The following is a 56,719-nucleotide window of genomic DNA, read 5'->3' as shown; positions in this document are numbered from 1 at the left end:
GCAAAGCCCTCGTATTGCTTGACCACCCGGACGCAGGTTTCGCGAAAGTCCGCGATCATGTCGCGGACGTCCTCCGGATCGAACTGCGCGGACAGCGAGGTGGAATCCACCATGTCGCAGAACATGGTGGTGAGCTGGCGCCGTTCGGCTCCGACTTCCGCCCGTATTTGCGGGCGCGCCGCCGCGGCTGGCGCCTCCGTGGTCTCCGCTTGAAACAGCGCCGCCATCGCCCGCTGGAGCCGCTTGCGATCGCCGAGCGGCAATCCGAGCTCGACCAGATCGGCTTCGGTGAGATCCGCGATGACGTCGAGATCGAGACGGTGCTGCGCGAAAAGATCGGTGTAGTGCCCGAGGCCGATACTTTCGAGCCAGCGTTTCAGCCCGCCTTCCAAACTCGTGCCCGGCTCATTCTCCAGCATGGTGATTCTGCCCGACCATCACTCCGTCGAAGGGCTTGGAGGCCCCTCAACCAAAGATTTTGGGGGCCAAACTTCACCTCGGACTGGACGCATTCCCTAACTTCTTGGAAGAATAACTAAATCGGACCAAAAGGGAATGGCGTTGTCGGGTATTGCAACCGGAGTGGACGAAGCATTCGCCGGCACCACGGCCGAACCGAAGATATTCGCGCATATCAGCAGCCTTCTCGAATTCTATGCCCGCAAGACGCCGGCCGCCCCCGCACTCCTCGCTCCCGGCCGGCCGGCGCTCAGCTACGGGGCGCTGGCCGAATCCATCCGGCCATTGGTCCAGACCTTGCGTGAACTCGGCATCGGCCCCGCAGGCCGCATCGCGGTTGCGCTGCCGCGCGGCGCGGATTCTGCGCTGGCGCTGATCGCGGTCGCATCAGGCTGCGCCTGCGTCCCCGTCAACCCCGACCTGACGGCGGACGAGCTGCAACGCTATTTCAGCGAGTTGAAGCTGACGGCGCTCGTGACCCGGGCCGACATGAACTCGGCGAGCCGTGACGTCGCCAGGGCGCTCGATATCGCCGTGATCGATTTCGTGGCGGGGCCCGCCCACGATCTCGGCGGCTGCACGTTCATCGCTTCGGCGATCGGGCCGGCGAATGCCAGCGGCGCTTCGCGCGGCGACGACGATGCGTTCATCCTGCTGACGTCGGGCACGGCGGCACGACCGAAAATGGTGCCGCTGACCCACCGCAATGTCTGCCTCTCCGCCTACAATGCCGGCCATGTGCTGTCGCTCACGACGCATGATCGCCTGCTCAATGTGCTGCCGCTGTTTCATGCCCATGGCTTGATCTCCGGCCTGCTCACGGCGCTCGCCGCGGGCTCCAGCGTGATCTGCACCGACGGTTTCGACGCAGCGTCCTTCTTCGGCTGGATGCGAGAGCTGCAGCCGACCTGGTACACGGCGGTGCCGACCATTCATCGCGCATTGCTGACGGCGGCGGAAGCGAACCCGGACCGCGCCCGACCGTCGTCGCTGCGCGTGATCCGGTCGGCCTCGGCCTCGCTCGCGCCGGCGATTCTCGCCGGGCTGGAGGCGACGTTCGGCGTTCCCGTGCTCGAGACCTACGGCATGACCGAGGCGGCCTCGCAGATCGCGGCCAATCCGTTCGAGCTGCGCAAGGTCGGATCGGTCGGCCGCGCCGCCGGCCCGGAGATCGCGATCATGGACGAGACGGGCCGCATGCTCGCAAGCGGCGCGCACGGCGAGATCATGCTGCGCGGGCCGAACATGAGCCGCGGCTATTACAATGACGAGGCGGCGACGCGGGCCGCGTTCCGCAACGGCTGGTTCAGGACTGGCGACCTCGGCTATCTCGATGACGACGGCTATCTCTTCATCGTCGGCCGCATCAAGGACGTCATCAATCGCGGCGGGCAGAAGATCTCGCCGCTGGAGGTGGAAGACGTCCTGCTCAGCCATCCGGCGGTGCTGGAGGCCGGCGTGTTCGCGGTCCCGCACGAGAAGCTCGGCGAGAACGTCGCAGCAATCGTGGTGCTGCGGCCGAACGCCGAGGCGACCTCGGACCAGCTGCGCCAATTCGCACGAAAGCGGCTTGCAGCCTACAAGGTGCCGAGCCTGATCCGCAGTGTGGCCACGCTGCCGAAGGGCGCCAGCGGCAAGGTCAAGCGCAATGCCCTCGCCGAGCTGATTGTAACCGTGGACGCAGGTAGCGAGACCCGGCTGCCGCGCAATGCGGTCGAGAGCCAGCTCGCCGAGATCTGGGCCGGCCTGCTGGAGCTGCCGCAGGTCGGCGCCGACCAGGACGTCTTCGCGCTCGGCGCGGATTCGCTCGCGGTGACACAGGTGCGCTCGCGCCTGCGCGACCGCTTCAACGTCGACTTCTCGTTCGAGGACATCTTCGATTGCCCGACGGTCGCAGCGCTCGCGGCTCGGATCGAGACCGCCGCAAGCCGGCGCGAGACGGCGCTGCCGGCCTGGCGCCGGCTTGCCGGCACGGACGCACCGCTGTCGTTCCAGCAGCAGCGGATGTACGTGCTCTCGCGGCTCGACCCGACCCGGTACAATTATAACGTCGTCGAAATCGCCGTTCTCGAGGGCCGCGTCGACGCCGCCGCGCTGTCTGCGAGCCTCGCTGCGATCTCAACGCGCCATGAGGCGCTGCGCTCGGTCTTCATCGAGCGCCAGGGCGAGCCGGTTCAGCTCGTGCTGTCATCGACGCCGCGGTTGGCGCGCATCAAGCTCAAGCCCTGCCCGGCAGACAAGCGGCCTGCGGCAATTCGGCGCGAGGCGCTCAAGCTCGCGCAACATCAGTTCGACCTGGCCCACGAGCCGCCCCTGAAGGCCACATTGCTGTCATTCGACAAGAACAGCCATGCGCTGGTGGTCAACGTCCATCACCTCGCCACCGATGGCTGGTCGCAGCGGCTGTTCTGGGAGGAGCTCGCCGCCCATTATGCCGCGGCGCGAAAGAAGCATCCGGCCGCACCGCCTCCGCCCGCCTTCCAATATCGCGACTTCGCACTCTGGCAGCAAAGCTGGGCGCAGACGCCGGCGGCCACGGAGCAGCTCGATTATTGGCGGACCCAGCTCGACGGCGTCACCATGCTGCCGTTCCGAACCGACAGGCCGAGGCCTGAGGTCTGGAGCGGGCACGGCGCGCGCCATTATCTCGAATTGCCAAAATCCCTGTCGGCCGAGCTGCGCACGCTGAGCCAGAACCAGGGCGTCACACCGTTCATGACGCTGCTCGCCGCCTTCCAGTGCCTGTTGTTCCGCCACACCTCGCATGAGGATGTCGCCACGGGATCGCTGATCGCCAACCGCAACCAGATCGAGAGCGAACGCCTGATCGGGCTGTTCGCCAACACCCTGATCCTGCGCAACGATTTCAGCGGCGATCCGAGCTTCGGCGAGATGTTGAGGCGGGTGCGGCAGGTCACGCTGGACGCCTACCGCAACCAGGACCTTCCGATCGAGGAGGTGTTGCGCGCATTGCAGGTCGCGCGCCGCAGCGACGGCAATCCGCTGTTCCGGATCATGTTCATCCTCCAGAACGCCTCGATCGAGGCGGCGCGCTTGCCCGGCCTGTCGACGCGGCGGCTGGAAGTCGATCCCAGGGTGGCGCGCTTCGACATCACGCTCGAACTGGTCGAGGCTGATGGCCGCTTCAGCGGCTTCTTCGAATACGCCACCGATCTGTTCGACGCCGCGACGATCGAAGGCATGGCCGCCCAGTTCAAGACGCTGCTAAAGGCCGTCATCGCCAATCCGGAGCAGCGCATCTCGCGCCTGCCGCTCCTGACCGAGGCCGAACGCCGGCAATTGCTGGCGAAAGGCCGGGGCGCGCCGGCCAATTTCACCACAAGCGGCAACTTAAGCGAACGCTTCGAGCGCCAGGCGAGGAAGACGCCGAATGCCGTCGCGGTCTCGGACGGTCGCACGTCCCTGACCTATCGCGAGCTGGGACGCCGCAGCCGGGCGGCCGCGCGCTGGCTGGCCCGCGAGGGCGTCGGCGCCGAGAGCGTGGTTGCCCTGCTCGCAGAGCGCGGGCCCGACCTGCTCGCCGCGATGATCGCGGTGCAGCACGTCGGCGCGGCCTTCCTCAATCTCGATCCCGACCAGCCGACGGCACGGCTTTCGACCATCCTCGGATCGAGCTGTGCCCGTGTGCTGCTGACCGGGCGGGCCCAATCTGGCATGGTCGAGGCCCTGCTCGAACCGCTGGTCGAGCGCATCCAGGTGGCCGAGCTCGACGACGCGCTCGCGCCGAGGGCAGACGAGCCGGCCCGCGCCGCACGGCGCGCCGCCGCGAGCCTCGCTTATCTCGTCTATACGTCCGGCTCCTCCGGCGCGCCGAAGGGCGTCATGATCGAGCAGCGCGGCCTGTCGAACCATCTGGCCTCGCTCATCTCCGAGCTCGGCCTCTCGCCCAAGGACGTGATCGCGCAGACCGCGCCGCAGAGCTTCGTCATCTCGGTCTGGCAATTCCTCGCCGGTCCCATGGTCGGCGCGCGCGTCCATGTCTGCGGCAACGCGATCGTGCAGGACCCGATCCTGCTGGCGCGGGAGATCGAGCGCGAGGGCATCACGGTGCTCGAGATCGTGCCCTCGCTGCTGCGCGTCATTCTCGATCGCATGGACGAGGCGCCGATGCGGCGCGCATTCTCCAGATTGCGGCTGCTGATCTCCACCGGCGAGCCGTTGCCCGTCGAGCTCTGCCGCGCCTGGTTCGCCCGCTGTCCGAGAGTGCCGCTGATCAATGCCTACGGCGCGTCGGAATGCTCCGACGACGTCTCCCTGCATCGGCTGACCAAGGCGCCGGCGATCGCGACGGCCAATGTTCCGGTCGGCGCGCCGCTGCCGAACACCCAGCTCTACGTGCTCGACGCAAACCTTCAGCCGCAACCGATCGGTGTGACCGGCGAGCTCTGCATCGGCGGCGCAGGAGTAGGCCGCGGCTACATCAATGATCCCGCGCAGAGCCGGCAGCGCTTTCTGCCCGATCCGTTTTCGCGCCAGGCCGGCAGCCGGCTCTACCGGACCGGCGATCTGGCCCGGCGCCGCGCCGACGGGACGATCGAATGCCTCGGCCGCGCCGACCATCAGGTCAAGGTCCGCGGCTATCGCATCGAGCTCAAGGAGATCGAGAACGCGCTGGCCGAGCATCCAAGCGTGCGCGCCGCCATCGTCGAACCGCGCCGCGAGGCGAGCGGCGATATCAGGCTGATCGCCCATGTCGTCGGCAAACCCGGCAGCCGGAGCAGCGCCAGCGAGCTGCGCGACTTCCTGAAGAGCCGGCTGCCCGGCCACGCCATCCCCTCCGCCTTCCTGTTCCTGGATCAGGTGCCGCTCAACGCCCATGGCAAGATCGACCGCTCCGCGCTGCTGGCGCCCGTCCCGCCGGAAACGTCCGGTGCGGATGCGGCCGTCCCGGCGCGGCGCTTCACCGAAAAGGTGCTCTCCGACATCTGGATCGACCTGCTGAAGGCCGAGAGCATTGGTGTCACCGACAATTTCTTCGACCTCGGCGGCCATTCGCTGCTGGCCGGCCAGGTGATGGCGCGTATCGCGCGGGCGCTCGGCGTGTCGCTGCCGATCAAGACGATCTTCGAGGCGCCGACGATTGAAGGGCTCGCGCGGCGGGTCGACCATAGCTTGGCCACGAAGCCGCACAAGCCTGCCGCAAGCCTGCCACGATCAGCTGCGGGCGGGCCGCCCGCGCCTTCCATCGGGCAGGACCAGATGCTGCACATCGAACGGAATCTGCCGGGGCTGCCGCAGTTCAACCTGCCCTTCGCCTTCCGTCTGCAGGGCCCGCTCGATTCGGCCGCCCTGGCAAAGGCGATCGACGACGTGGTGCGCCGGCACGAATCGCTGCGCACCGCGTTCGCCTGGAACGGCGATGAGCCCGAAAGCCGCATCGCCGCGCCGCGCACGCTCCGCCGAATCATGACGGTCGAGACGATCGGCGACGGCCATCCCCATAACAACAAGCGGCGCAAGACGCTCGAGCTCAGGAAGATCAATCTCCTGATCGAGCAGGAGACCTATATCCCGATCGACACCAGGCGCGCGCCGCTGTTGCGCGCCCGGCTGTTGCGGCTCCACGACGACGATCACGTGCTGCTGCTGACGCTGCATCACGCCGTCGTCGACGGCTGGTCGATCGGCGTGCTGTTCGAGGAATTGTCGAGCCGCTATGCGGCGCTGGCCGGATATCCGTCAGCGCCGCTGCCGAGCCCGCCGCCAGCCTTTTCGGATGTCGCACGCTGGCAGCGCTGGTGGTGCGGCACCGACGCGGCGCGCCGCCAGGCTGCCGACTGGACCGAGAATTTGCGCGGAGCCGGCCCCCTCTTCGACGGCGAATCGAGCCCGGGCGCTTCCACCGGGCATCATCCGGTCAGCCTCGAGCGCGAGCTGATCGCCCGGCTGACGGCGTTCGCCGGCCAGCACAATTGCACGCTGTTCATGTGCCTGCTCACCGGCCTGAAGGCCATGCTGCTGGCCCGGGCGGGCCGCACCGACATCGCGGTCGCGACCGCCATGGCCAATCGTGCCCAGCCGGACACCGACCGAATCATCGGCCCGTTCGAGAACACGGTGATCGTCCGCACGACAATCACGCCGGATCTGTCGTTCGTCCAGGCCTTGATGCGAGTGCGCCAGAGCGTGCTCGACGCGCATGGGCGTCAGGAGTTGCCGTTCAACGTCCTGGCCGATCGATTGGAGCAGGAGGGGATCGATCCGGCCTCGCTGCTCCAGGTCTATTTCACGCTGCAGAATCCGCTGCGCCAGCCGCTCGATCTCCCGGATCTCGCGACAGAATCGATCGGCAACGTCGCGCGCGAAGGCCAGCCGGTGCTGCCGATCGACCAGACCTGGCTGTCGCTGATGCTCAAGGAGCGCCCGACCGGCATCACCGGCTCATGCAATTACAAGCGCGATTTGCTGGAGGGCCGCGTGGTCGGCGAATGGATGGAGGACCTCGTCGCGCTGCTGACGGCGGCGATCGCCCGGCCCAAGGCACTGCTCGGCAGGTTGCTCGCGCGCAGGGCCGCTTGACGCCGCTCCATCGCGTGCCAAAGCTGTGTATGATCAAGTTGCATCTTGATTATTTGGCATCAGCGCGCAAGATTATTCCTGGACTTTGATTTGGACGATTATTTTCAACCGGGGAAATGTTATGGGTTTCATCAAATTTACCAAGAAGACCTCGCTCAGCGCGGAGGACCGCAAGGCTCTGCAAGAGCTGCTCAATTACGAGAAGAAGCAGCTCCAGAAGCAGCTAGACGATGTCGAAGCGAGCCTCAAGGCTCTGCGAGCGCCCAAGAAGAAATCCAAGAAGAAGAAGTAAATTCGTCGGTCGGGGACGCCGTACGAGTCTTCGCAGATCGGCCGCTTGCTTGTCGAGCTTGGGGGCTCGCACAAGCTTGCGCCTGTAAACCGGCCTGCAAATCGACAAGAATTCGCCCGGGTGGACCGCTAGGAACGGTCCTCTCGGCTGATTCTTGCGCAGTTGCTTCTTCCGTCGGGACCGGGGATTTGGCCTCGCCTGACGCCATGGGCCCAATTGATGGCAGACGACAGAATCGAACTCTTTGTCGGACTGATCGAGACCATTGACGCGCCGGGCGCGGTCGAGGCGTGCCGACGCCTGCTCTCGGTCGACGAACGGGCGCGAGCCGATCGCTTCGTGTTCGAGCGGCATCGGCGGCAGTACATTTTCGCACATGCCATGTTGCGCCTCGCGCTGTCGCAGGTCGCTTCCAACGTCGCGCCGACCGACTGGTCGTTCGGCGCGGGCCGCTATGGCCGGCCGTTCGTCGCAGCACCGGCCACCTCGACCGCGCTGCATTTCAGCCTGTCGCATGCCGACGGCTGCGTCGCCTGCGTGGTGTCGCGGCATGAGGCCGTCGGGGTCGACGTCGAAACCGTGTCGCGGCGCGTCGCGCCGCTGTCCACCGCGCTTCGCTTCTTTGCGCCGGAGGAGGTCGAAACCTTGCGCGGGCTGCCGGAGCCCGCGGCGATCGAGCGCTTCTTCGACTATTGGACGCTCAAGGAGGCCTATCTGAAGGCCAGGGGCTTTGGTCTCAATCTGCCGCTCGACGCCTTCGCGATGCAGGTGTCACGCGAGGCCATCGAGATCAGCTTCAAGCCCGATATCGTCGACGATCCGGACGGCTGGCGCTTCTCGCTGTGCTCGCCATCGCCCTCGCATCGCCTCGCGATCGCCGACGGCTCCCGCGCGCACGGCGGCCTTCCCATCAGCCGCCATGCCTGGCCGCTCCGCGAAGCGGCTGAGTGAGCGCGTTAAGCAGGAAGAGGCGAAGCGATCTCACCGCGCGTCTTCGAAGCCAGCCAGCACGGAGGTCAGGTTGGCACCGAGGATATCCGAGAGATAGCCGCCTTCCTGCACCAACACGGTCGGCAGGCCCATCTTCGCGATGGCCTGGCCGATGCGGCGGAAGCCGGGTGTGGTGACGGCCAATCCCTTGAGCGGATCGTGCTCGGAGGCATCGAGGCCAAGTGCGACCACGAGGGCGCCGGGGGCAAAGGATTCGATCGCCTTGCGCGCGATGTCCAGCGCCTGGAGATAGCCGTCATCGCCGGTGCCGATGGGAAGCGGAATGTTGAGATTGGTGCCGAGGCCCGGACCTTCGCCGCGCTCATGCGCATAGCCCCATACGTAGGGATAATACGCAACGGGGTCGGCATGGATCGAGATCGTGTAGACGTCGGGCCGGGCATAGAAGATACCTTGCGTGCCGTTGCCGTGATGGACATCGACGTCGAGGATCACGACGCGCTCGTGCTTCTGCCGCAGATGCGCCGCCGCGATCGCGCTGTTGTTGAGGAAGCAGAAGCCGCCGGCCATGTCGCGATAGGCGTGATGGCCGGGCGGACGGCAGAGCGCGTAGACCGCGTCCTCGCCATCCATCACCATCTGCGCGGCGGTGACCGCAACGTCGGTGGCGGCGCAGGCCGCGGCCCAGGTACCCGGGCCGATCGGCGCCGCGGTGTCGGCGGTGTGCCAGCCGAGCTTGCCGACGATGTGGGTGGGATAGGTCGCGGCGTGGCGCACGGGATGGATATTGCCGATCATCTCCGGGCCGGAATCGCCGAGCGCGGTCCAGGCGTCCCAGGCTTCGCTGAGGAACGACAAATATTCCGGACTGTGAATTCGCGCGCGCGGCCCCTGCCCGAACTTGGTCGGCTCGACCAGTTGATGCCTGCCGTCCTTCAATCCCCTCAGCAGGCGATCGGCGCGCTCGGGCTGCTCGGTGGTGCGCTTGACGACACCGCGCACCAGGAAGAATTGCGGATCGTGGCTGCGGTGCAGTTCGGTATGGACGGCTTTCACTCAAACACTCCGTGGTCGCAGGCTACTGGACGTGCCGCAGAGTCTTGATCGCCACGGCCGCCGGATGCAAGCAAGAAGAATGCCGCCCCTCGTCGCGCTGCCCTGCACCGAAAGCAGAGCGCTCGCGAAGCTCAGCAGCGGCCGCGCTGGAGACAGTGCTCGCGGCCCTGCTGGTCGGTGCGGAAGGATTCGATGAAGCCGCCCTGACGCTGGGTGACGAAGACGGTCTTGCCGTCGTTGCCGCCGAAGGCAAGGTTGGTCGGCTCCTTGGCCCTCAGCGGGATCTCGCGCTCGACCGCGCCGGTCGGCTTCATCAGCGCGATCGTGCCCTTGAGAATGCGTGCGACGTAGAGGCGGCCGGCGACGTCGGTGCGCAGGCCGTCGATAGTGTCGGGCTGAAACGCCTTGACCAGTTTTGCCGCGGTGAGCTCGTTGCCGCTGATCGCATAGGACCAGATCTGGCCGCTGCTGGACTCGCCGACATAGAGCGTCTTGCCGTCAGGGCTGAGGTCGATGCCGTTGGTGGTGCCCATCGCGCGCGGCGCCGACATCACCTGCCCCTGCGCGGTCCCGTCCGCTCCTCTGACGATGCGCCAGATGTGGCCTTCGCGGCCCTTCCAGTTCGGATCGCTCGCATAGATCGTGCCGTCGCGCGCGATGGTGATGTCGTTGGGCTGGTTCATCTCGTCGGAGTGAAACCACACCGCGGGCTCGGTCGCGCCCTTGGGGATCGCGAAGATGTTGTGCTTCTTGTAGTCGGCGATGAACATGGTGCCGCCGCGATCGAAACGGATCGCATTGCCGACGCTGCCGTCGGGCAGCGTCGTGAACAGCTCCGAGACGGCGCCGCCCGCGGGCAATTTGCCGATGGTGCCGGGCTTGCCGAGATTGACCACGAACAGATTGCCGTCCAGATCGGCGGCCGGCCCTTCGATCCCGAAGGTGTATTCGCTGGCGGGCGTCACCTGTGCGCTTTCGAACAATTTCGTTTCGGCAGCGGCCGGCAGCGTCGCGACGAGCAGGATGCTACTGCACAGGCACCAGAAGTTCCTGCCGGATGTAATAGCCATCGCCGTCGGTGCACTCACCATTCAGATAGGGATCGGCTGGCCGGAAGAATCGGCTGAAGCCGGGTTTGTCTACAGCGCTCCTTTGTGTCACGACGACGACCTTTCCGGCCGGTATTTCGCCGCATTCCTTGTTGGCCTTGCTGAAAAACTTCCGCTGCGGCGGGCCCGGCTTGATCCGCATCCGCGTGCCCGGAACCATTTTGGCGACGAGCAGGTCCGCGGTATCGAGCAGGCGCGAATAGCCGGGCTCGGTCTTCGGCAGGCTCTCACCGCCGGGCGGCATCAGCTTCTCGGCGCCAAGGCCGCGCAGGCGCGTGCGCAGCCTGCCGGCGTCGGGATCGCCAGGATAGATCCAGCCGTCCTGCGACAGCATGAAGCGCAGCACCGTCCTGTCCTTCTCCGCATCCGATTGCCCTTGTTTCAGGCCGAAATCCGAATGGCAGCCGACGCAATGCTTCTCGACGAGGCCCTTGCGCAAGGTGGTGAGGCGAGCGCTGTTTTGCGCGTCCCTGGCGACGAAGGCCGCGAGCTGGTCGATCATCGCCTGGCTGCGCGTATCGCAGGGGAGCGGCTGAGGTCGCTCGCCGGCCGCGCGATCGATCCGGATCACGGTCTGGTTCTTGTCCTCGACCAGCCAGATCGCGCCGTCCTCCGCGACCGTCATGCCGACCGGCGCGCCTTGCGGCCGCGCGCCGTTGACGCGATGCCAGCCTGCGATCAGCTCCTCGAACGGCGCGGCCGCGACCTCGCCGGCGTCGGTCTGGAAACTGCGGGTCGGGTCGGCCGCGCAACTCACGTGATAGCGCACCGGTGCCGCACTGGGTTTGGGAAAGCCGTGCTCGTCGACGTCATAGACCAGCAGCCGGCTGCCGGTCGGCCGATAACCGTGCAGGCCGACCAGCAGCTTGCCTTCCAGCTCGGGGAATTTGGCGCCGTGGTAATACAGCATCGCGAGCGGCGCGCCGTGCGGCGGCATCAGCGAGAGCGGCGGCTTGTAGAGCGCATTGGCTGAGCAGAGCGATTTGTAGATCCCCGATTGCAGCACCAGCCTGAATTCGGGGCTCGGCGTCGACAAATCGTAGCAATAGGGCCAGCCATAGTGCCTGCCCTGCTCGATCGCGTTGATCTCCTCGTTCGGCTTGAAGATGTCGGGCAGGTCGCGGGCGTTCTCGCCCTGCAGGAAGGCGTAGCCGGCATCCGGAAAATTCGGATGCAGCACCAGGGCCATCGAGTTGCGCAAGCCGCGCGCATAGACGCTGTGCGGCGGGTCGGGATCGCCGGGCTTCAATGCCGGGAACACCCCACCCGCCGGCGGCGTGAACAGCCAGATCGAGGCCAGCGCGGACGCGCCCTCCGCCGCCGCGCAGGGTTTCGTGATCGGCGCAGGCGTGATGCAGTCGTCACTGTGCGAGCCGACATTGACGAACAGCCGGCCGTCGCGATCGAACACGAACTGCTTGAGCGGATGCGCGCTCTCGTCGACCCTCTTGCCATCCGGCAGCGTGATCCGGCGGCCGGGCAGGTGACGGATGATGGTCTCGACCGTGCTGCGCGGGTTGTCGGCAAGCGGATCGAACCGGAAGATCGTCTCCGCGGTCGAGGCATAGAGCTTCCTGTCCGGGCCGACGACAAGGCCGAACGGATATTCTATCCCCGTCAGGAGGTCCCTGAAGCGTTGCCCCTGCGCCGCACGCGGATCGAGCAGCAGCAGCCGCCCGTCGGTGTGGCCCCAGCCGCCCATGTCGGCGACCACGAACAGGTCGCGGCCCGGCACCTGCACGATCGCGCGCGGAAATTTGAGGCGGTCCTCTTCGCTGGCGACGAGGCCGGCGCAAAATCCCGCCTTCATGTCGATCTGAATCCTGGGAAAGGCCAGTTCGCCGCTGCCGCAGGCTTCCGTGCCGATCGCATAGCCGCTCTTCCTGACCGGCTCGGATGAGGCCGGGGCCAAGCCGAGCGGCGCGGCGGCCAAAACCGCTGGAAAGACAATCGCTGCAAGCAAGCGCAGACGTCGCCGTTCGCGCGCGAATGTGAGCTGGTTCACGGTGACCCCCGCCTTCCCGCGGACGTTGTTCCATGCCGCCGCGGCGCCGTCCAGTCATCACCCGCCTGTGATTAAACCTGTAACGACCTTGGGCCCGACCAATATCCGTAGATTTCCTTACCGGGTTCGACCCGAATGTTTCGCGAATGCTTGGGGTGGTATCGGTTTGCCGTCCCGATCGCTTTCTACAGGAGGCGCCTATGGTCCAGGTCTATTTTCACTGCTCCAACACCGAGGGCACGCTGATCGACCGCTACGGCGCCGCCGTCGCCAATCTGACCGAGGCGCGCGATCGCGCCGCTCAGATCATGAACTCGATGATCCAGACCCCCGGTGCCGAAGACTGGCGCGACTGGGTGATCCATGTCAGCGACGACGCTGGCGAGGAGATCTTCGATCTCCCCTTCACCGCCATGCTCGGCAAGCCGCATTGAGGTGATGCCATGTTGCTCGCTTCCCTGAGCCTGCTGCGTCAGCCCCTGAGCTTCGTCGCCACCCGATGGCAGACGCTGATCCGCGTCGCGGCCAACCCCTATCGCCCCGAGCTGCACTACATGCGCGGACCGGGCCCGAAATGGCGCGCCAAGTACCAGGCCAGCCGGCTGGATCGCATGCGCTGAGGCAGCGCTTAGCGCGCCTTTGCAGACATTTTTATCTTTCGTCATGGCCGGGCTCGTCCCGGCCATCCACGTTTTGGGGGCGCCGATACGAAGACGTGGATGCCCGGGACAAGCCTGGACAAGCCCGGGCATGACGAGGGGAGAAAGTGTGCCCCACCTCACCTCCCCGTAAACCTCGCCTTGCGCTTTTCGACGAACGCGTTGCGGCCCTCGATGGCGTCCGCGCTCTTGCGGATCACCGCCTGAAGCTCGATCTCGCGGCGGAACTGCGCCTCGTAGGTCGCGTGCTCGCTCTCCTCGACCAGGGTGCGGGTTGCGACCAAGGCGCGGGTCGGGCCTTCCGCAAGGCGGCGGGCCAGACCTAACGCCTCGTCCATCAGCTTGGCGTCGTCGACGACCTGCCGCACCAGGCCGATCTCCTGGGCACGTTCCGCCGTCAGCGGCTCGTTGAGCAGCATCAGCTCGAGCGCGCGCTGCCGGCCGATCAGTCGCGGCAGCAGCCAGGTCGAGCCGAGATCCGGCACCAGCGCGATGCGGCTGAACACCTGGATGAAGCTCGCCGACCGCGCCGCGACGATGATGTCGCCGGCCATGGCCAGGCTAAAACCGCCGCCAGCCGCAACGCCATTGACGGCGACGAGGACGGGCACGCGGCATTCGCGCAGCGCCTTGAAGGCCGGCCAGTAGAAGCGCATCACGCCGGCCGCGATGTCCTCGCCGAGTGCCTCCGAGGCCTTCAGATTCTGGCCCGAGCAGAAGCCGCGCCCCGCGCCGGTCAGGATCAGAGCGCGGATGTCCTCGTCCTGCGTCATCTCGGCGATGGCAGCGGCGAGCGCGCCGAGCAGGTCCGGCGTCATCGCGTTGAGGCTGGCCGGTTCGTCGAGCGTCAGGATCCCGACCGCGCCATCCCGCGCCTGTTTCACACCAGCCATGCCGCGCCTCCCTTTGGATGTTCTCGTCGGCGGCAATGTGCCATTGTCCGCGCGCTTCGCCAATTGCGGAGCCTCGCATTCAACGCAGCGAAGCCATCGACGAGCATCAAGACGACACCATGCCTCAGCAGTTCAGTCTCAACCAAACCGTCCGCAAGCCCGCCGTCACATCCCAGGGCGGCATCGTTGCCTCGCAATCGCGGCGGGCGGCTGAAGTCGGGGCGCAGGTGCTGGCCGCCGGCGGCGACTGCGTGGACGCGATCGTCGCAACCACATTTGCCCTCAACGTCCTCGAGCCCTGGAACAGCGGCATCGGCGGCGGCGGTGCGATGGTGCTCTACCGCGCCAAGGAAAATCGCTATGAGGTGATCGACTACGGCATGTGCGCGCCGCAGAGCCTGCGCACTGAGGACTATCCGCTCAGCGGCGAAGGCGCCGCCTCCGACCTGTTTCCCTGGCCAAGGGTGAAAGGCGATCGCAACATTCACGGCCCCGGCTCGGTTGCCGTGCCCGGCGTCGTCGCCGGAATGGAAGAGGCGCATCGCCGCTACGCCAAGCTGCCGTGGAAGGATCTGATCGCGCCGGCAGCTCGGCTCGCCGGCGAAGGCCTGCTGGTCGATTGGTGGACGACGGTGACGATCGCGGGCTCGGCAGCCGATCTCAGGCGCTATCCCGCGAGCGCGGCCGCATACCTGAAGGACGGCCTGCCGCCGACCGCGCCATGGGGCATCAAGTTCGAGACGCGGCTGCCGCAGGACGCCCTGAAGGCGACGCTGTCACATCTCGCCGACGCGGGCGCGCGCGATTTCTACCAAGGCGATCTCGCCAGGAGCATTGCTTCCGACATCAAGGCCGACGGCGGCTCGCTGTCGGTGGAGGATCTCGCTGCCTTCCGCGCCCATCTGCGCGAGCCGCTGGCGATCCCCTATCGCGAAGGCAAGGTGTTCGCGACCCCGGAGCTCACCGCGGGGCCGACGATGGCGCATGCGCTGCGCCTGCTGCAGCAGAGCTTGACGCCCGCAGGCGCGCCGGACGCCGGCGCCTATGTCGAATATGCGCTCGCTCTGCAGGCCGCCTTCCGCGAGCGGCTCAAGGACATGGGCGATGCCGACGGCAAGCGCTCGCTCGGCGCCGAATATCTGGCGCCGGCCTGCACCACGCATTTCTCGGTGGTCGACCGTCACGGCAACATCGCGGCGGTGACGCAGACGCTGCTCTCGTCGTTCGGCTCGCGCTACGTGACACCGCACACAGGCATCACCATGAACAACGGCATCATGTGGTTCGATCCGACGCCTGGCACCACCAACTCGCTTGCACCGGGCAAGCGCTGCCTCTGTAATTACACGCCGGTCATCGCCGAGACCAAGGACGGCAAGCGCCTCGCCGTCGGCGCCTCCGGCGGCCGCCGCATCCTCCCCGCGGTGACGCAGCTCGTGTCCTTTGCGATGGATTACGGCATGGACCTGGATGCCGCCATCCACCAGCCGCGCATCGACGCCAGTGAAGGCGCGGTGGTGATCGGCGATGTGCGCTTGCCCGCGGAGGTGCGCAAAGTGCTGGCCGCGCGCTTCGACTATGAAGAGAGCCGGCTGCAGGCAGTGCCGCAGAAGTTCGCCTTCCCGAGCGTCGTGATGCGCGAGGGCGAGCTCAACTCCGGCGCGGTCGAGATTTTCCAGCCGTGGGCCGATGCGGTGGCGGAGAGCTGACCGCGGGGATCGAAGAACCAGCGCGCGTTGAGCATTTGCGCGATTACGCATCAAGGCGAGCGTCACGACTCCTCCACATTCGCGGGGAACTTAGGCAGCCGAACGTCGTTCATTGAACGGACAAGTGCGCTCACCCCTGGAGGACATATGAAGAAACTTGCGCTCGCTGCGTCGCTGGTCATTGCGGCCGGGTTCACATTCACCAGCCCTGCTTTGGCCAAGGGCGGCCATGGTGGCGGTCATGGCCATGGTCATGGCCATAAGATGGGCCATCATTACCATGGCACGCCGCCCGGCTGGTCGCATGGACGCAAAGTGGGCTGGCGCGGTTACGGCTGCCCGCCCGGACTGTGGAAGCAGGGTCGCTGCTAAAGCCGATCCGGAATTCACACAAGGCGTCGCTCCTCACGGGCGGCGCCTTTTTCATATGCCGAGCCGGTCCCGCACCCGGCCCGCGATCACGGCGGTGGTCACGCCGACCGGCCAGAACGCATGCATCGGGATCGGCTTGATGCCCGTGATCGGCATGTCGATCTCGGCCTTGGCGCCGCCGATCAGGCGGCGGGCGAGCTGCGCGCCCATCGCGGTCGAGAGCGCAACACCGCGACCGTTGCAGCCGAGCGAGATCAAAACGCTTTCTGCCGGCTCGTGCACGTGGGGATAATGGTCCTTGGTGATGGCGAGCCGGCTGTTCCAGCCGTGGGTCCAGGCAACGCCCTTGAGCTGCGGCCAGAGCCGCTCCGCATAGCGCATGAGATAGGCGACGTCATGCGGCGACTTGATCCAGCGCATCGGGCCGCGTCCGCCCATCAGCAGGCGGTTCTGCTGATCGATGCGATAATAGACCGTGATGTGGCCGCTCTCGTAGAGCACCGGACGCGTCGGCATGATCGAACGGGCGACCGCGTCGGAGAGCGGCGCGGTGGCGGCGATGGAGGAAAACACCGGCACGATGGTGCGGCGGAGCGCCGGCCAGAGATCGTCGGTAAAACCGTTGGTGGCGAGCAGGACCTTGTCGGCATGAACCACCGCGCGTGGCGTCTCGATGCGCCAGCGCGAGCCGTCGCGGCGTAGCGACAAGGCCGGCGTCTCGCCATGAACCTTTGCGCCGGCCGCAATCGCGGCGCGCGCAAGCCCACGGGCGTAGCTGAGGGGATGCAGATCGCCGCCGCTTGTATCGAGCATGGCGCCGATGTAGCGGTCGGTGCCGGTCATGTCGCGGAGCTGCGCGCGGTCGAGGTACGTCACCGGCAGGCCGCGGCGGATGCATTGCTGCGCGGTCTTCTCGATCGCGGCGGCGCTGCTCTCATTGTAAGCCGCCCGCAGCGTGCCGTTCTGCCGCGCCTCGCACGGGATCTGGTAGCGGCGGATCAAATCGTGCGTGAAGTTGGGCGTGCCGTAGGCGAACGCGATCATGCGGCGGCCGAGGTCTGCGCCGAAATCGGCCTCGATCTGGTCGGGATCGTGCTTCAGTCCGGGGTTGGTGTGGCCGCCATTGTTGCCGGACGCGCCCCAGCCCGGCTCCTGCGCCTCCAGCACCAGCGCCTCGACGCCCTGCTCCGCCAGATGCAGCGCGGTGGAGAGGCCGGTGTAGCCGCCGCCGACGATCGCGACGGAGACGCTCTTGTCGACGTCGAGCGGCGGCGTGGCAACCGGCGCGATTGCAGTATCGGCATAGAGCGAGGGCGGCAGAGGCAGGCGCGTCATGGCGTATCCGGTCAGAGCGGATGCAGCACGCGGCGCAGGAAGTCCTGCGTCCGCTCGTGCTGCGGTTGATTGAGCACCGATTTCGCCGGCCCCTGCTCGACAATCACACCGCCATCGATGAACAGCACGCGATCGGCAACGTCGCGGGCAAAGCCCATCTCGTGGGTGACGACGACCATGGTCATGCCGTCGTCGGCGAGCTTGCGCATGACGCCGAGAACGTCGCCGACCAGTTCGGGATCGAGCGCCGAGGTCGGCTCGTCGAACAGGATCGCCTTGGGCTGCATGGCGAGCGCCCGCGCGATGGCGACGCGCTGCTGCTGGCCGCCGGAGAGCTGCGGCGGATGGGCGTCGGCCTTTTCCGCAAGCCCGACCTGGGCGAGCAGCGTCCGGCCGCGCTCCAGCACTTGCGCACGCGGCTCCTTCTTCACGAAGAGCGGCCCCTCGATCACGTTCTCCAGCACTGTCCGATGCGGGAACAGGTTGAAGCGCTGGAACACCATCGAGACCTGGGTGCGGATGTTCACGATCGACGGCGCGTCGCGGTCAACCTTCAAGCCTTCGACGCTGATCTCGCCGCGGTCGTAGCTTTCGAGCCCGTTGATGCAGCGCAGGATGGTGGATTTGCCGGAGCCGGAGGGGCCGATGATGCAGACCACCTCGCCCTTCTCGACACTCGCCGTGATGCCCTTGAGCACCTCGACCTTGCCAAAGCTCTTGTGGACGTCGCTCAGCTCGATCATCGCTTGCCGGCCCGCTTCTCGAAGTGACGGACGAGCAGGATCAACGGAATGCTCATGGTGAGATACATCAGGGCGACCAGCGTGAACACGCTGGTGTTCTTGAACGTCGAGGACGCGATCAGCTTGCCCTGCAGCGCAAGCTCGGCGACCGTAATGGTCGAGGCCTGCGAGGAATCCTTCAGCATCATGATCATGACGTTGCCGTAAGGCGGCAGCACGATGCGCACCGCCTGCGGCAGCACCACGCGACGCATGGTGAGCCACCAGCCCATGCCGATCGACTGCGCCGCCTCGATCTGGCCCTTGTCGATGGCCTCGATGCCGGCGCGGAAGTTTTCGGCCTGATAGGCAGAATAGGCGATGCCGAGGCCGAGGATGGCGGCCTGCAAGGCCGACAGCGTGACGCCGAGATCCGGCATCACGAAGTAGAGGTAGAACAACAGCACGATGATCGGGATGCCGCGGATCACGTTGATCAGGCTGGCGCTGAGCATCGACAGCGCTCTTATGCCGGAGACCCGCATCATCGCCCAGACGAGGCCCAGCACCGTCGAGAGCAGCAGCGAGCCCACCGTGACGATGATCGTCAGGGCGACGCCGTTCAGCAGGATCGGGAAGAACTCGACGGCGTCGCGCCAGAAGCCTTTCATTGGGCAGCCTTCGATCGATCAGGTCTTGCGATCAGGTCTTGCGATCAGGTCTTGGCGATCAACCTTGCGCCTTCTGGCCCCATTTCTCGAGGATCTTGTCGATGGTGCCGTTGGCCTTCAGCTTCGCCAGCGAGGCATTGATCTTGCCGAGCAGTGCGCTCTCGCCCTTGCGCACGCCGATGCCGACCGAGCCGACGGTAACGGGCTTGTAGCTGTCGACGAGACGCACGTCGGGGAAACCGCCCTGCTTCAGATTGTAGGCGAGGATCGGATAGTCGGCGAAGCCGGCCTTGAGACGGCCAGTGTTCACGTCGCGCAGGATGTCGGGGATGGTGTCGTAGGCCTTCACGTCCGCGAACAGGCCGGACTTCTTCAGCGCATCGACGAAGGCGGTGCCGACTTGCGCGCCGACGGTCTCGCCCTTCAGGTCCTCCTGTGCAGCGTAGGCCTTGGCATCGCCCTTCGGCACCACGAGGCCTTCGCCATAGGTGTAGATCGGGTCTGAGAAGTCGACGACCTCCTTGCGCGGCGCGGTGATGAACATCGCGGCCGCAATGATGTCGATCTTGCTCGAGGTCAGCGACGGGATCAGCGCCGAGAACGCCATCGGCTCGATCTGCACGTTGAGGCCGGCGTCCTTGCCGATCTCGGTGACGAGATCGACCATGATGCCCTGGATGGTGTTGGTCTTGGTGTCGAGGAACGTGAAGGGAATGCCTGTCGGCGTCGAGCCGACCTTCAGCACCTGCTGCGCCGAAGCCGGCACGGCTGTGGCAATGGCGAGCGCCGCGATTGCGGCCTGAACAAAACGCTTCATCGCATCCCCCTTTTTAGGCCTGGCCGGCGCATGTCGCGATCAGACGTTGCGGGCCGGGCCGTTTCGGCCTATTTTCACCAATATGAAAATTTGGTCATACTTTCGCGGACGATGCAAGCGGTTTTCATGCACATGAAGGAAGCGGTTTGACGTGAGCGGTGGCAAAAGAATGCGCAGACCGGCCGCCGCAAAGCCGGCCAAGAAAAGGCCGGCTAAGGTGAAGGCCAAGCCGGCCGAGCCGGCGATGGACGTCGCGGTCGGCCGCCGCATCCGCGACCTCAGGCGGGTCAGGCAATTCTCGCTGGAGACGGTCGCCGCGTGCACGGAGCTGTCGATCGGCTTCCTCAGCCAGATCGAGCGCGGGCTGTCGTCGCCGTCGCTGCGGGTGCTGGCGACGCTCGCCGACGTGCTCGGTGTCGGCATCGCCGCGCTGTTCGGCGCGAGCCCGAGCGCCGACGGCGCATCGGATCAGGTGGTGACACGCAGGCTGCAACGGCCCGAGCTGAAGCTCTGGCGCACGGGCGTGTCCAAACAATTGCTGAGCCCGGCCAGCAGCGACAACAAGCTCAATCTGTTCCTGGTGCATCTGGAGCCCGGCGGCTCCACCGGCGATGAGCTCTACACCCACGACGGCGAGGAGGCCGGGCTGGTGCTCGAAGGCGAGATGATGCTGACGGTGGACAGCCAGACGTGGTCGCTGAAAACAGGCGACAGCTTTCGCTTCGCGAGCCGAAGGCCGCACCGGTTTTCCAATCCGGCGCAAGATGCGAAGGCCGTGGTGCTGTGGGTGAATTGCGTGACGGGGGCGGGGTAGCTTGCCGGCGCTGCACCTGCTGGCACGATGTGAAGGCATTCTGCAGGACAAAGGGGCCCGTCGATGAGCGACCTCATCATCGCTGCGATCCGACAGCGGCTGAAGACGAAAGTCGCCGATCTGGGCCGACCTCCGCGCGCGGGACTCATCCCCGCCAGGGCAGGCGATATTGCCTCCGACGAAGAACATCTTCGTTTCCGGCTGCCGCCCCTCTTGAAGCGAATGTATGCAGATATCGGCAATGGAGGTTTTGGCCCCGGATACGGGCTCATCGGACTGACCAACGGCGTTCCCGACGATACCGGCAAGACCGCTGTTGCGATCTACGATTTGCTTCGGAGTGCGCCGGAGCTGGATTGGCCCGTTGGCCTGTTACCGATCTGCCATTGGGGATGCGCCATCTACTCGTGCGTCGATTGCCTCGGCCCGGATTTTCGGATGCGAATTTTCGATCCCAACGGTCATGATGGCGATGAATGGACCGACGCATTCTTCGCGGACGCTCCCACTATCGAAGACTGGATTGGATCGTGGGCCTCCGGCGTCGATCTGTGGGATGCGATGTACGGCGACGAAGGCCATATCGCCCGGATCATATCTGAGCGTCGCAAGCCTTGAGCCGGGGGCCACCAACTTCTTCCCGTCATCCTGAGGCGCAAGCAAAGCGAGCCTCGAAGGATGAGCGGCCCCGATAGAGCCGGGCCGTCGCCCTTCGAGGGCCGCTGAAGAAGCGGCCACCTCAGGGTGACGGTGATGGATAAAGGGCGAGCCGCTTCCACGCCGTCATTGCGAGCGAAGCGAAGCAATCCAGACTGTCTCCGCGGAGGCATTCTGAATTGCTTCGTCGCTTCGCTCCTCGCAATGACGAGGGGATAGAGCCTTAGCCAAACCGGTGCTTGTACCGCTCCACCGTCAACGCACTGACGTCGATCTCCGGCTTCTTGCCTGACAGCATGTCGGCGAGCACGCGGCCCGAGCCGCAGGACATGGTCCAGCCCAGCGTGCCGTGGCCGGTGTTGAGATGCAGGTTGGCGTAGTGGGTCGGGCCGATCACGGGCGGGCCGTCCGGCGTCATCGGGCGCAGGCCGCTCCAGAACGTCGCCTTGGACAGATCGCCGCCGCGCGGGAACAGGTCGGTCAGCGAATGATCGAGCGTGTCGCGGCGCGCGTCGTAGAGCTTGTCCGAATAGCCGGAGATCTCGGCGGTGCCGCCGACGCGGATGCGATTGCCGAGGCGAGTGATCGCGACCTTGTAGCTCTCGTCCATCACGGTGGATTCCGGCGCGCCGGAGGCGTCCTTGATCGGGACCGTGATCGAATAGCCCTTCACCGGATAGACCGGCAGCGAGATGCCGAGCGGCGCCGCCAGCCGCGACGACCAGCTGCCGAGCGCGAGCACGTAGGCGTCCGCCTGCAACAGGCCGGCGCTGGTCGCGACCCCGCTGACGCGCGCGCCGTCGGTGACGATGCGGTCGATGCCGGTGTTGAACATGAAGCGCACGCCGAGCGCCTGGGCGTGCTTGGCGAGCGCCTGCGTGAACATGTGGCAGTCGCCGGTCTCATCCTGCGGCAGGCGGAGCCCGCCGACGAACTTCTCCTTCACGCCCGCAAGCGCCGGCTCGACGGCGATGCAGCCTTCGCGGCTCAGCACCTCGAAGGGAACGCCGTATTGCTTGAGCACTGCGATATCTTCGGCGGTGCCGTCGAGCTGGGCCTGATAGCGAAACAGCTGCAGCGTGCCCTGCGAGCGCTCGTCATACTGGATGCCGATGTCGCGGCGCAGATCGCGTAAAGAGTCGCGGCTGTATTCCGCGATCGGAATCATCCGGCTCTTGTTGACCGCGTAGCGCGCGCTGGTGCAGTTGCGCAGCATCTTGAGCAGCCAGACCCACATCACCGGATCGAGCTTGGGCCGGATCACCAGCGGGCCGTGCTTCATCAACAGCCACTTGACCGCCTTCACCGGCACGCCGGGGCCGGCCCAGGGCGAGGAATAGCCGGGCGACACCTCGCCCGCGTTGGCGAAAGAGGTCTCCAGTGCCGGCTCCGGCTGGCGGTCGACGACCGTCACCTCATGGCCGGCACGCGCGAGGTAGTAGGCAGAGGTGACACCGATGACACCGCTGCCGAGGATCAGAACTTTCACGCTTCGTCAAACTCCCGCGGCGCTCGCCGCTGCAAGGACACAACTCGCTGGCGGCGAGAGCAATTATCAGGCCACCTTCTTGATGGCGTCACTGAGGATCGAGACCATCTGGTCGATGTGGCTCTTCTCGACGATGAGCGGAGGCGACATTGCGAAGCTGTCGCCGCTCATGCGCAAGTAAAGGCCGGTGTTGAAGCAGTCGACCATGACGTCATAGCCGCGCGCGCCGACGATGCCGTCGCGCGGGGCGAGCTCGACCGCGCCCATCAGGCCGCAATTGCGGATGTCGACGACGTTCGGCAGGCCTTTCAGCGAGTGCAGCGCATCGCGCCAATATTCGGCCATCGAGGCACCGCGCGTGAGCAGGCCTTCGTCCTTGTAGATGTCGAGCGTCGCGATGCCGGCGGCGCAGGCGGTCGGATGCGCCGAATAGGTGTAGCCGTGGAACAGCTCCATCTGGTTCTCGGGGCCGACCATCATGCCGTCATGCACCTTGCGGCTCGCAAACACCGCGCCGCAGGGAATGGTGCCGTTGGTGATGCCCTTGGCCGTCGTCATCAGGTCCGGCGTGACGCCGAAGAAGTTGGCGGCGAACGGCGTGCCGAGGCGGCCGAAGCCGGTGATCACCTCGTCGAAGATCAGGAGGATGCCGTGCTTGTCGCAGATCTCGCGCAGGCGCTGCAGATAGCCCTTCGGCGGCGGCAGCACCGCGGTCGAGCCCGGCACCGGCTCGACGATGACGGCGGCAATGGTCTCGGCGCCATGCAGGGCGACCAGACGCTCGAGATCGTCGGCGAGTTCGGCGCCATGCTCGGGCTGGTCCTTGGCGAAGGCGTTGCGGGTGAGATCGTGGGTGTGGCGGATGTGGTCGACGCCCGGCAGCAGGGTCGCAAACGCACGACGGTTGGCGACCATGCCGCCGACCGACGTGCCGCCGAAGCCGACGCCGTGATAGCCGCGCTCGCGGCCGATCAGGCGGGTGCGGCTCGACTGGCCGTTGGCGCGATGATAGGCCAGCGCGATCTTCAGCGCGGTGTCGACCGACTCGGAGCCGGAATTGGTGAAGAAGATGCGATCGAGGCCCTTCGGCGCGATCTCGGCCAGGCGCTCGGCGAAGTCGAATGCCAGCGGGTGGCCCATCTGGAACGTGGGCGCGAAATCCAGCGTCATCAGCTGGCGCTCGACCGCAGCCGCAATCTGCTTGCGGCCGTGGCCGGCATTGACGCACCAGAGGCCCGCGGAGCCGTCGATCACCTTGCGGCCGTCGACGGTGGTGTAATGCATGCCCTCGGCCGAGGAGAACAGGCGCGGCGCCTTCTTGAACTGCCGGTTGGCCGTGAACGGCATCCAGAACGAGTCGGTCTTGATGGTGTTCGGAATCTGATGAAGGGTCACGGCCGCGCTCCTTTGCTGACCCGCTAGCAGAGCCACGGCTTGGAAAGCGCAACAAGTCCTTTTCTGGTGACCTGCAAGCCATTGATTTGACTGGGGCTGCCGGTCCATATTTGCGCGATCCGCAACACCTGCAACACGGGACCAGGGCAAGGACCAAGACATGAGCGTCGACATCGGCGGACGGCTGCGATTCATCCGGGCGCGCCACAAGCTGTCGCAGCGGGAGCTGGCCAAGCGTGCCGGCGTCACCAATTCGACGATCTCGCTGATCGAATCCAACCAGATGAACCCCTCGGTCGGCGCGCTCAAGCGCATCCTGGACGGCATCCCGATGGGGCTCGCCGAGTTCTTCGCGCTGGAACCGGAGTCCAGGCGCAAGATCTTCTACCGTGCCGAGGAGCTCACCGAAGTCGGCAAGAAGCCGATCTCGTACCGACAAATCGGCGACAATCTGTTCGGCCGCAGCCTGCAGATCCTCAAGGAGCGCTACGAGCCCGGCAGCGACACCGGGCGCGTGCATCTCGTCCATGACGGCGAGGAAGGCGGCATCGTGATCTCAGGCAAGCTCGAAGTCACCGTCGAGGACGAGCGCCGCATCCTCAATCCCGGCGATGCCTATTATTTCGAGAGCCGCCGCCCGCATCGCTTCCGCTGCGTCGGCGGCAAGCCGTGCGAGGTGATCTCGGCCTGCACGCCGCCGACGTTCTGATGGCGAGATCGACGCATCCGGCGCGACTCGTTCACCTCTCCCGCTTGCGGGAGAGGTCGCGCCAAGGCGCGGGTGAGGGCTTTTTCCTCTAGGGGATTGTCCCATTGCGGAGACACCCTCTCCCCAACCCTCTCCCGCAAGCGGGAGAGGGAGCGCACCTCCGTCGTTGCAGCGATTTGGCCTCATTTCATCGCGCTTCAAAGCTGAGTCAGCAACTCCTCGATCCGGATCGGAAAGCGGCGCACCCGCACGCCGGTCGCGTGCCAGACGGCGTTGGCGACCGCGCCGGCGCTGCCGGTGATGCCGATCTCGCCGACACCCTTGATGCCGAGCGCATTCACATGGGGATCGTGCTCCTCGACCGTGATGACGTCGAGCGGCGGCACGTCGGCATTAACAGGGACATGGTACTCGCCGAGATTGGCATTCATGATCCGCCCGCTGCGGCGATCGGTGATGGCCTCTTCGTGCAGCGCAAAGGACAGGCCCCAGATCATGCCGCCGAACAGCTGGCTCTGCACCATGCGCGGATTGACGATGCGGCCGGCGGCGAAGGCGCCGACCATGCGGGTGAGGCGGACCTGGCCGAGCTCGGGATCGACCTTCACCTCGGTGAACACCGCGCCGTGAGCATGCATCGCATATTGCTCCATCGCCGCAGGGTTCGGCGCGCCGGTGCCGCGTGCCTCGACCTCGGCGACGCCGGCGCGTGCGAGGATCTCGGCATAGCTCTCGCTCCGGCTCTCGTCGTCGCGGCGGATCAGCCTGCCCTCGCGCGCGATCACGCCGGCATTGCCGGCGCCGAACAACGGCGAGCGCTCGTCGCTGGTGGCGAGATCGGCGAGCTTTGCGATCACGGCCGCACCGGCGCTGTGGATCGCCGCGCCCGCCGTTGCCGTGTGCGCCGAGCCGCCGGCGATGCCGGCGTCGGGCAGGTCGGACGTGCCGGACTTGAAGTCGAGGCGGTCAATGTCGAGACCGACGGAATCGGCCGCGATCTGCGCCAGCGCCGTCCAGGCGCCCTGCCCCATGTCGTGCGCGCCGATCTCCATCACGCCGGAGCCGTCACGCCGGATCGCCGCGCGCGCCTCGGCCTGGAACATCAGCGCCGGGAAGGTCGCCGTGCCCATGCCCCAGCCGACCAGGAGGCCGGCATCGTCGCGCATCTGCTGCGGCTGCAGCGGACGCTTCGCCCAGCCGAAGCGCGCCGCGCCCTGCTCGTAGCAGGCCCGCAGCGCCTTGGAGGAGAAGGGCCGTCCCGTCATCGGCTCGACCTCGGCGTAGTTCTTCAGGCGGAAGGCCAGCGGATCCATTCCGCAGGCCCAGGCCATCTCGTCGATCGCGCTCTCCAGCGCGATCGAGCCGGTCGCCTCGCCGGGCGCGCGCATGAACAGCGGCGTGCCGGTGTTGACGCGCACGGCATCGTGCGTGGTGCGGATCGCCGGCGCCGCGTAGAGCGTGTGCGAAGCGCCGGCCGCGGGCTCGTAGAAATCGTCGAAGGTGCTCGAGACGGTTCGCGCGTGATGATCGAGCGCAGTGAGGCGTCCCTTGCCGTCCGCGCCGATGCGCAGGCGCTGGCGCGTCGGCGCGCGGTGGCCGACCGGGCCATACATCTGCTCGCGTCGCAGCACCAGCTTGACTGGCTTACCGACCAGCTTCGCCGCCATCACGCCCAGGATCTGCGGCCCGGTCAGGAAACCCTTCGAGCCGAAACCGCCGCCGAGGAACGGGCTGCGGATGTGAATCTTCTCCGGCGCGAGGCCAAACAGCTCGGCAACGCGGCCCCGAGCCATCACCATGGCCTGGCTCGGCGTGTCGAGGAAGAGCTTTTCATCCTCCCAGCGCGCCACGATCGCATGCGGTTCCATCGCGTTATGATATTGCGGCGGCGTCTCGTAAGTCGCGTCGATCTGCTTGTCGGCCGCGGCAAGGCCTGCCTCGACATCGCCGTGGTGACTTTCCGTGGGATTGCCGACGCCGACGACCGGCGGCACGAAGCTTTCGCCGGCATCGAGGCCGACCAGCGCAGGCTGCACCTCGTAAGCCGGCGCCAGCAGCGCCGCGCCTTCGGTGGCGGCCTCCAGCGTCTCGGCGATCACGACCGCAATCGCCTGATTGGCGTAGCGGATATCGTTGCTCTGCAACACCTCCATTCGGAACACGAACGGATTGGTCTTGAGGTCAGGGTCGATCGCGAGCTGCGGCTTGTGGTCCGGTGTCATGACGTCGACGACGCCGGGATGGCGTTTTGCGGCAGCGACATCGAGCGAGATCACACGGCCTCGCGCGACGCTGGAGACGGCGATCACCGCAAACAGCATGCCGGGCGGATGATTGTCCGCGGCGTACCTCGCCTGCCCCGTCACCTTGAGGATGCCGTCGCGGCGGGTCAGCGGCTGGCCGATATTCGAGCCGTGCCGCAGATGCGCGGGAGCGCTGGTCAAATTGAGCTCAGACATGGAGGGCTCCGGAGGTCGAGGCAAAGGGAGAGGCCGGCAGCGCGGGGATCCGCGCGGGCGTGCCGGCGGCGGCCAAGGTCAGCGCGCGCACGACGATGCGACGCGCGAGCTCGATCTTGAAGGCGTTGTCGCCGGACGGCTTTGCGCCCTCGAGCGCGCGCCAGGCCGCCTCCTGGAATGCGTCTGACGTGGGCGCGACGCCCTTGAGGACGTCTTCCGCTGCGCGACCGCGCCAGGGCTTTGCGGCGACGCCGCCGAGCGCGAGCCGCGCCTGTGCGATTCTGCCGTTCTCGATCCGCAGCGCAGCCGCGGCCGAGACGACGGCAAAGGCGTAGGAGGTGCGCTCGCGGACCTTGAGGTAGCGCGCATGCGCGGCAAAGCCGCGCGCGGCGGGCGGCAGGCGCATAGCGACGATGAGATCGCCGGGCTCGAGCACGGACTCGCGCTCGGGCGCATCGCCCGGCAGTCGGTGCAGCTCGTCGAGCGCGACCTCGCGCCGGCCGCCCCTGCCCTCGATCTCGACGATGGCATCGAGCGCGACCAGGGGCACGCAGAAGTCGGAGGGGTGCGTGGCGATGCAGCTCTCGCTCCAGCCGAGCACGGCATGGCTGCGGTTCTCACCGTCGCGCGCGTCGCAGCCGGAGCCGGGCGCGCGCTTGTTGCAGCGGCTGGCAGTGTCGTAGAAATACGCGCAGCGCGTCCGCTGCAACAGGTTGCCGCCGACGGTGGCGGCATTGCGCAACTGAGCCGACGCACCGGAGAGCAGCGCTTCGGCCACAGCGGGATAGGACCGCGCGAAGTCCGCATCATGCGCGAGATCGGCATTGCGCACCAGCGCGCCGATGCGCAAGGACCCGTCGGCGAGCGTCTCGATTTGATCGAGGCCATCGAGATGCGTGACGTCGACCAGCCGGTCCGGACGGCTGACGCCGCCCTTCATCAGGTCGAGCAGGTTGGTGCCGGCAGCGAGGTAGACCGCGCCCGGCTCGGCCGCGGCAGCAACGGCTTCAGTGACCGTGGCCGGCCTGACATAATCGAACTGTTTCATGCGGAGCGCCTCTGATTGGTCTCGTCCATCCCGGCCTGCGCGTCCAGCACGGCATCGACGATGCCGGCGTAAGCGCCGCAGCGGCACAGATTGCCGCTCATGCATTCGCGGACGCGCTCGGGATCGTTGCCGGCCTGGCCTTCGCCGATCATGCCGATCGCGCTCATGATCTGGCCGGGCGTGCAGAAGCCGCACTGGAAGCCGTCATGGGCGATGAAGGCGGCCTGCACCGGATGCAGCTGGTCGCCGCGCGCGAGGCCTTCGATGGTGAGGATGTCGGCGCCGTCGTGGCTGATGGCGAGCGCGAGACAGGAGTTGATGCGCCTGCCGTCGACCAGGATGGTGCAGGCGCCGCACTGGCCGCGGTCGCATCCCTTCTTGGTACCGGTCAGATCGAGGCGCTCACGCAGGAGATCGAGCAGCGTGACGCGCGGATCGTCGAGGACGAAGTCGCGCCGCGCACCGTTCACGGTGAGGCTGATGGAGTGGTTCATACAAGGCTCCGATCAGATATGGACATGAGTCATCGCGCAGCGCGCCACCGCCGTGGCCGCCGTCGAATAGCGCCGCCCGAACATGATGCGGCCGGCGCACGAGCGAAGATACGGAGGCACCCTCCGTTTAACAAGAGCCGCCGGGAATTATTTGGAATTCGTCAAAACCGCGTGCGCCGCCAACGCGATGCAGCCCTGTATGGGTCCGGCGAGGGTTCAATCTAACCAATTCGTGATCTACATTGCGCGCCATGGACGACCACACCGACCAGACCCGAAAGCCCCGCGCCGACGCCGTGCGCAATCGCGAGCGCGTGCTCGAAGCGGCCAAGCTGGTGTTCAGCGCGGGCGGGCCCGAGGCGAGCCTTGAAGCCGTGGCGAAGCGGGCCGGCGTCGGCATCGGCACGCTGTATCGGCATTTTTCGACGCGCGAGGCCTTGTTCGAGGCGGTGTATCGGCGCGAGGTCGAGCAGTTCAGCGAGCTTGCCGAGTTGCTGAAGAACGAGAAGGACCCGGTCGAGGCGCTGCGGCGCTGGTTGCACTCAGGGGTCGAGTTCGTTGCGACCAAGAAGGGGATGATGGCAGCGCTGGCGCTCGCGGTGCAGAGCGGGTCGGAGCTGCATGCTTTCTCCTTCGAGCGTCTGACCAAGGCGATCGGCTCGCTGCTGGACCGGGCGGTCGCAGCTGGCGAGATGCGCGCCGACCTCAGCCCGGAGGACCTGCTGCGCGCCTTCTTCGGCATGTGCTACGTGCACGACCAGCCTGGCTGGCAGGCGACGGCGCTGCGCCTGCTCGACGTGTTCGTCGACGGCTTGCGGGTGCCGCCGCCCAGCAAGGCCAAGGCGCGCGCGTCGAAGACGACGAAGCCCGCGACGAAGCGGAAGCGGTAGGGCGTGCAGAGCGACCTACGCCGCAGGCGAAGCGCTTCGCCACGCGGATCGCAAACCACAATCCAAGATCATGTGAAAACCGGCAGCACGATCTCTGATTTATGAAGGCGCTCTTTTCAGGAGCGCGTACGCACGCTGGGAGCGTGTTTTGGCGCCAGACTAGGTCTGGATCGCTGCTACAACATTGTTCACGTCTGCCCTACAAAGGCGACGAGCACGCCATTTGCGGCGAGCACCGATACAAATAACCATCTGCCACGAATCGAGATTGTAACTGCACGGTCGTTATTTCGGTTGTGAGGACTCAACTCATGACGAAGCACTTTTCAAACCGCGTTTTGCCCCATGTCCTTGTAGTCGTCATATCCATGGTGACAATCACGATTGCAGCAACATCGGTGGGTGAGTCAGTTGTTGCAGGCATCGCTGCGTCCATACCGGGCCCATTCCATCTCGCACATGCAGGCGCGGTGTCGAACCAACCAAGGCTCGCTCGTGCGCCAACAGGTTGTGGGCTTCGATCTGCTCCGCTGCAATGGAAGGTGGACTGGCTTTTCGAGCCGCCTGGAAATCCCCTGCCGTGAATCATCGCCAGGGGCCACAGCCCGCAACTCTTCTTAACTCGAAAGGCAAGCCGACGCTTTGCCTGTCGTTCGCTGCACCGCATCACCGTCACCCTTGTCGAAGATATTGACTGCCTGTGAAGTAGTTTACATCTCCTCGCTCATGGCGCGGCCTAGTGTGAAGACAAGTTCTTGCTTTGACGGAGGCCTCCCATGCTTTCAGCAATCAAGTGGAATTCTCGCACTCGCGAATGGGTAATGTTGGCTATAACAGCTGTTGTCGGCGTACAGGCAAACCGGCAGGAGGACGAAAGGAAGCAAAGGCAGCCACTCTGGAAGCATTTCGACGATACCCATCATTGGGATGAAACCGCTGAGGAATGGGTCCCCAACCAAGATCACTGATCGTGCAAATGCGCCAGAGCGGCGCCTATGACAGTAACGGACATGGCCCTTCTGGATGAATTGCCCGGCCTCTACGATGGCTTTTAAGTACAGCTGGAGTCAGGGATGAACCGGAGGCAGTTCATTGCCACGGTGGTTTGCATGATCGGGTGGGGAAAAGCCCGGCGACCTCCCTGTCGAGCAGGCTTCAAAATACGAGCTGGTACTCAACCTTGCGACGGCACGTCTCATTGGAGCCGACTTGCCATCGGTACTCATTGCTCGTGCGGATGAGGTGATCGCCTTTCTTTGAACCTCCGGTTCGCCACACCGACTCAATCTCTTGAGGAACCCGTGCCCACGTGGGTGGGCCTCGTTGTCGTTCGCCGGGAGGAGACGATGGCGATTCATCGCCGCTTCTGCGGCCCGCCGAGATCGAACAGGTGGGGAAGAAGATGAGCAAAATCGTCATTTGCGGCGGAGGCGTGATTGGATTGAGCGTTGCGACGATGCTTGGTCGCGACGGCCACGACGTCACGGTCCTGGAGGCTGATCCGGCCGGTCAACCTGTGGCCGCTGCCGAGGGATGGGATACGTGGGAGCGTCCAGGAGTTGCCCAATTCAGGCAACCACACAGCCTCGGTTCGCGATTTCGGATGATCAGCGATCTGGAATTGCCAGGATTGACGGATGATTTGCTTCGCGCCGGATGCGTTTGGGTGGACTATCTCGACAGTCGATCTCTTCCCCCGACGCTAACGGACAAGACACCGCGTCCTGGCGACGAGGCCATGCGCTTCGTGACTGGAAGGAGGCCAATTATAGAATGGGCCGTAGCTGCCATGGCACAAGCCGCGCCTAACGTGGCTATTCGTCGGGGAACCAAGGTTCGCGAACTTATCACGGGCGCATCGGCGGTCCCGGGTGTGCCGCACGTCACGGGGGTGCGCACGACATCCGGCGATGAGATTTGCGCTGATTTGGTCATCGACGCCATGGGACGGCGAAGCGCGGCTTGTGACTGGATCCGCGGCGCGGGTGCCCGCAGCCCCTTCGAGGAAGCCGAAGACAGCAACTTTGTCTATTTTACGCGATATTTCTCGGGGCAACAGCGGCCTCGCAGGACGGGACGCGCGCTCACTCCGATGGGCTTGTTCTCGATCCTGACCCTGGACGGCGACAACGACACCTGGTCGGTCACCTTGTATACCTCGTCGAGAAACAAGGCGATGCGCGCCTTGCGCGATTCGGCGACATTCGATCGCGTCGTCTCAGCGTGCCCACGGCAAGCCCATTGGCTCGACGGCGAGCCAATAACACCCGTCCTTCTGCTGGCGGGAGTTATCGACCGGTACCGGCGATTTGTCGTCGATGGCCGTCCCGTCATCACGGGATTCGCTGCTGTCGGCGATGCATGGGCGTGCACCAACCCGTCCGCCGGACGAGGCTTGAGCGTCGGCCTTCTGCACGCGCAGGTGCTCCGCAATGTTGCCCGCCGACACCTCGACGATCCCGAAGCGTTCGCCCGGGAATACGACGCCGAGACCGAAATCCAGGTCGGTCCGTTTTATCGCAACCAGATCGCCGCGGACCGGGCGCGGATCGCTGAGATGAACGCTCTGGAAGCGGGCATGCCGATGCCCGCACCCAACCCGGTCATGGCCAAGCTTCTCATTGCCTCGTCTCAAGACGCCGACGTGCTCCGGGGCATGATTGAGATCGCAATGTGCGTTGCGCTGCCTCAGGAGGTCGTCACCAGACCGCGTGTCGCCGCAAAACTGGCCGAAATGGACGGCTATCAAATACCGCCGGATCCCGGCATCATCGACCGCCACCGAATGGCAGCGCTGCTGGATAGTTCGTAGGATGGGTAGCGCGCCAGCGAAACCCATCGCTTGCTCCAGATGCGACGGAGCAAAATGGGTTTCGCAAAGGCTCAACATCCTACGCGCTCGTTCAAGACGACGAAGCGGGCGACGAAGGCAGCTTCTGCCCGATTGGCGACTTGCACGACCTCTGATGTTGGTGCCGCAGTCAGTTCAGCTGTCCTGACGCGCCGCGGGCGTTATAGGCCACCTCGCCCTTCCCAGTAGGTTGGCGTTCCATAATAACGATGAGTTCGCTTTTCCCAGTCTCGATCTTCCCAGGAGTCATCGCTGAACTCGGGCGCATCCCTCAGCTGTTGCTCGGTGATATTGGTTCGAAAACCGCCAAGCGACGTGTCATATGTCAGAGCGCCCCAGGGAATGGGGTAGTGGCTGTGACCCAAGCCCACGAATCCACCAAAGCTCATGACCGCATAAGCCACGCGGCCTGACATCTTGTCGATGATGAGGTGATCAATCTCGCCGATATTCGTCCCATCTGCTCCATAGACTTCGGTTCCCTCAATGTCCTCGCTTGAGATGCAGTGATGATCCGGATGGGCTGTTGCACGGGCCATGACTTTGCTCCTTGATGAGGTGGTTTTGCCGGCTTAACTCGGCCATCGCGGAGCCGTTCCTGCCTTAGGAGAACATGTCGCAGCTGCCTGCGGTTTGTGTCGCTGTCCCGGATGAATGGGCATCTGGAGCATCCAAGCCCAGCGCGTGATGTCCGAGTGCACGCCCTGTCGGCGCAGGTGTGCTAGGATGGCCTCCGCCGGGATCTCAACGCGGAGCCTGCCATGCGCATCGCAGCCTTGCTGGTTGCTCTCATTGTTGCCTGTCATCACGCAGCGTTAGCCGGCGATGTCGCGGCCGCTCAAAGCGTCATCCGCGCCCAGGAGCAGGCCTTCGTTCGCGACGATGCGACGGCGGCCTATTCCCATGCGGCACCGGCGATCAAGGAGATCTTCCCCGCACCCGACATCTTCATGTCCATGGTGCAGAACGGCTACGCGCCGGTCTATCGTCACAAGAGTTTCGAATTCGGCGAGAGCAAGACCGATGGCGGCTGGATTGCCCAGCGCGTCCATATCGTCGATGCCAATGGCGAGGCCTGGGAGGCGCTCTACACGCTCGAGCAGCAGGGCGACGGCAGCTACAAGATCACCGGCTGCTCGCTGCTGAAGGCCGGACAAGCGGTTTAGGTGGCAAAGCCCGGCCCGGCCTTGACCGAGCCCATCCGCGCGCGGATCAGGAGCAGCACGACGATGCCGATGTTGAGCGCATTCCAGGCGACGCCATTGGCGAACGCCGCGGCATAGGAGCCGGTGGCATCGAAGATGACGCCTGACACCCAGCCGCCGAAGGACATGCCGAACACGGACGCAAAGATCACGATGCCGACGCGGGTCGCGGCCTCGCTCGCCGGCATCGCCTCGCGCACGATGATGGCATAGCTCGGCACGATGCCGCCCTGGAACAGGCCGAACATCGCGGAGATCAGATACAGCGAGGTCAGGCTGTCGAAGAACAGATAGAACACCAGCGCGAAGCCCTGCGCCAGCGATCCCACCAGCAGCGTGCGAATGCCGCCGATCTTGTCGGCGAGGTAGCCCGAACCGATCCGGCTGACGATGCCGCAGCCCATCATCAAGGACAGCATCTCGGCGCCGCGCGCGACGCCATAACCGAGATCGCCGCAATAGGCGACGATGTGCACCTGCGGCATGGCCATCGCCACGCAGCAGGAGATGCTGGCGATCGAGAGCAGCACCGTCAGCGTATTCGTCGACAGCCTGAGATCGACCCGCGGCGGCGGTGCGTTGGCATGATCGTGGACGGTGTCGCGGCCCATTTGCGCGCGCAGGATCAGCACCAGCACCGTCATCAGGCCGGCGCAGACGATGCCGATGCCGATATGGGTGTAGCGCCAGCCGATCTCCTGCGTGCCCCAGCTCACGATCGGCGGCCACATCGCGCCGGCGACATAATTGCCGCTGGCGACGATGGTCACGGCCAATCCGCGATAGCGCTCGAACCAGTGCGAGGCTTCGGCCATCAGCGGCGCGAAGGTCGCGGAGGTGCCGAGCCCGATCAGGAAATATGCCGCCACGAACTGCCAGAGCTGGCCCGACAGGCCCGCGAGCACATTGGCAACGCCGAGAAAGGCGATGCTGATCGCCATCGCCGGCACGATGCCGAACCGGTCGGTGATCTTGCCGGCGATCACGCCGCCCAGCCCGAAGCCGAACATCATCAGGGTGAAAGCCAGCGACACCGCGCCGCGCGTGGCAGCGAATTCGGCCTGCACGACGGGAATCACGACCACGACCGCCCACATGCCGACGGCGCCGATCGAGCCGATCACGAGGGCAAGGACGAGTCGCACCCAGGCCTGACGGGAATCAGGGGTGAAGGAAGCAGGTGTTTGTCCTGGATGATTTGGCGCGTGCACGGGCAGGACCATGTTCGCGGACCGCCGCATGGTCAACCAGCGTGCCGCGATATTGGGCATGCGCGGTGCGCTGCGGTAATAAGCTCTTGGCGAACGCGTCTTTTGACATTAGTTTGCAACAAGCGCGTGCAACATTGCCGCGCGAGGAGCCTATCGGCGGGATGTTGTTGCGATTGACGCGATCGGTGCGGATCAGGGTGGGGCGAATCATCGCCCTCGCCTATCTGTTCTGCGTGCTCGCGCCAGCCGCAAGCCTTGCCTGGGGCAGTGCTGCGCCCTGCTTTGGCGACGAGGTTTTGGCTGACCTCGTTCCGGTGCATCATCACATGGCTGCGAGCCATGGCGATGTTCCGCACGAGCATGCGGGCACCCCTTCCCAGACTGCCGCGAAGGACGCACCTCTTCCGAATCATCACGACGGCAAGGGAACAGTGGGCCCGTGCTGTGCCATGATGTGCGTCAGCGCGCTGCCGGCCGATCTGCCCAGCGTCGCCACGCCGGTCCAGCCGATGTCGACCTGTGCGCCCGAGATCGTGCCCAGCCTGCACAGCGCCGCGCCGCCGCAGCACTACCGTCCCCCCATCGCCTGATCTGACACGACGGCGTCGGTTTCGACGCGCGCTTTTGCGCGCGCGAACCTGTGGTCTTTCAGATCAGGAATGAAGACATGCTTGCGCTTTCCGGGGCGACATCCGCCGCATCTGCGGTGGGTGAACGACACGCTCGATTCATTTGGCTGCTGCTGGCCTTTGCTGCGTCGGCACTGTCCGGCTGCATGCCGGCAACGACGCAGATAGCCAGCGCGGATCCCGCCGATCCGTCGGCGAAGGTGGCCCCAATCGGCTATCGCTCGACCATCGCGCCCTATACCAGCCTGCGGCCGGCGACGCCGGCGCCATGGCGTGACCGCAACCAGGCGGTGACGCCGCGGCAGAAGCAAGACCGGTAGGGGCGCGCCATGTCACAGCATTTTGCGCGAGGCCTGGTCGTGCTCGCCGCGCTCGGTCTTTCCGGCTGCGCCGCGTTCTCGCCCGACGGCGGCATGACTGATGTCGCGGATCTGACGAGCCGGACCATCAACAAGGACGTCGCCTTCGTGCACTCGGCCGAGGGCGCCGCAGCGGTCGACGCCCGCGTCCGCCAGCTGCTCTCGCGCACCCTCAGCGTCGACGCCGCCGTGCAGATCGCACTGCTCAACAACAAGGGACTGCAGGCTGCCTATAACGAGCTGGCGCTGGCGGAGGCCGACCTGGTCGAGCAGAGCCTGCCGCCCAATCCGGTGTTCGCGGTCTCGCGCATCACGGGCAATGGCGCCAGCGAGATCGAGCGCCAGGTGGTCGGCGACATCCTCGCGCTCGCCACCCTGCCGTTCCGTTCCGAGATCGCCCGGGAGCGCTTCCGTGGAGCGCAGCTGCGCGCCGCACTGGCAACGCTGCGGCTCGCCGCGGACGTGCGCCGCGCCTATGTCCGCACTGTCGCTGCCAACGAGATGGTGGGGCTATTGACCGACGCGAAGGCGACGGCGGAATCGACCGCACAGCTCGCGCTCAAGCTCGGCGAGACCGGCTCGCTCAACAAGCTCGACCAGGCCCGCGAGCAGGTGTTTTATGCCGAGACCACCGCCGACCTCGCCACCGCGCGGCAGGCGGCGGGAAGCGCGCGCGAAAGGCTGGCGCGCCTGATGGGGCTGTGGGACGACGGTCTCGACTTCCGCCTGCCCAATCAATTGCCGCCGCTGCCGCGCCGGCCGCTCGCGCTTCCCACGATCGAAGCCGATGCGGTGGCGCATCGCATCGACCTGCAGATCGCACGGCTGGAGCTGGCCGCGCTGGCGAAGGCGCTGAACCTGACCGAGGCGACGCGTTTCGTGACGCTGCTCGATCTCGCCGGCATCTCCCGCCGCACCCAGGATCCGGAAGGGCCGCCGTTCCGCGAGCGCGGCTTCGACATACAATTCCAGATTCCGATCTTCGACGGCGGCGAGGTGCGCGTGCGCCAGGCCGCCGAGACCTACAATCTCGCCTTCAACCGCCTGGCCGAGCGGGCCGTGAATGTGCGCTCCGAAGCGCGCGACGCCTATCGCGTCTATCGCTCCACATACGACATCGCCGGCCACTACCAGCGCGAGATCATCCCGTTGCGCAAGATCATCACCGAGGAGATGCAGCTGCGCTTCTCCAGCATGCAGGTCGACATCTTCGCGCTGCTCGCCGAAGCGCGGCAGCGCCTCGCGGCGCTGCGCGGCGCGATCGATGCCAGGCAGAGATTCTTCCTTGCCCAGGCCGATTTGCAGACCGCCGTCAACGGCGGCGGCGCGCCCGCCGCCGGCGGCGACAATCCAACCAATGTCGCCGCGGCAGCACCTGCCGAAGGCGGCGGACATTAAAGACGGAGGCTGAGATGTTTTCCCGCCGAGGATTTTTGAGCACCGCCGCGCTGGTCGGCGCATCGGCCATTCAAGGCCGCGTCCAGGCCGCTTCGATTCCGGAAGCCGCCACCATGGACAAGGTGGTGATGCAGCCGCCGCTGCACCCCAGCAGCGGCCCGGATTATCGTCCCGTGGTCACGCTGAACGGCTGGTCGCTGCCGTTCCGCATGAACGGCGACTGGAAGGAATTCCACCTCGTCGCCGAGCCCGTGGTGCGCGAATTCGCCGAAGGCATGAAGGTGAATTTGTGGGGCTACAACGGGCAATCGCCGGGCCCGACCATCGAGGCCGTCGAGGGCGACAAGCTCCGCATCTTCGTCACCAACCGCTTGCCCGAATACACCAGTGTGCACTGGCACGGCATGATCATTCCGAGCGGCATGGACGGCGTCGGCGGATTGACCCAGCCGCACATCGATCCCGGCAAGACCTTCGTCTACGAATTCGAGATGAAGAAGAGCGGAACCTTCATGTACCACCCGCATTCCGACGAGATGGTGCAGATGGCGATGGGCATGATGGGCATGGTCGTCGTGCACCCGCGCGATCCGAACTTCCGCGCCGTCGACCGCGACTTCGTGTTCGTGATGAGCACCTATCGCGTCGACCCCGGCACCTATCTGCCGCACGTCAACGAGATGACGGACTTCAACATGTGGACCTGGAACGCGCGGGTCTTTCCCGGCATCGATCCGCTGCCGGTCAGGCTCGGCGACAAGGTGCGCGTGCGCATCGGCAATCTCAGCATGACCAACCATCCGATCCATCTGCACGGCCACAGCTTCGCGGTGACCTGCACCGATGGCGGCTGGATTCAGGAAAGCGCGCAGATCCCGGAGACGACCACCGACGTGCCGGTCGGCGCCATCAGGGTGTTCGACGTGCTCGCCGACAATCCCGGCGACTGGGCGTTCCATTGCCATAAGTCGCACCACACCATGAATGCGATGGGACACGACGTGCGCAACCTGATCGGCGTGTCGCGCAAGGATCTCGCCAAGGCCGTCGGCAAGCTCGCGCCCGACGGCATGGCCATGGGCTCGACCGGCATGGCGATGGGCAACATGGAGATGCCCGCGCCCGACAACACGCTGCCGATGATGACCGGCACCGGCCAGTTCGGGCCGATCGAGATGGGCGGCATGTTCACCGTGATGAAGATCCGCGAAGACCTCGCGCGCGACGATTACCGCGATCCCGGTCCGTACAAGTTCCCGCAAGGCACCGTCGCCTACGAGGTCACGGCGCCGGCCGCAGAGCCGGCGCGGCACAAATCCGGCAGCCCGCCGATGAAGCACAAGATGTGAGCGTTTCGATGAACCACCAACTGGAGACCACGATGAAGACCACGATCAAGCTCGCCCTCGCGCTGGCTGCACTTTCGACCGCACCGGCCTTTGCTCACGACAAGCACGGGCACGGAAACTATTCGGCCGGCGAGCCCGGCGATCCCAAGAAGCCCGCACGCACCATCGAAATTCTGATGAGCGAGATGGACTACACGCCCGCGAAGATCGAGGTGAAGCGCGGTGAGCAGATCCGCTTCGTGCTGCGCAATGTCGGCAAGGAGGACCACGAATTCCTGCTGGCCACGACAAAGGAGAACCTCGCGCATGCGGATCAGATGAAGAAGCATCCGCACATGGAGCACGACGATCCCAATGCGGTGCGGCTTGCACCCAAAAAGACGACCGAGATCCTCTGGAAGTTCAGCAAGCCCGGCACGTTCGAATATTCGTGCCTCATTCCCGACCACCGCGAGTACGGCATGGTCGGCCAGGTCACCGTGAAGTAACGCGAAAGGAGATTCCCATGAACCGCATCATCCGTATCACGGCCGCACTGGCGCTGACCGTCGGCCTTGCGACCGCAACCCTCGCCGCCGAAGGCGCTTCGATCAGCGGCGAAGTGAAGAAGATCGACGAGGGTGCCGGCAAGATCACGCTCAAGCACGGACCGGCGAAGAGCCTCGGCATGGATGACCCCATGACCATGGTCTATCGCGTCAAGGACGCGGCGATGCTCAGGCAAGTGAAGGTCGGCGACAAGGTGACCTTCGAAGCCGAGGAGGCGTCGTCGGGCTACACGGTGACCAAGATGGAGAAGGCGAAGTAGCGTCCAGTGTCATTCGGGGGCGCGCCCCTTGGCGCGAGCCCGGAATCCATTTCACCACCATACCTGCGGCCCGATGGATTCCGGGCTCGATGCTCCGCATCGCCCCGGAATGACACCAACCGGCCCCCGAAACACCCCGGTCCACCCCTTCCCACCCCTGTCGTTAACCCTTTGCTAACCATACACCGGGCAAAAATTGCCGGGTGAAGTCGAGTGTCGTCGGCCGCGTAGAACGGGAGGAACCCCGTGGACGCCAGTGCGGTGCCTCACTTTCGGAACGGCGGCCCTTCGGCCGCCGCGCAGACGTTTGGGGCGCGCGGACGGCAGTCGCGCGGGGAGGCAGCTACCATGGTCGACGTCACCGCGGGACAGGGCGTAGGCAACGCCAAGCCCGGCATCCCCTCCCTCAACGACATCGTCACCGTCCTCAAGCGCGGCGACATCGCGCTGGCGCTCGGCATCCTCACCATCCTGGTGGTGCTGATCCTGCCCCTGCCCGCGATCGTGCTCGACCTGTTCCTGGCGATCTCGATCACGCTGTCGATCCTGATCCTGATGACGTCGCTGTTCATCCAGGCCCCGCTCGAATTCTCGGCCTTCCCGACCATCCTCCTGATCTCGACCATGCTGCGCCTGTCGCTCAACATGGCCTCGACCCGCCTGATCCTGTCGCACGGGCACGAGGGCACGGCTGCGGCCGGTCACGTCATCGAGGCCTTCGGCAATTTCGTGATGGGCGGCAATTTCGTCATCGGCATCATCGTCTTCGCCATCCTGATCATCGTCAACTTCGTCGTCATCACCAAGGGTTCGGGCCGCATCGCCGAAGTCGCCGCGCGCTTCCACCTCGACGCCATGCCCGGCAAGCAGATGGCGATCGACGCCGACCTCTCCGCCGGCCTGATCGACGAGAAGGTCGCCAAGGAGCGGCGCAAGGAGCTGGAAGACGAAAGCGGCTTCTTCGGCGCCATGGACGGTGCCTCCAAGTTCGTCCGCGGCGACGCCATCGCCGGCCTCCTGATCGTCTTCATCAACGTCGTCGGCGGCATGATCATCGGCGTCGCGCAGCAGGGCATGTCCTTCGCCGACGCCGGCCGCACCTACACGCTGCTGACCGTCGGCGACGGCCTCGTCACCCAGGTGCCGGCGCTGATCGTCTCCACCGCGGCCGGCCTGCTCGTCTCCAAGGCCGGCGTCTCCGGCGCCGCCGACAAGGCGCTGATGAAGCAGTTCTCCGGCTATCCGCAGGCGCTGGCGATGTCCTCGGCGGTGATGCTGGTGCTGGCGGCGCTGCCGGGCATTCCCACCATTCCCTTCCTCGCGCTCGGCGCCGGCGCCGGCGCGCTGGCCTGGAACGCCCGCAACCGCAACCGGGTGACGGCCAAGGCCGAGGCGGCCGCCCAAGCCGCGCCCGCTCCGGGAACGCCGGGTGCGCCGGGCGCGGCCGCGGCGGAAGAGCCGATCTCGGCCGCGCTCAAGATCGACGACCTCAAGATCGAGCTAGGCTATGCGCTGCTGCCGCTGGTCAACGGGCCCGACGGCACCGACCGCCTCACCGAGCAGATCAAGGCGCTGCGCCGCTCGCTCGCGATCGAGATGGGCTTTGTGATGCCGGCGGTGCGCATCCTCGACAACGTCCAGCTCGAGGCCAACACCTACATCATCAAGATCAAGGAGGTCGACGCCGGCACCGGCAAGATCTGGCCGAACCAGTTCATGGTCATGGACCCCGGCGGCAGCCAGGTGCAGGTGCCCGGCATTCACACCACCGAGCCGACCTTCGGCCTGCCGGCGACCTGGGTCGATGCCAGCCTCAAGGAGGAGGCCTCGCTCAAGGGGTACACCGTCGTCGACGCCGCGACCGTGCTGTCGACCCATCTCACCGAGCTGCTCAAGGCCAACATGTCGGACCTGCTGTCCTACGGCGAGGTGCAGAAGCTGCTCAAGGAGCTGCCGAAGGAGCAGAGCGAGCTGGTCAAGGACATCGTCCCCGGCCAGGTCACGGTCTCCGGCATCCAGCGCGTGCTGCAGCTGCTGCTCGCCGAGCGCATCTCGATCCGCGACCTCTCGACCATCCTCGAAGGCATCGCGGATTCGCTAGCTTTCTCGCGCAATCCCGCAACTATGGTCGAGCACGTCCGCGCGCGGCTGGCGCGGCAGATCTGTGCGCAGAACACCTCCTACGCCGGCTATCTGCCGCTGATCGCGTTGTCGGCGAAATGGGAGCAGGCCTTTGCCGAGTCCATCATCGGCCAGGGCGAGGAGCGCAGCCTCGCGATGCAGCCCTCGAAGCTGTCGGAATTCATGACCGCCGTGCGCGAGGCCTTCGAGCGCGCCGCCCGCGAGGGCGAGGCGCCCGTGCTGGTCACCTCCGCTTCCATCCGGCCCTTCGTGCGGTCCCTGGTGGAACGGTTCCGGGCCCAGACCACCGTGCTGTCGCAGGCCGAAATCCACCCCAGGGCGAGACTGAAAACGGTCGGAAGCATCTGATTTGCCTTAAGAAGCCGTGTGTTTTTCAGTCACAGGCAAATGGTTTTTGAGTTCCTGGCGCTTTGTCGACCAAGCACCCAAAAGTCCGGCCACAGGCACATTACATCTTTGAAATAATTATATAAAAGAGCGATCAAAGGTCGCTCTTGATCGCGATCTTTCACGTCCTATCACGCTCTTGTGATGGCCTCTTGGGAACGAATCCACCCAATACTAGGTTGTTGGGCACCGGAAGTATGAACCTGCCTGAAGCGGCCGGCGACTACTTCGGGTAGATGGCGGCAGGAGGCTTCCGTGAACCACTCGATCTACAGCGCAGATCGCGCGACCCACTTGAAAGTTGTGGTCGTCGCCCTCGTCGCAGGGATCGCGTTGGCAGGCCTCGGCATCACGGCACGCTCGGGTTCGGATGAAGGCCTGACCCAGACCGCCCGCGTCATCAAGGCCGGGAAGCCGGTCGTTGTCACCAGTTCGAACGCGTCCCTCGTTCGCTAAGGAGATCTGACGAGTTTTGTGAATTCACGCGGCTCTTTACCAGCCCCCCAAAGTCGCCACGTGGATATGTAGACGACCCCAACCCCAAGTCGACTACAGAAAGCGCCCGCCCCCCACGGGCGCTTTCCCATGTCTGGGGTGTTTTTGCTGACGGGCGTAGCGACGGCGGTCCCACAAATTCTGCTGTCATTCCCCGCGAAGGCGGGGAATCCAGTACGCCGCGGCCCCTCCATATCCCCCTATTGTCTCTGGAATACTGGATCGCCCGCCTTCGCGGGCGATGACACCAAATCTTTGGCAACTATCGCGCCCCATAAGTCGGCGGCGGCGCCTGCACGGTCGGCGCGGCCGCGGCGAACAGCTCGTCCTTGCTGCCGGTCAGCGGCGGATAGATGCGCTTGCGGTTGATGGTCTCTTTGGTCGCCTTTGCGGCCGCACCGGTGGCGCGGACCTCGCGATCCCACCCTTCGGTGTAAAGCGCGCCCCAGCCGCCGAGGTCGAGCACGGTGACGTAGCAGTCGATCCGCAGCGGCAGCATGGGCAGGCCGACGAGATCGGCGACGACGTTGTGGCCGGCGAAGCGGCCCATGGGACGGGCGAACTGACAGGACATGACGGTCGGATGCAGCCCGTCGATCACGCTCGAGGCGACATCGCCGGCCGCGAACACGCCGCCGACATCCGCAACCCGCATCAAGGGATCGACGAGGAGGCGCCCGAGGCGATCGCGCCCGCCCGGAAAGCTCGCCGCCAAAGGGCTTGCCCGCATGCCCGCGCACCAGATCACCGTCTGCGCCGGAATGAACTCGCCCGAGGTCAGGCGCATGCCCGCGGCCTCGATCGAGGCGACACGCACGCCAAGCCGCGTCTCGACGTCGAGCGAAGCCAGCGCCGTCTCGATGACGGGACGCGCATGCGCGCCGATGCTGGCACCGACGCTCGGATTGGGATCGACCAGGATGATGCGGCGGCTGCCGCTGATACCCGCATGCGCGAGCCGCGCCGGCATTTCGGCCGCGACCTCGATGCCGGTGAAGCCGGCGCCGACCACCACCACGGTCGAGCGCCCCGGCGCCGGCACGCTGCGTCCAAGCGAAACCAGATGATCTTCGAGGCGGAGCGCCGCGGCATAGGTGTCGACGTCGAAGGCGTGCGCGGCAAGGCCTGGAATGTCGGGGCGCATCACCTCGCTGCCCAGCGCCAGCACGAGGCGATCATAGTGCAGCGTCTCCTCGCCGGCGCTGGTGACGAGCGAGATTTCGCGCCGGGCCGGATCGATGGCCTCGATCTCGCCGAGACCGTGGCTGACACCGATCGGATCGAGCAATTGCGGAAGCGGAAGCGCGACCTCGGCCAGATCGGCTTCGTAATTGCGCACGCGGATGTTGTGAAAGGGATTGCGGTCGACGAGGTGGATCTCGATGTCGCGCTCGCTTGCGCCGATCTCCTCGCGCTTGCGCGCAGCGCCGATGGCCGCCCACAAGCCCGCAAACCCGGCGCCGAGCACGACGATACGCGCCATCTCCGCCTACTTCACTTTCCCGAGAAAACCTGCGGCCTGCCCGCAGAGATAGACTAGCTCAACAGCCGGCGTCGAACAAATGCGGCAGCGACAGCGCCGCTGCACAAAATCGCAATTCAACACCTTGCCCAGCGCGGCCGTAGGATGGGTGGAGCGAAGCGATACCCATCGTTTCGGCCGAACGAGACCATGGGTTTCGCACGAGCTCAACCCATCCTACGAACTTTGGCTTCCATGGGTGCGAACGAAACAGCAAGCCTCGGGCGAAACGCGCTGCGGGAATGCGAAGGCGTGCCCTGCAACCGAAGCGCAGCTTGAGGACTACCTGGTGCGACATACACCGTCATTGCGAGCCAACGGGTCCGCGCGAAGCGCGGCCCGATGACAGGCTTCGCGAAGCAATCCAGAATCTTCCCGCGGCGGCAGACTGGATTGCTTCGCTGCGCTCGCAATGACGACCATCGTACAGACCTGCGATTTACGCCTCGCGCAGCTCCGACGGCGTCGCGCCAAAACGCTTGCGGAAGGCGCGGTTGAAATAGGACAGATCGGAGAAGCCGGAGGAATGCGCGATGTCGCTGATCTTGCGCATCCTGGCGCGGGGGTCGCCGAGCAGCTTGCGCGCCTGAAGCAGGCGCTGCTCCAGCACGAATTCGGTGAAGGTCGTGCCGGCCTGCTCGAACAGGCGCTGGGCCTGGCGCGGGCTCAAGCCAGAGCGCGTCGCAACTTCTGCGAGGCAGAGATCGTTGCGGCCGAGCGCGGCCATCACGTCGGCGCGCATGAGATCGAGGCGGGCCGCCGCCTGCCCGCGGCCGCGGGCGCGGCTTGCGTGCTCGGCATCGGTGCCGAGCAGGAGACCGACGAGATCGACCATGTGCTGCGCGGTCAGGCGCTGGCCGACCGCATCGAGATGCGGCGCGTGATTGGCGGCGAGCGCGTGGTAGCGGAAGATGGTCTCGGCGACCGCGCCGTCGATGAGCACCTGCGCGAGCTTGTCCTCGGCGCGCGGACTGATGTCGAGCAACGCACGGCGCGGCATGCGAATGGTGGTGAAGCGGTCTGCCTCGGTATGGCCGACGGTCCCGGTCACGCTCATGTCGACCAGCACCATCTGGGCGGGCGCGAGCTCGACGGTGTGGCCGTTCTGCCCGACGCGGACGAGCCCCGCATGGGCCGAAATCAGCACGAGATCGTCGCTGCCGTCGGCAAGGTGGCTCTGTGTGCGGGAATATTGCGCCGAGGCGCCTTCCGGAATGGCGAGCGCGATGTTGTCGACGACGCTGATCTGCAGCCGGCAATCGATGCTGTCGCCATGGCTCGGCCCGATATCGAGGCCGCAGCGACCAACGGCCCGCTCGCGCCAATGTTCGAAGGCCGCACCGTGCGGAAGGCCGCTATATTGGTGAACGAAGATGCCCGGCGTTCTCGCTGCATCCATCTGATTTTCTCGCCCTTTCCGGCATCACCGCGTTCAAATTCCGGGAATTTGACGCCGCGGACCGAGCGGAGGTTCAAATCGGAGGCGGATTCGGGGGCACTTGTCGGGATGCGACGGCGGGACGGACCGTGGCGACAATGGCCGTGGCAGCTATTTTTGCGCGGGCGCCGGCGGCACCGTCTCGATCAGCTTGCCGGAAAACACCGGCGCGGAGGTCGGCTGGCCGTTCGGCGAGCCGCCGGCCTGCTCGACGGTGACGGCGTAGGTCGCACCGTTGACGACCTCGCTATCGTAGGAGGCGAGCAGCGGACGCGCGGTGAAATCGCTGGCGCCGATCACGCCGAGCGAGCGCGGGCGCGGCAGCTTGTCCGAGATCAGCCAGAGCTCGAAGCTCTTGCCCGGCTCCGGTGTCGCGCCGACCTTCCGCACGGTGAAATTCCGCGTCGCGCCGTCGATCGTCATGATAAAGGCCGGACCACCGCCCTGGCCCTGCAGCAGCGCGACATATTGCGCGGAGGCGGCGAGCGGCGCCGCCGGCGTCTTCACCTCGACCGTCTGGATGCGCGGCGCGGGACGCAAGGCACCCGGCAGCGCCTCGGGCAGGAAGATCTGCAGCGACAGTGTCACGAGCAGCGCGGCCGCGAGCGCGCCGATTGCGGATGCGACGTTGCGCCAGCGCTTCACCCGACCCTCGAGGCGAATTACATTGCCGTCGTCGACCACCGGCGCCTGCGGCGCGCGGACGACGTTGGCATCCGGAGCATGGACTTGCGGGATGAATTGCGGCGCGATGTCCGGAAGCGCATCAGGCTCGGGATGCGGCGCCTCGATTGGCCCGGCTTCGGGATGCAGCGTCTCCAGCGGCTGCGAGCTCTCGGACGGAGGCTCCGCAGGTCCCAGCGAGAACGAGTCGGGCACAGGTGGCGGCGGCAGCGGCGGCGAAGCCTCGACGCGCGCGGGCTGCTCCTGCGCGGCGGCCGTGCGCGCGATCTCCGCCCTGATGTTCTCCCACACGATCGGACGCGGCTCGACCGAGCCGACCATCTGGTTGAGCACGCCGAGCCGATAGGCCCAGGCCTGCACGATTTCGGCGAACGCCGGGTCCACCGCCATCATGGTCTCGACCTGCGCGCGCTCGTCGGCGCCGAGCGTACCGAGCGCGTATTCCGCGGCGAGCGCGATATGGTCCTCCGTATAGGCCATCACATTCCTTCACCTCTCCCGAAGGGAGAGGTCGGAGCGCATCGCAAGATGCGGTCCGGGTGAGGGGTTACGGTCTCTCGGGAGATCTGCGGCCCCTCACCCGGCGCTACGCGCCGACCTCTCCCCAACGGGGAGAGGTCGACTGCCGTTGCCGCGCTGGTTCGTACCACTCTCATCATCCTCTAAAGTCCGAGGCACTCCCGGATATCCAGCATGCTGCGCCGCAGCCACGTCTTCACCGTGTTGACGGGCGCGGCGAATTTCTCCGCCAATTGCTCGCGGCTCCAGCCGTTGTAATAGGCGAGCAGCACGAGCCTCTGGCGGTCCGGCTCGAGCCGGCCGACGCATTCCAGGAGCCGCTTCAGCTCCTCGGTCATCTCGCGGCGCGCCAGCGGATCGGGACTTTCGGCCGCAACCTCCATCGCCTGAGGCTCTTCCTCGATGGACGTTTCCGATTTTTTCCGCACGATGTCGATCGCGCGGTTGCGCGCGATCGAGGCCATCCACGTGATCGGCGACGACAGGGCCGGATTGAACTGGCCGGCGCTGTTCCAGATCTTGACGTAAGTCTCCTGAATGACCTCCTCCGCGAGATCCTGCCTGCGCAAGATACGGAGCACGACGCCATAGAGTTTCGCGCGCGTGGCGGCGTAGAGGCGCTCGAACGCGGCCTGATCGCCCTTTGCCACCGCCTCGATCAACCCGACCAGCTCTGCTGGCGTTAGCATTCAGCCCCCTGAAACGCGGCCCGTCGCTCCACCTCTCCCCGACGGGCAGAGGTCGATTTGCGCAGCAAATCGGGTGAGGGGGCGCAGGGCTAACGGGAGACCGTTACCCCTCACCCGGCGCTCCCGCGCCGACCTCTCCCAAGGGAGAGGTGGCACCGCCGTCGCTGGCACAGCATTCATTGCCGCTACCATAGCGCGCGGCCAAGCCGACCACCAAGGGGCGCGGCGCCACACTGTGGACAGCACATGCGAAAACCCGGACCTTGCGGGTCCGGGTTCTGGAATTTCTGGATGGTCTGGCGCTAGCGGCTCAGGCGACGGCGCCGATGCGGGCACGCATCAGGCCGATGCTGTCGAGGTCGGCCTGCTCGCGGGCGTTCTCCTCGGCGCGCTCGCGGGCCTGGTCGCGCTCGTCGAGCAGCTCGACCTTTTTCAGCTCCTCGAAGGCCTCGGCCAGTGCGGCCTTGGCTTCCTCGAGCTGGCCCCTGAGCTCGTCGGCCGAACGGGTCAGGTTCTCGCGGCGCTGGATCGCGGCTTTGGCGTAGGTCGGGTAGGCGAAATGCGAGGGATCGTTGATCCCGGCGCGCTCCTGCTCGGTCTGGATCTCGCGTTCGAGATCGACCGACATGCGCTGGAAGTCGGCGATCATGGTCTCGATCTGGGTGACCCGGCGGCGCTTCTCGTCGACCTGAAATTTCTTCAGGCGGATGAGGGTATCTCGTGACTTCATCGACTCGTACTCCCCAGAAGTCCCCCCGCTGCACGTGGGACGATACCGGTCACCCCACGGGCCCGAAGGGGGCCCAGACCGGCTCTGCTACTCTGTGGGATCGGATGATGACCGGACAAAGTTAGCGTTCCGTTTCCAAATTGCCGAGGATTTGGGCCAATTGGCGATAGCCCTCCGCGAGTGATGCCCTTTCGTCCTTGCGCTGTCGCAGGAAGGCTTCCAGCGGCTCATTCAGGCGGATCGCCTCGTCGACCTCGGGACTGGAGCCGGCGCGGTAGGCGCCGAGACGGATCAATTCCTCCATGTCGGCATAGGTCGCCATCACCTGGCGCGCCCGCAGGATGACGGGCCAGAACTGCGGATCGGCCGATTTCGGCATGGTGCGCGAGACGGATTTGAGGATGTTGATCGCGGGGTAACGGCCGCGCTCGGCGATCGAGCGCTGCATCACGATATGGCCGTCGAGGATGCCGCGCACGGCATCGGCAATCGGCTCGTTATGGTCGTCGCCGTCGACCAGCACCGTGAAGATCGCGGTGATGGCGCCCTCGCCCAGTCCCGGCCCGGCACGCTCCAAGAGCTTCGGCAACTCGGTGAAGACGGTCGGCGTGTAGCCCTTGGCCGTCGGCGGCTCGCCGGCGGACAGGCCGATCTCGCGCTGAGCCATGGCAAAGCGCGTCACCGAGTCCATCAGGCAGAGCACGTCCTTGTCCTCGTCGCGAAAGTACTCGGCGACCGCGAGCGTGAGATACGCCGCCTGGCGGCGCATCAGCGCCGGCTCGTCGGAGGTCGCGACCACCACGACCGAGCGCGCGAGGCCCTCCTCGCCGAGATCGTCCTGCAGGAATTCCTGCACCTCGCGGCCGCGTTCGCCGATCAGCCCGATGACGCTGATATCGGCATCGACGTTGCGCGCCAGCATCGACAGCAGCACCGACTTGCCGACGCCGGAACCTGCGAAGATGCCCATGCGCTGACCGCGGCAGCAGGTGAGAAAGGTGTTCATGGCGCGCACGCCGAGATCGAGCGGGCTGCCGACACGCTTGCGCGAATGTGCGGGCGGCGGCGTATTGCGGAACGGCATCGGCGAAGAGCCCTGCGGCAGCGGCCCCTTGCCGTCGATCGGCTCGCCCAGCGCGTTGACGACGCGGCCGAGCCAGGCCGCGGACGGCCGCACCTGGTTGGCGGCGTTGGCGATCACCGCCTTGCAGCCGCGGCGCACGCCCTCGAGGCCTGCGAACGGCATCACCACGGCATTGTTGCCGGAGAAGCCGATCACCTCGCAGGGAATGGTGCGGTTGGCGCCGGTCTCGATCACGAGCCGCGCGCCGACCGACATCGCGTGAATCGGGCCGGCCACCTCGACCATCAGACCGCGAACGCCGACGACGCGGCCATAGATGTTGATGCCGTCGATGTCGCCGATCTGTTCGGCAAGCGCCTTCATAGGAGGGCCTTCATCGGCAGCGCGCCTTCATATGAGGGGCTTCATGAGATGGTCGCCTTTGGTGATCCCGGGACATCACGGTGGAAACCTTAAGTTTCGCCATATTTCTGAACGGCGCTTAACTTCGTGTTTACCCGCATCATTAATCATTGCGTCACTGTCTTTGAGACTGAGCGTGACTCCCCTTCAGAAGAAGGCTGAGTCGCGGGAGTCGGTTAGGCCCGTCTCTTAAAGTGGAGCTTGAACGGAATCGGGTAACGAAAGCTGCTTCTCCCGCAAGACCTTAGGGCGATTCGACAAAAATTGCACCGGGGGGACTTGCGTTCCAGAATCAGACTTTGTTAACCATCTGTTGTCAGGATCCGAATCAGTTGTTCAAAGGCGTTTTGTTGAGTGCCGCGAATGCGGCCGACCTGACGCCCAGGAGCGGCGACTATGGGGAACTGGCATGCGCGTTTTGCTGATTGAAGATGACAGCGCCGTCGCGCAGTCGATCGAGCTGATGCTGAAGTCGGAGAGCTTCAACGTCTACACGACCGATTTGGGGGAAGAAGGCGTCGATCTCGGTAAACTATACGATTACGACATTATTCTCCTCGACCTCAACCTGCCCGACATGTCCGGCTACGACGTGCTCAAGCAGCTCCGGGTCTCCAAGATCAAGACACCGATTCTGATCCTCTCCGGCCTCGCCGGCATCGAGGACAAGGTCAAGGGTCTCGGCGTCGGCGCCGACGACTACATGACCAAGCCCTTCCACAAGGACGAGCTGGTGGCCCGCATCCACGCGATCGTGCGCCGCTCCAAGGGCCATGCCCAGTCGGTCATCCAGACCGGCGACCTCGTCGTCAACCTCGACACCAAGACGGTGGAAGTCGGCGGCCAGCGCGTGCATCTGACCGGCAAGGAATATCAGATGCTGGAGCTGCTCAGCTTGCGCAAGGGCACGACCCTCACCAAGGAAATGTTCCTCAACCATCTCTATGGCGGCATGGACGAGCCCGAGCTGAAGATCATCGACGTCTTCATCTGTAAGCTCCGCAAGAAGCTCGCCAACGCCTCCGAGGGCCGCAACTTCATCGAGACCGTCTGGGGCCGCGGCTACGTGCTGCGGGAGCCGCACGAGGCCGACGAGCGCATCCCCGCCTGATCTTAGGGATTACGTCGCGAGCCCAGTCAGGCTCGCTCCTCCCAGCCTGGACCCCGCCGCAAATGGCGGGGTTTTCGTTTTTGGGGGGACGCTTCATTGGAAGCTTAACGTTTGAACCACTAGCCTTCCCCTGCCGACGAATGGTCGCTGCACGATGGGGGAATGATGATCCTGCAATCACTCGCCGGCCTGCCCGCCTTCCTGGTCTATTTCTGCACCGGGCTGATCGCGATCGTGGCCTATCTGTTCGTCTATACCCGCATCACGGCCCATAACGAGTTCCAGCTCATCCGCGACAACGAGCCGGCTGCGGCGATTGCGCTCGGCCTCAGCCTGCTCGGCTTCGTGGCGCCGCTGGTCAGCGCCATCGCGCATTCGGCGAACGTGCTGGACTGCCTGGTCTGGGCGACGATCGCGCTGATCGTGCAGGTCATCGTGTTCTTCCTCATCAAGGTCCCGGTCCCCAACCTCTCGGAGCGGATCTCCGCCGGCGAGCTTGCCCCGGCGATCTGGCTCGGCCTGTCCTCGCTCGCCGCGGGGCTGCTCAACGCCGCCAGCATGATCTACTGACATGGCCGACAAACCCGCCAAGAAGGAATTCGGCAAGCGCCGGCCGGTGGCCGAGCCGCCGCCCTCGCGGCCGCCGGTGAAGCGCTCCGGCCACGTCGCGCTGCTGGTGATGGGCACGATTGCCGTCGGCACCACCGCCTACACCTTGATGCCGCGGCAGACCTGCGAGCCCTCCCCCGGCGCCGCGCCGGGGCAGACGACCACGACTTGCACCACCAGCAGCAGCAGCAGCAGTTCGTCGGGCGGCAGCAGCTCGCGCTGGTCGTCGCGATCGAGCTTCTTCGAGAGCGATTCATCGAGCCATTCCTCGTCGGGCACGTCGTCGGATTCCGGCCACAGCAGCGTGAGCCGTGGCGGCTTCGGCTCGTTCGGCCATGGCTTCTCCGGCGGGGGTTGACCATGCAACGCATCACTTGCTTGGAGCGCGACGACTGGCGAGAGACCGCGGCGCAATGCGGCTTCGTCTTCCACACCATCGACGGCGAGCGCTATTGGGACGAGCGCGCCTATTACGGCTTCACGCTGGACGAGATCGAGCGCGGCATCGAGACGCCGACCGGCGAGATCGACGCGATGTGCCTCGATCTTGCCGGCCGCGTCATCGGCGACGAGCGCTTCTTGCAGCGATTGAAGATTCCGGAAGCGTTCTGGAGCCTGATCGCCGAGAGCTGGAAGCGCGACGACCGCAGCCTCTACGGCCGGCTCGATCTGAGGTTCGACGGCAAGTCGCCGGCAAAGCTGCTCGAATACAATGCGGACACGCCGACCTCGATCTTCGAGGCCGCGGTGTTCCAATGGACCTGGCTCGAACAGGCGATCGAACGCCGCGTCGTCCCCTCGCGCGCCGATCAGTTCAACTCCATCCATGAGCGGCTGATTGCAGCATGGAAGGAGATCGCCAGCGGCCGTCGCGTTCATCTCACCGGGATCACCGGCAACGAGGAAGACGCCGGCACGCTCGCTTATCTCGAAGACACCGCGCGCCAGGCCGGACTCTCGACCACGGTGCTCGACATCGAGCAGGTCGGCTGGCGCGACGAGGCCGGCGGCTTCGTCGATCTCGACGAGAACGATATCGCGCTCGCCTTCAAGCTCTATCCCTGGGAATGGATGTTCCAGGACGCCTTCGGCGCCAAGCTGAAGGATGCGCCGACACGCTGGATCGAGCCGCCGTGGAAGGCGGTGCTCTCCAACAAGGGCATCTTGCCGCTGCTCTGGGAGATGTTTCCGAACCATCCCAATCTGCTGCCGGCCTTCTTCGAAGACGATCCGCGCGCCGCCGAGCTCGGCACGTCCTATGTGCGCAAGCCGCTGCTGTCGCGCGAAGGCGCCAATGTCACGCTGGTGTCCGGCGGCATGCCGCTCGACGAGCAGGCAGGGCCCTACGGCGCCGAAGGTTTCGTACGCCAGGCCTTGTCACCGCTGCCGAACTTTTCGGGCTTTTATCCGGTGATCGGAAGCTGGCTGGTGAACCACGAGCCCTGTGGGCTGTCGATCCGCGAGGACGAAAGCCCGATCACGGGCAACCGCTCGCGGTTTCTGCCGCATGCGATTTTGTAATGTCATTCCGGGGCGCGACGAAGTCGCGAGCTATGATGCGCAGTTGCGCATCAGAGAATCCATAACCACAGGCGGATGGAATGGCCCTCGTCTAACCGCATGCCTGTTACGACCGCCTGTGGTTATGGATTCCGGGCTCGGCGCTGACGCGCCGCCCCGGAATGACGGAGAGCTCACCTCGCCGCGGCGAGCTTCAGCGGCTGCGGCATCAATCCGCCCATCGGACGGCCGGAACGCGCGGGGTTGAGCTGATAGAGACCGCGGCGATCGGCGACCGGGCGGAACGCGTCGGTGATGCCGACGACGGATTCGGCGGCGCCAAGCAGCAGCGTGCCGTCCGCCTCCATTGCCTTCGCCATGCGCTCGAAAATCACCGCCTTGGTGTCCTGGTCGAAATAGATCAGCACGTTGCGGCAGAAGATCACGTCGAAGGCGCCGAGATGGGAGAAGTCCTGCAGCAGATTGAGCTGGCGGAACTGCACCATGGCACGAATGTCGGCGTTGAGCTGCCAGAGCTCGCCCACTTGCGTGAAGTATTTCACCAGATGCTGGATCGGCAGGCCGCGCTGCACCTCGAACTGGCTGTAGAGCCCGGCCTTGGATTTCTCCAGCACCTCCTGCGACAGGTCGGTGGCGACGATCTCGATGCGCCAGCCGGCGAGAGCTGAGCCCATCTCCTTCATGCACATTGCGATCGAATAGGGCTCCTGCCCGGTCGAGGAGGCCGCTGACCAGATGCGAAGTGACTTGCGCGCCGCGCGCGCCTGGATCAGGCCCGGCAGGATGGTGTCGCGCAAATGATCGAACGGAATCTTGTCCCGGTAGAAGAACGTCTCGTTGGTGGTCATCGCTTCGACCACGTCGGTCGCAAGCCGGCCGTCGCCGTTCCTGATCTTCAGAACGAGATCGGGGATGCCGGGAAGGCTTGCCTTGCGGGCGAGCGGCAGCAGCCGGCTCTCGACCAGATATTGCTTGTCGGCGGAGAGATCGAGACCGGAGCGCTCTTTCAGGAACTTGCGCAGATAGTCGTAATCTGCGGGTGTCACGAGCGGTCTCCCGCGAACAGGCGGTTGACCTTGGCGCCGATCTGGTTGAGCGGCAGGATCGCCGCGCAGATGCCGGCATTGGCCGCCGCGCCCGGCATGCCCCAGACCACGCTGGAGGCTTCGTCCTGCGCGATCACGCTGCCGCCGGCCGCGACGATGTCCTTGCCGCCGCGCATCCCGTCCGAGCCCATGCCGGTCAGGATCACGGAGAGGATGTTGCCGTGCCAGACGTCGATGGCGGAGGTGAAGAGCGGATCGACCGCAGGCTTGCAGAAATTCACGGGGGGGCCGTCGTCGAGCGCGATCACCGGGTCAGCGCCGCTGCGCGCGACACGCATGTGCTTGCCGCCCGGAGCAAGGTAAATCCGTCCCGGCTTCACCGGCTCACCGTCGACCGCCTCGGCCGCCGGCCGGCGGCTCGTGCGCCCCAGATGCTCGGCGAGGATGGTGGTGAAGGTCGGTGGCATGTGCTGGGTGATCAGCACCGGGAAGCGATCGATCACGGGGCCGAGCTCGGTGACGAGCGCCATCAGCGCCTGAGGACCGCCGGTCGAGGAGCCGATCAGCAGCACCTTCGGCGCCTGGGTCGAGAACGGACGTGTCGCGAGCGATCCTGACGACGGGGCGTGCACGGCCGGAGCGGGCGCAGGCGCGGCAGGCCGCGCGACAGGACCGCGCGCGACGGGAGCCGGGCTCGCGGGCGCCAGCGGCGGGCTCGCAACCGCAGACTTGCGACGCAGCCGCGCGCCGAGATGGCGGATCTTCTGGATCAGGTCGTGATGGAAAATGTCTGCGGCCGACGCCTCACGCGTCGATTCCGGCTTGGGAATGTAATCGGCCGCGCCGAGCGACAACGCCTTGAAGCTGATCTCCGCGTTGCGGCGGGTCAGCGTCGAAGCCATGATGATGACGAGATCGCGCTTCTTGGCGAGCAGTTGCGGCAGCGCCGAAAGGCCATCGAGCTCGGGCATTTCGATGTCGAGCACGGCAACATCGGGATTGATGCGATCGAGCTGGTTGACCGCCTCGAGCCCGGTGCGCAGCGACCCCGCGACCTCCATGTCGTGCTCGGTACCGATCCAGCGCGAGATCAGACCGCGGATGACGACGGAGTCGTCGACGATCATTACCCGCAAAGGTCCGGCTTCGCGCGACGGGCTCGTAGTCGAATTACCTGCGAACGCAACACTCATTACTCACCAACTCAGACTGAAACGGTTCAGTTGGAAACAATCGCCGAAGGATCCGTTCAGCCTCCGGGCGGTCGCTCAGATCAGGCCGACTTCCTGGAATTTCGCCGTCACGATGTCCTTGTCGAAGGGCTTCATGATGTACTCGTTGGCGCCGGCGTGCAGCGCGCGCGCGATATGCGCGACGTCGTTCTCGGTGGTGCAGAACACCACCTTCGGCTGGTCGCCGCCGGGCATGCGGCGGAGATGGCCGAGGAACTCGTAGCCATCCATGACCGGCATGTTCCAGTCGAGCAGCACCGCATCGGGCAGGCCGCGCTTGCAGGCCTCCAGCGCCTTCTCACCGTCCTCGGCTTCGAGGATCTGGAAGTCGAGCCCCTCCAGGATCCGGCGCGCAACCTTGCGGATGACGCTGGAATCATCAACGACGAGACACGTTCGCATGTGAACCTCTGCTTCCTCCCCTTTGCGGGGATACTTCCAATTGCGAGCCCGCCGGCGGCAGTGCCGCCGTATCAGGCTGCCATCATCTCGGGCGCGAGCTCGAGGACGCGGTCGACGTCGAGCACGACCATGAGCTGGCCGTCGAGGCGGTGGACGCCGCCGGCGAGCTTGGCCATGCGGGGGTCGAGGTTGACGGGGTTCTCTTCCTTGCCGTCCTCGGACAGGCGCAGCACCTCGCCGATCTGGTCGATCAGGAGGCCATAGGATTCGCCGCGCAGATCGACGCCGACCGCCATGGGGGTCTTGCCGTCCTCGTCCCTGGGCAGGCCGAGACGGGCGCGCATGTCGACCACGGTGACGATGCGGCCGCGCAGGTTCAACACGCCCGAGATCTCGCGCGAGGACAGGGGAACGCGGGTGACGCGCTCGGGCATGAACACGTCCTGGACGCGGGAGATCGGCAGGCCGAACAGCTGGCCGCCGATCATCGCGGTGACGTACTCGACCATGGCGCCTTCAGCGGACTGGGTCTTCTTGCTCATCTCGATTTCTCCTGATCCCTGTCCTGCTTACGCCGCGGCCCGGCTCAGCTCGGAGGCGCCGGCGGCGCCCGCGGTCTGCTCCTTCAGCGCCGCGATCAGACCGGGACGGTCGAACTTGGCGACGTAGTCGTGGAAGCCGGCCTGCCGGCCGCGCTCGATCGCCGCCGGCGACACCAGCGCAGAGAGGCCGATGATCGGCGTCGCGGCGAGGTTGTTGTCGGAGCGGACGACTTCCGCGAACTCGAACCCGTTCATGTCGGGCATCTCGATGTCGGTCAGGATCACGTCGAAGTTTTGCGCGCGCAGGGCAGCTAAGCCCTCCTGCGCGGTCGGCGCGGTGCGGACGCGGTAGCCGGCGGCCTTCAGCACCGGCGCCAGCATGTTGCGGAAGAACGCTGAGTCGTCGACCAGCAGCACCGACTGCGAATGCAGCGACGGCTTCATCTCCTTGCGGGTGAACCAGTCGGCGAACGCCATCGGCAGGAAGTGGCCGACGTCGATCACCTCGGTGGCCTGGCCCTTGATCACGGCCGAGCCGAGAATGCCGGAGGAGGAGCCGCCGACCTCGATGTTGAGGCGTTCCTCGACGATGTCGATGATCTCGTCGACGACGAGGCCCATGGAGCGGCCGTCGTCGGCGAACACCAGGATCGGCTGGGCGCCCTGGCTCGCAATGGTGACGCCGTCCATGGCGACCAGCGGCATCAGCTGCTCGCGGTACTGCACCATGTAGCGGCCGTTGGAGAACTCGATCTTGTCGGCGGGCAGCTCTTCCAGGCGCGTGACCAGGCCGAGCGGGACCGCCTTGG

At 65.7% G+C, this 56,719-nt stretch carries 53 protein-coding genes (1 of these 53 cut by a window edge); 25 read left to right on the top strand and 28 right to left on the bottom strand.

The features are described from left to right. Positions 1–419, bottom strand: the 5' end (the start) of a protein-coding gene (locus XI05_RS13845; RefSeq protein WP_271502349.1) for an ATP-binding protein. The gene continues 3,052 nt to the left of window position 1, outside the view; 419 of the gene's 3,471 nt are visible here — the first part of the coding sequence; the start codon lies at positions 417–419; the stop codon falls past the left edge of the window. 136 nt (positions 420–555) lie between these two features. Between XI05_RS13845 and XI05_RS13840 the strand changes: the two genes are divergently transcribed. The 3 genes from XI05_RS13840 (at position 556) to XI05_RS13830 (ending at position 8,242) form a co-directional block, all read left to right on the top strand. Continuing rightward, on the top strand, positions 556–6,999 hold the full coding sequence (locus XI05_RS13840; RefSeq protein ID WP_271502346.1) for a non-ribosomal peptide synthetase: 6,444 nt from the start codon (positions 556–558) through the stop codon (positions 6,997–6,999). Positions 7,000–7,120: 121 nt separating this feature from the next. Beyond that, entirely contained in the window at positions 7,121–7,291 is a 171-nt protein-coding gene (locus XI05_RS13835) for a hypothetical protein (RefSeq protein WP_225134918.1), read from the top strand. Between the two features lie 219 nt (positions 7,292–7,510). Then, positions 7,511–8,242, top strand: a complete 732-nt coding sequence (locus XI05_RS13830) for a 4'-phosphopantetheinyl transferase family protein (protein WP_271502335.1) — start codon at positions 7,511–7,513, stop codon at positions 8,240–8,242. Positions 8,243–8,272: 30 nt separating this feature from the next. Here XI05_RS13830 and XI05_RS13825 read toward each other — a convergent pair whose 3' ends face one another. From XI05_RS13825 to XI05_RS13815, 3 genes are all read right to left on the bottom strand, one after another. After that, on the bottom strand, positions 8,273–9,298 hold the full coding sequence (locus XI05_RS13825; protein WP_271502332.1) for a histone deacetylase family protein: 1,026 nt from the start codon (positions 9,296–9,298) through the stop codon (positions 8,273–8,275). Between the two features lie 131 nt (positions 9,299–9,429). After that, positions 9,430–10,368 carry an SMP-30/gluconolactonase/LRE family protein gene (locus XI05_RS13820; RefSeq protein WP_271502329.1) on the bottom strand — a complete coding sequence of 313 codons (939 nt, stop codon included), beginning with the start codon at positions 10,366–10,368 and terminating at the stop codon, positions 9,430–9,432. Continuing rightward, positions 10,325–12,412 carry a PQQ-dependent sugar dehydrogenase gene (locus XI05_RS13815; RefSeq protein ID WP_271502327.1) on the bottom strand — a complete coding sequence of 696 codons (2,088 nt, stop codon included), beginning with the start codon at positions 12,410–12,412 and terminating at the stop codon, positions 10,325–10,327. The genes XI05_RS13820 and XI05_RS13815 overlap by 44 nt, the downstream gene beginning before the upstream one ends. A gap of 200 nt (positions 12,413–12,612) precedes the next feature. Here XI05_RS13815 and XI05_RS13810 point away from each other — a divergent pair, with 200 nt between their 5' ends. Together XI05_RS13810 and XI05_RS13805 are read left to right on the top strand one after the other, a co-directional pair. After that, entirely contained in the window at positions 12,613–12,846 is a 234-nt protein-coding gene (locus tag XI05_RS13810; RefSeq protein WP_025032002.1) for a DUF6894 family protein, read from the top strand. A gap of 9 nt (positions 12,847–12,855) precedes the next feature. Beyond that, the gene (locus tag XI05_RS13805; RefSeq protein ID WP_172788150.1) at positions 12,856–13,032 is read left to right on the top strand and encodes a hypothetical protein; all 177 of its coding nucleotides are present in this window, start codon (positions 12,856–12,858) and stop codon (positions 13,030–13,032) included. A gap of 158 nt (positions 13,033–13,190) precedes the next feature. On the opposite strand, the gene XI05_RS13800 is transcribed toward XI05_RS13805, so the two are convergent. Continuing rightward, complete coding sequence (locus tag XI05_RS13800) at positions 13,191–13,964, bottom strand: enoyl-CoA hydratase-related protein (protein ID WP_271502325.1); 774 nt, start codon at positions 13,962–13,964, stop codon at positions 13,191–13,193. Positions 13,965–14,083: 119 nt separating this feature from the next. Between XI05_RS13800 and XI05_RS13795 the strand changes: the two genes are divergently transcribed. Beyond that, positions 14,084–15,673: a gamma-glutamyltransferase family protein gene (locus tag XI05_RS13795; RefSeq protein WP_271502322.1), complete on the top strand. Its 1,590-nt coding sequence runs from the start codon at positions 14,084–14,086 to the stop codon at positions 15,671–15,673. 147 nt (positions 15,674–15,820) lie between these two features. Then, a complete protein-coding gene (locus tag XI05_RS13790; RefSeq protein WP_212259263.1) occupies positions 15,821–16,045 on the top strand; it encodes a hypothetical protein in 225 nt (74 codons plus the stop codon). A gap of 51 nt (positions 16,046–16,096) precedes the next feature. Here XI05_RS13790 and XI05_RS13785 read toward each other — a convergent pair whose 3' ends face one another. The 4 genes from XI05_RS13785 to XI05_RS13770 are packed head-to-tail and all read right to left on the bottom strand — an operon-like array spanning position 16,097 to position 19,590. After that, positions 16,097–17,380, bottom strand: a complete 1,284-nt coding sequence (locus XI05_RS13785; RefSeq protein ID WP_271502320.1) for an NAD(P)/FAD-dependent oxidoreductase — start codon at positions 17,378–17,380, stop codon at positions 16,097–16,099. A gap of 11 nt (positions 17,381–17,391) precedes the next feature. Further along, positions 17,392–18,123 (bottom strand): amino acid ABC transporter ATP-binding protein, encoded by a 732-nt coding sequence (locus XI05_RS13780; protein WP_271502317.1) that lies wholly within the window; start codon positions 18,121–18,123, stop codon positions 17,392–17,394. Then, positions 18,120–18,773 carry an amino acid ABC transporter permease gene (locus XI05_RS13775; protein WP_172788145.1) on the bottom strand — a complete coding sequence of 218 codons (654 nt, stop codon included), beginning with the start codon at positions 18,771–18,773 and terminating at the stop codon, positions 18,120–18,122. Before XI05_RS13775 ends, XI05_RS13780 begins: the two co-directional genes overlap by 4 nt. A 58-nt stretch (positions 18,774–18,831) precedes the next feature. Further along, positions 18,832–19,590, bottom strand: coding sequence for an ABC transporter substrate-binding protein (locus XI05_RS13770; RefSeq protein WP_172788144.1), 759 nt, complete (start codon positions 19,588–19,590; stop codon positions 18,832–18,834). A gap of 169 nt (positions 19,591–19,759) precedes the next feature. Between XI05_RS13770 and XI05_RS13765 the strand changes: the two genes are divergently transcribed. Together XI05_RS13765 and XI05_RS13760 are read left to right on the top strand one after the other, a co-directional pair. Then, entirely contained in the window at positions 19,760–20,404 is a 645-nt protein-coding gene (locus XI05_RS13765) for a helix-turn-helix domain-containing protein (RefSeq protein ID WP_271502315.1), read from the top strand. Between the two features lie 63 nt (positions 20,405–20,467). Beyond that, complete coding sequence (locus XI05_RS13760; protein WP_271502313.1) at positions 20,468–21,022, top strand: SMI1/KNR4 family protein; 555 nt, start codon at positions 20,468–20,470, stop codon at positions 21,020–21,022. A gap of 262 nt (positions 21,023–21,284) precedes the next feature. Here the strand turns inward: XI05_RS13760 and XI05_RS13755 are convergent, their stop codons facing one another. Both XI05_RS13755 and XI05_RS13750 read right to left on the bottom strand, forming a co-directional pair. Continuing rightward, on the bottom strand, positions 21,285–22,550 hold the full coding sequence (locus tag XI05_RS13755; RefSeq protein WP_271502311.1) for a D-amino acid dehydrogenase: 1,266 nt from the start codon (positions 22,548–22,550) through the stop codon (positions 21,285–21,287). Positions 22,551–22,616: 66 nt separating this feature from the next. Continuing rightward, positions 22,617–23,945 carry an aspartate aminotransferase family protein gene (locus XI05_RS13750; RefSeq protein ID WP_271502309.1) on the bottom strand — a complete coding sequence of 443 codons (1,329 nt, stop codon included), beginning with the start codon at positions 23,943–23,945 and terminating at the stop codon, positions 22,617–22,619. A 160-nt stretch (positions 23,946–24,105) separates the two neighbouring features. Between XI05_RS13750 and XI05_RS13745 the strand changes: the two genes are divergently transcribed. After that, positions 24,106–24,654: a cupin domain-containing protein gene (locus XI05_RS13745; protein WP_008561958.1), complete on the top strand. Its 549-nt coding sequence runs from the start codon at positions 24,106–24,108 to the stop codon at positions 24,652–24,654. A gap of 197 nt (positions 24,655–24,851) precedes the next feature. Here XI05_RS13745 and XI05_RS13740 read toward each other — a convergent pair whose 3' ends face one another. The 3 genes from XI05_RS13740 to XI05_RS13730 are packed head-to-tail and all read right to left on the bottom strand — an operon-like array spanning position 24,852 to position 28,655. Continuing rightward, positions 24,852–27,113, bottom strand: a complete 2,262-nt coding sequence (locus tag XI05_RS13740) for a xanthine dehydrogenase family protein molybdopterin-binding subunit (protein WP_271502307.1) — start codon at positions 27,111–27,113, stop codon at positions 24,852–24,854. Further along, entirely contained in the window at positions 27,106–28,161 is a 1,056-nt protein-coding gene (locus XI05_RS13735; protein ID WP_271502305.1) for an FAD binding domain-containing protein, read from the bottom strand. The genes XI05_RS13740 and XI05_RS13735 overlap by 8 nt, the downstream gene beginning before the upstream one ends. Further along, positions 28,158–28,655 (bottom strand): (2Fe-2S)-binding protein, encoded by a 498-nt coding sequence (locus XI05_RS13730; RefSeq protein WP_271502304.1) that lies wholly within the window; start codon positions 28,653–28,655, stop codon positions 28,158–28,160. The genes XI05_RS13735 and XI05_RS13730 overlap by 4 nt, the downstream gene beginning before the upstream one ends. Positions 28,656–28,906: 251 nt before the next feature. Here XI05_RS13730 and XI05_RS13725 point away from each other — a divergent pair, with 251 nt between their 5' ends. Both XI05_RS13725 and XI05_RS13720 read left to right on the top strand, forming a co-directional pair. After that, on the top strand, positions 28,907–29,545 hold the full coding sequence (locus XI05_RS13725) for a TetR/AcrR family transcriptional regulator (RefSeq protein WP_271502479.1): 639 nt from the start codon (positions 28,907–28,909) through the stop codon (positions 29,543–29,545). Positions 29,546–30,947: 1,402 nt separating this feature from the next. Then, positions 30,948–32,357: an FAD-dependent oxidoreductase gene (locus XI05_RS13720; RefSeq protein ID WP_271502302.1), complete on the top strand. Its 1,410-nt coding sequence runs from the start codon at positions 30,948–30,950 to the stop codon at positions 32,355–32,357. Between the two features lie 200 nt (positions 32,358–32,557). On the opposite strand, the gene XI05_RS13715 is transcribed toward XI05_RS13720, so the two are convergent. Continuing rightward, a complete protein-coding gene (locus XI05_RS13715) occupies positions 32,558–32,935 on the bottom strand; it encodes a PRC-barrel domain-containing protein (protein WP_271502300.1) in 378 nt (125 codons plus the stop codon). Positions 32,936–33,157: 222 nt separating this feature from the next. Here XI05_RS13715 and XI05_RS13710 point away from each other — a divergent pair, with 222 nt between their 5' ends. Beyond that, positions 33,158–33,562, top strand: coding sequence for a DUF4864 domain-containing protein (locus tag XI05_RS13710; RefSeq protein WP_271502298.1), 405 nt, complete (start codon positions 33,158–33,160; stop codon positions 33,560–33,562). On the opposite strand, the gene XI05_RS13705 is transcribed toward XI05_RS13710, so the two are convergent. Next, on the bottom strand, positions 33,559–34,824 hold the full coding sequence (locus tag XI05_RS13705; RefSeq protein WP_271502477.1) for an MFS transporter: 1,266 nt from the start codon (positions 34,822–34,824) through the stop codon (positions 33,559–33,561). The genes XI05_RS13710 and XI05_RS13705 overlap by 4 nt on opposite strands. Continuing rightward, on the bottom strand, positions 34,763–35,023 hold the full coding sequence (locus tag XI05_RS13700; RefSeq protein WP_271502485.1) for a hypothetical protein: 261 nt from the start codon (positions 35,021–35,023) through the stop codon (positions 34,763–34,765). The genes XI05_RS13705 and XI05_RS13700 overlap by 62 nt, the downstream gene beginning before the upstream one ends. On the opposite strand from XI05_RS13700, the gene XI05_RS13695 reads away from it, so the two are divergent. The 8 genes from XI05_RS13695 to XI05_RS13660 all read left to right on the top strand — a co-directional run bounded on the left by XI05_RS13695 (position 35,010) and on the right by XI05_RS13660 (position 42,340). Next, on the top strand, positions 35,010–35,402 hold the full coding sequence (locus XI05_RS13695) for a hypothetical protein (protein WP_271502475.1): 393 nt from the start codon (positions 35,010–35,012) through the stop codon (positions 35,400–35,402). The genes XI05_RS13700 and XI05_RS13695 overlap by 14 nt on opposite strands. A gap of 77 nt (positions 35,403–35,479) precedes the next feature. After that, positions 35,480–35,761, top strand: coding sequence for a hypothetical protein (locus tag XI05_RS13690; RefSeq protein ID WP_271502297.1), 282 nt, complete (start codon positions 35,480–35,482; stop codon positions 35,759–35,761). Between the two features lie 9 nt (positions 35,762–35,770). After that, positions 35,771–37,198 (top strand): TolC family protein, encoded by a 1,428-nt coding sequence (locus XI05_RS13685; protein WP_271502296.1) that lies wholly within the window; start codon positions 35,771–35,773, stop codon positions 37,196–37,198. A 14-nt stretch (positions 37,199–37,212) separates the two neighbouring features. Further along, complete coding sequence (locus tag XI05_RS13680; protein WP_271502294.1) at positions 37,213–38,547, top strand: copper oxidase; 1,335 nt, start codon at positions 37,213–37,215, stop codon at positions 38,545–38,547. 32 nt (positions 38,548–38,579) lie between these two features. Then, positions 38,580–39,035 (top strand): cupredoxin domain-containing protein, encoded by a 456-nt coding sequence (locus XI05_RS13675; protein WP_271502473.1) that lies wholly within the window; start codon positions 38,580–38,582, stop codon positions 39,033–39,035. 17 nt (positions 39,036–39,052) lie between these two features. Then, complete coding sequence (locus XI05_RS13670) at positions 39,053–39,355, top strand: copper-binding protein (RefSeq protein WP_271502292.1); 303 nt, start codon at positions 39,053–39,055, stop codon at positions 39,353–39,355. A gap of 348 nt (positions 39,356–39,703) precedes the next feature. Then, complete coding sequence (gene flhA, locus XI05_RS13665; RefSeq protein ID WP_271502290.1) at positions 39,704–41,845, top strand: flagellar biosynthesis protein FlhA; 2,142 nt, start codon at positions 39,704–39,706, stop codon at positions 41,843–41,845. A 294-nt stretch (positions 41,846–42,139) separates the two neighbouring features. Beyond that, a complete protein-coding gene (locus tag XI05_RS13660; protein ID WP_172789643.1) occupies positions 42,140–42,340 on the top strand; it encodes a hypothetical protein in 201 nt (66 codons plus the stop codon). Positions 42,341–42,641: 301 nt separating this feature from the next. On the opposite strand, the gene XI05_RS13655 is transcribed toward XI05_RS13660, so the two are convergent. The 6 genes from XI05_RS13655 to fliI form a co-directional block, all read right to left on the bottom strand. Next, positions 42,642–43,862: an NAD(P)/FAD-dependent oxidoreductase gene (locus tag XI05_RS13655; protein WP_271502288.1), complete on the bottom strand. Its 1,221-nt coding sequence runs from the start codon at positions 43,860–43,862 to the stop codon at positions 42,642–42,644. Positions 43,863–44,340: 478 nt separating this feature from the next. After that, entirely contained in the window at positions 44,341–45,300 is a 960-nt protein-coding gene (locus XI05_RS13650) for a helix-turn-helix transcriptional regulator (protein ID WP_271502285.1), read from the bottom strand. A 150-nt stretch (positions 45,301–45,450) separates the two neighbouring features. Next, positions 45,451–46,503, bottom strand: coding sequence for an anti-sigma factor (locus XI05_RS13645; protein WP_271502282.1), 1,053 nt, complete (start codon positions 46,501–46,503; stop codon positions 45,451–45,453). A 182-nt stretch (positions 46,504–46,685) separates the two neighbouring features. After that, positions 46,686–47,231, bottom strand: a complete 546-nt coding sequence (locus XI05_RS13640) for a sigma-70 family RNA polymerase sigma factor (RefSeq protein ID WP_271502279.1) — start codon at positions 47,229–47,231, stop codon at positions 46,686–46,688. A gap of 310 nt (positions 47,232–47,541) precedes the next feature. Next, positions 47,542–47,961: a flagellar export protein FliJ gene (gene fliJ, locus XI05_RS13635; RefSeq protein WP_172789638.1), complete on the bottom strand. Its 420-nt coding sequence runs from the start codon at positions 47,959–47,961 to the stop codon at positions 47,542–47,544. Positions 47,962–48,082: 121 nt separating this feature from the next. Beyond that, positions 48,083–49,408, bottom strand: a complete 1,326-nt coding sequence (fliI, locus tag XI05_RS13630) for a flagellar protein export ATPase FliI (protein WP_271502277.1) — start codon at positions 49,406–49,408, stop codon at positions 48,083–48,085. A 448-nt stretch (positions 49,409–49,856) separates the two neighbouring features. Between fliI and ctrA the strand changes: the two genes are divergently transcribed. The 4 genes from ctrA to XI05_RS13610 all read left to right on the top strand — a co-directional run bounded on the left by ctrA (position 49,857) and on the right by XI05_RS13610 (position 52,688). Then, positions 49,857–50,558, top strand: coding sequence for a response regulator transcription factor CtrA (gene ctrA, locus XI05_RS13625; protein WP_016848562.1), 702 nt, complete (start codon positions 49,857–49,859; stop codon positions 50,556–50,558). Positions 50,559–50,723: 165 nt separating this feature from the next. Further along, on the top strand, positions 50,724–51,128 hold the full coding sequence (locus tag XI05_RS13620) for a DUF350 domain-containing protein (protein WP_271502471.1): 405 nt from the start codon (positions 50,724–50,726) through the stop codon (positions 51,126–51,128). A gap of 1 nt (position 51,129) precedes the next feature. Then, a complete protein-coding gene (locus XI05_RS13615; protein ID WP_271502274.1) occupies positions 51,130–51,525 on the top strand; it encodes a hypothetical protein in 396 nt (131 codons plus the stop codon). Positions 51,526–51,527: 2 nt separating this feature from the next. Continuing rightward, on the top strand, positions 51,528–52,688 hold the full coding sequence (locus tag XI05_RS13610) for a glutathionylspermidine synthase family protein (RefSeq protein WP_271502272.1): 1,161 nt from the start codon (positions 51,528–51,530) through the stop codon (positions 52,686–52,688). A gap of 173 nt (positions 52,689–52,861) precedes the next feature. Here the strand turns inward: XI05_RS13610 and XI05_RS13605 are convergent, their stop codons facing one another. The 5 genes from XI05_RS13605 to XI05_RS13585 form a co-directional block, all read right to left on the bottom strand. Further along, a complete protein-coding gene (locus XI05_RS13605) occupies positions 52,862–53,734 on the bottom strand; it encodes a CheR family methyltransferase (protein ID WP_271502270.1) in 873 nt (290 codons plus the stop codon). After that, positions 53,731–54,927, bottom strand: coding sequence for a protein-glutamate methylesterase/protein-glutamine glutaminase (locus tag XI05_RS13600; protein WP_271502268.1), 1,197 nt, complete (start codon positions 54,925–54,927; stop codon positions 53,731–53,733). Before XI05_RS13600 ends, XI05_RS13605 begins: the two co-directional genes overlap by 4 nt. A 75-nt stretch (positions 54,928–55,002) precedes the next feature. Beyond that, positions 55,003–55,368 carry a response regulator gene (locus tag XI05_RS13595; RefSeq protein ID WP_007600538.1) on the bottom strand — a complete coding sequence of 122 codons (366 nt, stop codon included), beginning with the start codon at positions 55,366–55,368 and terminating at the stop codon, positions 55,003–55,005. 71 nt (positions 55,369–55,439) lie between these two features. After that, a complete protein-coding gene (locus XI05_RS13590; protein ID WP_271502264.1) occupies positions 55,440–55,910 on the bottom strand; it encodes a chemotaxis protein CheW in 471 nt (156 codons plus the stop codon). 27 nt (positions 55,911–55,937) lie between these two features. Further along, positions 55,938–56,719: response regulator (locus tag XI05_RS13585; protein WP_271501756.1), on the bottom strand; the 782-nt coding region annotated here is incomplete at its 5' end.

The sequence above is a fragment of the Bradyrhizobium sp. CCBAU 11357 genome (assembly GCF_028128865.1).
Classification (GTDB): domain Bacteria; phylum Pseudomonadota; class Alphaproteobacteria; order Rhizobiales; family Xanthobacteraceae; genus Bradyrhizobium.
This window is presented reverse-complemented; position numbering and strand designations above follow the sequence as displayed.

Bases quoted from the DNA above. Each gene is read 5' to 3' on its own strand.
- XI05_RS13840 (WP_271502346.1), top strand. From the start codon at position 556: ATGGCGTTGTCGGGTATTGCAACCGGAGTGGACGAAGCATTCGCCGGC.
- XI05_RS13835 (WP_225134918.1), top strand. From the start codon at position 7,121: ATGGGTTTCATCAAATTTACCAAGAAGACCTCGCTCAGCGCGGAGGAC.
- XI05_RS13830 (WP_271502335.1), top strand. From the start codon at position 7,511: ATGGCAGACGACAGAATCGAACTCTTTGTCGGACTGATCGAGACCATT.
- XI05_RS13820 (WP_271502329.1), bottom strand. From the start codon at position 10,368: ATGGCTATTACATCCGGCAGGAACTTCTGGTGCCTGTGCAGTAGCATC.
- XI05_RS13810 (WP_025032002.1), top strand. From the start codon at position 12,613: ATGGTCCAGGTCTATTTTCACTGCTCCAACACCGAGGGCACGCTGATC.
- XI05_RS13805 (WP_172788150.1), top strand. From the start codon at position 12,856: ATGTTGCTCGCTTCCCTGAGCCTGCTGCGTCAGCCCCTGAGCTTCGTC.
- XI05_RS13800 (WP_271502325.1), bottom strand. From the start codon at position 13,964: ATGGCTGGTGTGAAACAGGCGCGGGATGGCGCGGTCGGGATCCTGACG.
- XI05_RS13795 (WP_271502322.1), top strand. From the start codon at position 14,084: ATGCCTCAGCAGTTCAGTCTCAACCAAACCGTCCGCAAGCCCGCCGTC.
- XI05_RS13790 (WP_212259263.1), top strand. From the start codon at position 15,821: ATGAAGAAACTTGCGCTCGCTGCGTCGCTGGTCATTGCGGCCGGGTTC.
- XI05_RS13785 (WP_271502320.1), bottom strand. From the start codon at position 17,380: ATGACGCGCCTGCCTCTGCCGCCCTCGCTCTATGCCGATACTGCAATC.
- XI05_RS13780 (WP_271502317.1), bottom strand. From the start codon at position 18,123: ATGATCGAGCTGAGCGACGTCCACAAGAGCTTTGGCAAGGTCGAGGTG.
- XI05_RS13775 (WP_172788145.1), bottom strand. From the start codon at position 18,773: ATGAAAGGCTTCTGGCGCGACGCCGTCGAGTTCTTCCCGATCCTGCTG.
- XI05_RS13770 (WP_172788144.1), bottom strand. From the start codon at position 19,590: ATGAAGCGTTTTGTTCAGGCCGCAATCGCGGCGCTCGCCATTGCCACA.
- XI05_RS13765 (WP_271502315.1), top strand. From the start codon at position 19,760: ATGCGCAGACCGGCCGCCGCAAAGCCGGCCAAGAAAAGGCCGGCTAAG.
- XI05_RS13760 (WP_271502313.1), top strand. From the start codon at position 20,468: ATGAGCGACCTCATCATCGCTGCGATCCGACAGCGGCTGAAGACGAAA.
- XI05_RS13745 (WP_008561958.1), top strand. From the start codon at position 24,106: ATGAGCGTCGACATCGGCGGACGGCTGCGATTCATCCGGGCGCGCCAC.
- XI05_RS13740 (WP_271502307.1), bottom strand. From the start codon at position 27,113: ATGTCTGAGCTCAATTTGACCAGCGCTCCCGCGCATCTGCGGCACGGC.
- XI05_RS13735 (WP_271502305.1), bottom strand. From the start codon at position 28,161: ATGAAACAGTTCGATTATGTCAGGCCGGCCACGGTCACTGAAGCCGTT.
- XI05_RS13730 (WP_271502304.1), bottom strand. From the start codon at position 28,655: ATGAACCACTCCATCAGCCTCACCGTGAACGGTGCGCGGCGCGACTTC.
- XI05_RS13725 (WP_271502479.1), top strand. From the start codon at position 28,907: ATGGACGACCACACCGACCAGACCCGAAAGCCCCGCGCCGACGCCGTG.
- XI05_RS13720 (WP_271502302.1), top strand. From the start codon at position 30,948: ATGAGCAAAATCGTCATTTGCGGCGGAGGCGTGATTGGATTGAGCGTT.
- XI05_RS13715 (WP_271502300.1), bottom strand. From the start codon at position 32,935: ATGGCCCGTGCAACAGCCCATCCGGATCATCACTGCATCTCAAGCGAG.
- XI05_RS13710 (WP_271502298.1), top strand. From the start codon at position 33,158: ATGCGCATCGCAGCCTTGCTGGTTGCTCTCATTGTTGCCTGTCATCAC.
- XI05_RS13705 (WP_271502477.1), bottom strand. From the start codon at position 34,824: ATGGTCCTGCCCGTGCACGCGCCAAATCATCCAGGACAAACACCTGCT.
- XI05_RS13700 (WP_271502485.1), bottom strand. From the start codon at position 35,023: ATGATTCGCCCCACCCTGATCCGCACCGATCGCGTCAATCGCAACAAC.
- XI05_RS13690 (WP_271502297.1), top strand. From the start codon at position 35,480: ATGCTTGCGCTTTCCGGGGCGACATCCGCCGCATCTGCGGTGGGTGAA.
- XI05_RS13685 (WP_271502296.1), top strand. From the start codon at position 35,771: ATGTCACAGCATTTTGCGCGAGGCCTGGTCGTGCTCGCCGCGCTCGGT.
- XI05_RS13680 (WP_271502294.1), top strand. From the start codon at position 37,213: ATGTTTTCCCGCCGAGGATTTTTGAGCACCGCCGCGCTGGTCGGCGCA.
- XI05_RS13675 (WP_271502473.1), top strand. From the start codon at position 38,580: ATGAAGACCACGATCAAGCTCGCCCTCGCGCTGGCTGCACTTTCGACC.
- XI05_RS13670 (WP_271502292.1), top strand. From the start codon at position 39,053: ATGAACCGCATCATCCGTATCACGGCCGCACTGGCGCTGACCGTCGGC.
- flhA (WP_271502290.1), top strand. From the start codon at position 39,704: ATGGTCGACGTCACCGCGGGACAGGGCGTAGGCAACGCCAAGCCCGGC.
- XI05_RS13655 (WP_271502288.1), bottom strand. From the start codon at position 43,862: ATGGCGCGTATCGTCGTGCTCGGCGCCGGGTTTGCGGGCTTGTGGGCG.
- XI05_RS13650 (WP_271502285.1), bottom strand. From the start codon at position 45,300: ATGGATGCAGCGAGAACGCCGGGCATCTTCGTTCACCAATATAGCGGC.
- XI05_RS13645 (WP_271502282.1), bottom strand. From the start codon at position 46,503: ATGGCCTATACGGAGGACCATATCGCGCTCGCCGCGGAATACGCGCTC.
- XI05_RS13640 (WP_271502279.1), bottom strand. From the start codon at position 47,231: ATGCTAACGCCAGCAGAGCTGGTCGGGTTGATCGAGGCGGTGGCAAAG.
- fliJ (WP_172789638.1), bottom strand. From the start codon at position 47,961: ATGAAGTCACGAGATACCCTCATCCGCCTGAAGAAATTTCAGGTCGAC.
- fliI (WP_271502277.1), bottom strand. From the start codon at position 49,408: ATGAAGGCGCTTGCCGAACAGATCGGCGACATCGACGGCATCAACATC.
- ctrA (WP_016848562.1), top strand. From the start codon at position 49,857: ATGCGCGTTTTGCTGATTGAAGATGACAGCGCCGTCGCGCAGTCGATC.
- XI05_RS13620 (WP_271502471.1), top strand. From the start codon at position 50,724: ATGATCCTGCAATCACTCGCCGGCCTGCCCGCCTTCCTGGTCTATTTC.
- XI05_RS13615 (WP_271502274.1), top strand. From the start codon at position 51,130: ATGGCCGACAAACCCGCCAAGAAGGAATTCGGCAAGCGCCGGCCGGTG.
- XI05_RS13610 (WP_271502272.1), top strand. From the start codon at position 51,528: ATGCAACGCATCACTTGCTTGGAGCGCGACGACTGGCGAGAGACCGCG.
- XI05_RS13600 (WP_271502268.1), bottom strand. From the start codon at position 54,927: ATGAGTGTTGCGTTCGCAGGTAATTCGACTACGAGCCCGTCGCGCGAA.
- XI05_RS13595 (WP_007600538.1), bottom strand. From the start codon at position 55,368: ATGCGAACGTGTCTCGTCGTTGATGATTCCAGCGTCATCCGCAAGGTT.
- XI05_RS13590 (WP_271502264.1), bottom strand. From the start codon at position 55,910: ATGAGCAAGAAGACCCAGTCCGCTGAAGGCGCCATGGTCGAGTACGTC.